This window comes from Streptomyces sp. NPDC060232 (assembly GCF_042726555.1).
GTDB lineage: Bacteria > Actinomycetota > Actinomycetes > Streptomycetales > Streptomycetaceae > Streptomyces.
In genome coordinates this window covers 1-55,414 of sequence record NZ_JBHXAG010000006.1, presented here as the reverse complement: position 1 = coordinate 55,414, position 55,414 = coordinate 1, and the positions used below count along the sequence as shown (strand labels likewise).

Here is a 55,414-nt window from a genome sequence, read left to right as displayed (position 1 = left end):
CGGCCACCGCGGCCGCCACCACGGTGTCTTCCGTGGTCGGAGCGGTGGTCCCAGCGGTGGTCCCAGCGGAGGTCCGAGCGGTGGTCCGAGCGGAGGCCGGCGCCGTGATGTCCACCACCCGGGCCGCGTCCGCGGTCGTCGCCGGGGGCCACCGCGACCACTGTGGTGGCGGTCGCACCGTCGCCGGAGTCGGTCGTCGCGTAGGCGCTGCTATCAGCCACGGCCGGCGTGACGGACAAGGCCGCCCACAGCAGGACCGGGACCGCCAGCAGGCGCCTGGCACAGGCTCTGTTCACCCCGGGAGCATGGGCCCGCGCGCCCACGCGCACGGGAGGCTCGACCCCGGTTCGCCTGAACGGGTGGAGTGTCGACCGGAAAGGTTTGAGCCAGCCGCGGAGCCGCCGCAGTCGAGTCCGATCATCCTGTGGTCAATTCCCAAAAGGGATTTGTCGGTACCGTTCATTTGCCCCGGGGGCACCGCCGGGCCCTTTGGTGTGTGACGAAGAACGGATCGCCAATTTCCGCTTTTGCTCGCCCTGTTGGTCAATGATCAGTACATTCGGCTCGGACAGGAGTCCGACCCCGCACGGACCGCCGCAGGAACAACGCTTGGAGATCCCGATGGAGCGCCCCGCCTGGGCCCCGCCAGGCATCGACATCTCGGTGCCGAGCGTGTCCCGCATCTACGATTACTACCTCGGCGGGTCCCACAATTTCGAGGTCGACCGCCAGGCGGCCCGACGCGCCATGGAATTCATGCCGGGACTGCCCAAGATCATGCAGGCCAACCGGGCGTTCATGCGCCGTGCCGTCCGGCACGCCGTCGCCGAGGGCGTCACGCAGTTCCTCGACATCGGCTCCGGCATCCCCACCTTCGGCAACGTCCACGAGGTCGCCCAGGCCGCCAGCAGCGGGGCCCGCGTGGTCTACGTCGACCACGACCCGGTGGCCGTGGCGCACAGCCATGCCGTCCTCCTGGACGACGAGCACACCGGCGTCGTCGCCGCGGACCTGCGCAAGCCCAAGGAGATCCTGGCCGCCCCCGAGGTGGGACGGCTCCTCGACTTCGACCGCCCGGTCGCCCTGCTCCTCGTCGCCGTCCTGCACTTCATCGAGGACGCCGACCGCCCCTGCGAGGCCGTGGCCGAACTGCGCGACGCGCTGGCGCCCGGCAGCCTGCTGATCCTCACGCACGCCTCCTACGAGGGCATCCCGCTCACGGAGGAGGTCGCGAGCGGCACTGTCGGCGTCTACCGCAACATCCGCAACCCCCTCGTCATGCGCACCGGGGAGCAGATCGCCCGCTTCTTCGAAGGGTTCGACATGGTGGAGCCCGGGCTGGTCTCCATGCCCCACTGGCGCCCGGACCGCTCCGAGGACGGGGAGGACGGCGAGGCGCCGGAGGACCCCTACGCCTTCTCGGGCTATGGCGGCGTGGGACGCAAGGCGTGAGACTTCCGGCACAGACGGCGGGCGCGCCGAACACCGTCGCGGCGCCCGCGGCCGCACCGGCGCCGACCGCGCAATCCGCGGGGGCTCCCAACGGCGGCATCGAGGACCGGATCTCCCGCTTCGCCACGATCTGGGGACGGGCGATCTTCCCGGTCACCGCGACCTCGCTGACCCGGCCCGAGTTCGAACGGCACCTCGTTCCGCTCACCCGGACGCTCACCGAGGCCCTGCACGCCCGGCCCTTCGACGCCGCCGTGGCGCAGCGGGTGGGCGCCGAACTCGTCGCCGTGCACTGCACCGACCCCGAGGCCCTGGCCGGCACCCTCGGCGTGATCGAGTCCTACCTGGTGCTCTACTGCGGACCGGACGGACTCGACGGCGCCGGCCTGGAGGCCACCGCCGAGTACCACTCGCGCTGCGCACGCCTCCAGCACGCCATCGCCGCCGGATACGCGCGGGCGCTGCGCGAGCGCACCCTCAGCGAGCAGGAGGCCATCGCCCGCTCCGCGCTGACCGCCCGCACCGACGCCCAGCAGGCCCTGCACGCGAGCGAGGAGCGCTTCCGGGCGGTATTCGAGGGCGCGGCCGTCGGCATCGGAATCGCCGACCTCGACGGGAACGTCCTGGAGGTCAACGACACGCTGCTCCAGATGTTCGGCGGCCTGGAGGGGCACGTCCGCAGCCGCAACGTCAGCGAATGGGGCCACCCCGACGACACCCCGCACGTATGGCGAATGTACGGCGAGCTGGTGCGCGGCGAGCGTGAGAGCTACCGCGTGGAGAAGCCGTACTACCGCCACGACGGGACCGTGCTCTGGACCAACCTCACGGTGTCGCTGCTGCGCGACGCCGAAGGCAAGCCGCAGTACCAGCTGGCGCTGATGGAGGACACCACCGAACGCCGGCTGCTGAACCTGCGCCTGCGCTACGAGGCCACCCACGACGCCCTCACCGGACTGCCCAACCGGACGCTGTTCTTCGAGCGCCTGGAGAAGGCCCTCAGCGGCTCCGGGGGAGACCGCTACGGCCTGTGCTACCTGGACCTCGACGGCTTCAAGGCGGTCAACGACAGCCTCGGGCACTCGGCGGGGGACCGGCTGCTGGTGGAGGTCGCCGACCGGCTGCAGAGCTGCGCGACCGGCCCCGGCGAGGTCGTCGCCCGGCTCGGCGGCGACGAGTTCGTCGCCCTGACCACCGGCTCCGACACCGAGCAGAAGGTGACCGACCTCGCGGTCCGCATCCTGACGGCCCTTTCGACGCCGATCCGGCTGGAGGGCCGCGAGCTGTCGGTCCGCGGCAGCATCGGCATCGTCGAGGGACGGGCCAAGGAGCGCACCCCGGCCGAGGTGCTGCGCAGCGCCGACATCACGATGTACCGGGCCAAGGCGGCCGGAGGCAACCGCTTCGAGTTCGCCGACGCCGAGGCCGACGCGCGCGCGATCACCCGGCACGGCCTGACCAACGCCCTGCCGGCGGCGCTGGAGCGCGGCGAGTTCTTCATCGAGTACCAGCCGCTGGTCCACATGCGCGACGGCACCGTGCACGGCGCGGAGGCGCTGGTGCGCTGGTCCCACCCGCAGTACGGGGTGCTCGGCCCCGACCGCTTCATCCCGCTCGCCGAACGGACCGGGCTGATCGTGCCCCTCGGCCGGTGGGTCCTTGAGGAGGCCGTCCGCCAGGCCCGCGTCTGGCAGCGCGAGCACGGGGGCGCGGCCCTGCGGATCAACGTCAACCTCTCGCCGACCCAGCTGCACCACCCGGGTCTGGTCGCCGACACCGTGGCGGTGCTGGAGAAGTCCGGCCTCGCCCCGGGCGCGCTGTGCCTGGAAGTCACCGAGTCGGCCCTGATAGGCGCTGACGACGAGCTGCTGGAGCCGCTGCGCCGGCTCGCCGAACTCGGCGTGGACATCGCACTCGACGACTTCGGCACCGGCTACTCCAACCTGGCCAACCTGCGGCGCCTGCCGGTCAGCGTGCTCAAACTCGACCGCTCCTTCACCCAGGGGATGCAGCAGCAGCCTGCCGACCCGGTCGACGTCAAGATCGTGGAGGGGATCGTGGCCCTGGCCCACAGCCTCGAACTCGCCGTCACCGTCGAGGGCGTGGAGACCGGCGCACAGGCCGCCCAGCTGCGCGCGCTCGGCTGCGACACCGCCCAGGGCTGGTACTACGCCCGCCCCGGGGCCCCCGACCGCATCCACACCCTGTCCCTGTCCGACGCGGTGCCGACTCCCTCCTGACCGCTGCCCGGGCCCGTGGTGGCCCGGGCGGGGCGGGCCCGGTGGCACCCGGCTCCGGCGCGCGGCGCCACGTCAGTCCAGTCGGACCTCCGTCCCGCGGCCGGGGGTCCGAACGGCCAAGCCGACCCACCCCGTCCTGCCCGCCCTGCCTGAGGTCCCGAGAACCTGAGGGCCTGAGGGCCTGAGGGCCTGAGGCCCGCCAAGCCCGGGGGGCGACGGCGTCACGCCATCAGCATCCGCCGCAGCTCGCGCGCCGCGCGCGGGGGAGCCACGTCGGTGCGGTGCGCCAGCGCGATCGTCCGGCGCAGCGGCGAGCCGGCCAGCGGGGTCGTCCGCAGCCCCGGGTCCGCGCCGGCCACCACCATCGCCGGGACCACCGCCACGCCCAGCCCCGCCCGCACGAAGCCGAGTACCGCGTCCATCTCGCCGCCCTCCACGGTGAAGGACGGCTCGAAACCCTCCGCCCGGCAGGCGGCCACGGTCAGCTCCCGCAGGTCGTAGCCGTGCCGGAACATCACCATCGGTTCGTCGCGCAACGCGGCGATGGTCAGCTCCCTGCCCCCGCCGGGCGCCGGAAGCTTCGTCGAGGACACCACCACCAGGTCCTCCGTCAGCAGCTCCACCGTCGTCAGGGCCGGCGCCGAGGGCGGCAACGGCAGAGCGATCAGGGCGAGGTCCAGCGCCCCGCGCGCCAGTTCCCGTACGAGGTCGAGCGAACCGCTCTCCTCGATCAGCAGCTCGATCCCCGGATGCGCCGTGTGGAAGGCGCGCAGCACGCCCGGCAGCAGGCCCGTGCACACGCTCGGCGTGGCCCCCAGCCGGATCCGGCCCCGCCGCAGCTGCGCCAGTTCCTGCACCTCCAGCCGCGCCGTGTCCGCGTCCGCCAGGATCCGCCGCGCCAGCGGCAGCAGCGCCTCGCCCGCGTCCGTCAGCGTGATGTTGCCCCGGGCGCGGCTGAACAGCTCGGCCCCCAGCTCCCGCTCCAGCGCCTTGATCTGCTGGGAGAGCGACGGCTGGGCCACGTGCACCCGTTCCGCGGCCCGGGTGAAGTGCCGGGTCTCGGCGACGGCGACGAAGTAGAGGAGCTGCTGGAACTGCATAGGCCATGTCTATCAGGATGACCGGCATCATGTCTTGGACCTTTCGGGTCCTGCGTCCCTACCGTCGAAGGCATGGCTCTGGCAACGCGCACCCGGACGAGCGGTCCCTCGCTCTGGGGCTCCACCATCGGAAAGAAGACCGTCATGGCGGTCTCCGGGCTGATCATGCTCGGCTACCTCGTCGTGCACATGCTCGGCAACCTCAAGATCTTCTTCGGGGCGGACGAGTTCAACGGCTACGCCCACTGGCTGCGCACCCTCGGCTCGCCCTTCCTCCACCACGAGTGGGCCCTGTGGATCGTCCGCGTGGTGCTCCTCGCCGCCGTCGTCGCGCACGCCGTCTCCGCGTACCAGCTCAGCCGGCTCGACATCAGGGCCCGCCCGGTCAAGTACGTCCACAAGCGCCGCCGCGCGAGCTACGCCACCCGCACCATGCGCTGGGGCGGCGTCATCCTCGGCCTGTTCATCGTCTGGCACCTGCTCGACCTCACCACGCTCACCGTCAACGAGCGCGCCTGGGCCGGCCACCCGTACGAGAACGTCCTCGCGACCTTCTCCACCTGGTACGGGAACACCATCTACATCGTGGCCATGGCCGCACTCGGCCTGCACGTCCGGCACGGCTTCTGGAGCGCGGCCCAGACCCTCGGCGCGGGCCGGGCCCGGCGCGAGCGGACGCTGAAGTCCCTCGCAGGCGGCCTGGCCGCCGTCCTCTTCGCGGGCTTCGTGTCCGTCCCCGTCGCCGTCATGACCGGAATGGTGAACTGACCGTGAGCAGCTACGCGCACCACACCACCGGCGAGCCCGTCGCCGACACCAAGGCCCCCGAGGGCCCCATCGCGGAACGCTGGGACCGCCGCCGCTTCGAGGCCAGGCTCGTCAACCCCGCCAACCGCCGCAAGCACACCGTCATCGTCGTCGGCACCGGCCTGGCGGGCGGCTCGGCCGGCGCGACCCTCGCCGAACAGGGCTACCACGTCGTCCAGTTCTGCTTCTCCGACTCCCCGCGCCGGGCCCACTCCATCGCCGCGCAGGGCGGCATCAACGCCGCCAAGAACTACCGCAACGACGGCGACTCGGTGCACCGCCTCTTCTACGACACCGTCAAGGGCGGCGACTTCCGCGCCCGCGAGTCCAACGTCCACCGCCTCGCCCAGATCTCCGTGGAGATCATCGACCAGTGCGTGGCGCAGGGCGTCCCCTTCGCCCGCGAGTACGGCGGCCTCCTCGACACCCGCTCCTTCGGCGGCGTCCAGGTCTCCCGCACCTTCTACGCCCGCGGCCAGACCGGACAGCAGCTCCTCCTCGGCGCGTACCAGGCCCTCTCCCGGCAGATCGCCGCGGGCAACGTCGAGATGCACGCCCGCACCGAGATGCTCGACCTGATCGTCGTCGACGGCGTCGCCCGCGGCATCGTCGCCCGCGACCTGGTCACCGGCGAGATCTCCACCCACTACGCCGACGCCGTGGTCCTGGCGAGCGGCGGCTACGGCAACGTCTTCTACCTCTCCACCAACGCCATGAACTCCAACGCGACCGCCGTCTGGCGGGCGCACCGGCGCGGCGCCTACTTCGCCAACCCCTGCTTCACCCAGATCCACCCCACCTGCATCCCGCGCACCGGCGACCACCAGTCCAAGCTCACGCTGATGAGCGAGTCCCTGCGCAACGACGGCCGAATCTGGGTCCCCAAGGCCAAGGGCGACACCCGCCCCGCCGCCGACATCCCCGAGGCGGAGCGCGACTACTACCTGGAGCGGATCTACCCCTCCTTCGGCAACCTCGTGCCCCGCGACATCGCCTCCCGCGCCGCCAAGAACGTCTGCGACGAGGGCCGCGGCGTCGGCCCCGGCGGCCAGGGCGTCTACCTCGACTTCGCCGACGCCATCCGCCGCATGGGCCGCGACAAGGTCGCCGAGAAGTACGGCAACCTCTTCGACATGTACGAGCGGATCACCGCGGAGAACCCGTACGAGGTCCCCATGCGGATCTACCCCGCCGTGCACTACACGATGGGCGGCCTGTGGGTCGACTACGACCTGCAGACCACCGTCCCCGGGCTCTTCGCGATCGGCGAGGCCAACTTCTCCGACCACGGCGCCAACCGCCTCGGCGCCTCCGCCCTGATGCAGGGCCTCGCCGACGGCTACTTCGTGCTCCCCTCCACGATCAACGACTACCTCGCCCGCAACCCCCACCGCGACACCGTCGACGACACCCACCCCGAGGCCGTGGCCGTCGTACGCGAGACCCGCGAGCGGCTCGCACGACTGCTCGCCGTCGACGGCGACCGCACCCCCGACTCCTTCCACCGCGAGATCGGCGAACTCATGTGGGAGTACTGCGGGATGGCCCGCAGCGAACACGGCCTGCGCAAGGCCCTGATGAGGATCCCGCAGATCCGTGAGGAGTTCTGGCGCCGCATCAGGGTGCCCGGCACCGGCGAGGAGTTCAACCAGTCGCTGGAGAAGGCCAACCGCATCGTCGACTACCTCGAACTCGCCGAGCTGATGTGCCTCGACGCGCTCCACCGCACCGAATCCTGCGGCGGCCACTTCCGCGAGGAGTCCCAGACCCCGGACGGCGAGGCGGCCCGCCAGGACGATGCCTTCGCCTACGCCGCCGCCTGGGAGTTCACCGAAACCGGCATCGCCCCCGTCCTGCACAAGGAAGACCTCGTCTTCGAGCACGTCCACCCCACCCAGCGGAGCTACGCATGAAGCTCACCCTGCGCGTCTGGCGCCAGCGCGGCGCCGACGCCCCCGGCCACATGGCCTCGTACGAGGTCGACGGGATCTCCGAGGACATGTCCTTCCTGGAGATGCTCGACACCCTCAACGAGGACCTCATCCTGCGCGGTGAGGACCCGGTCGCCTTCGACCACGACTGCCGCGAGGGCATCTGCGGCGCCTGCAGCCTCGTCATCAACGGCGACGCCCACGGCCCCGAGCGCACCACCACCTGCCAGCTCCACATGCGGTCCTTCGGCGACGGCGACACGATCGACGTCGAGCCCTGGCGGGCCGCGGCCTTCCCCGTCGTCAAGGACCTCGTCGTCGACCGGGGCGCCTTCGACCGGATCATCCAGGCCGGCGGCTACATCACCGCCCCCACCGGCTCCGCCCCCGAGGCACACGCCACCGCCGTGCCCAAGGCCGACGCCGACTTCGCCTTCGAACACGCCGAGTGCATCGGCTGCGGCGCGTGCGTGGCGGCCTGCCCCAACGGCTCGGCGATGCTCTTCACCTCCGCCAAGGTCAACCACCTGGGCGTCCTCCCACAGGGCTCGCCGGAACGCGAGACCCGCGTCCTGGACATGGTGGCCCGGATGGACGAGGAGGGCTTCGGCGGCTGCACCCTCACCGGCGAGTGCGCCACCGCCTGCCCCAAGGGCATCCCGCTGCCGTCGATCGCCGCGATGAACAAGGAGTGGCTGCGCGCCGTCCGCAAGGGCCCCCGCTGACCCGGCCGACCGACAGCCCGGCGCAGGGCCCCGCCGTCCCGCCAGGACCCTGCGCCGATCGGCTGACCGGCCGGGCGGCCCCCGCGCCGCGCCCCGGCGGCGCCCGGGCCATGGGAGACAGTTGGCCCCATGCCACAAGCCCCCGCCGGGACCGGACCACGCCGCAGAGCCGTACTGGCCGCCGCCCTCGCGCCCCTGGCCGCGGCCGGCTGCTCCGGTGAGGAAGCGCCCCGCCCCCCGGCCGCCGGGCAGCAGCCGGACGCCGAGGACGCCGTGATCATGGTCATCCGGCACGCGGAGAAACCGTACGCCGGAGACTCCGGCCGGGACGAGGACGGCGAGGACGACCCCGGCTCGCTGGCCCGGCGCGGCTGGCGCCGGGCCGAGGCGCTGCCGCGGCTCTTCCCGCCGGCCAGGGGTTCCGCGCTGCCCCGCCCCGCCGCCGTCTTCGCCGCCGGCGGCAAGGCCCCCGCCCCCGCCCGGTGCCGGCAGACCGTGACCGCCCTGGCCACCGCACTGCGCACCCCCGTACGCGCCGAGTTCGCCGTCGGCGCCGAAGCCGCCCTGGCACACGCCGCGCTGGCCGGCCCCATGCCCGTACTCGTCTGCTGGGAGCACACCGGCATCCCCCGCCTGGTGCGCGCCCTCGGCGCCCACCAGGTCCTCGGCCTCCCCGCGACCTGGCCGGACCGCTACGACCTGGTCTGGCAGTTCACCCGCCGCAGCGGGCAGTGGAGCTTCCGCGAACTGCCCCAGCAGCTCCTGTCCGGCGACGCCTGACCGCCCCGATCACCCCTGCCGCGTGCCCGCCTCCAGAGCCCGCGCGAGGTACGCCGCCGTCCGGCCCCGGCCCGCCGCCGCCACCTCCTGCGGGGTGCCGGCGGCGACGATCCGGCCGCCCTCGGCGCCGCCGCCCGGACCCAGGTCGATCACCCAGTCCGCGCCCGCCACCACGTCCATGTCGTGCTCCACGACCACCACCGAATGCCCGGCGTCCACCAGGCCGTGCAACTGCCGCAGCAGCACCCGCACATCGGCCGGGTGCAGCCCCGTCGTCGGCTCGTCCAGCACGTACAGCGTGTGGTCCCGACGCTGCCGCTGGAGCTCCGTCGCCAGCTTGATCCGCTGCGCCTCGCCGCCCGACAGCTCGGTGGCCGGCTGCCCCAGCCGCAGGTAGCCCAGCCCGATCTCCTCCAGTGCCCGCAGGCTGCGCGCCGCCGCCGGCACACCGGCGAAGAAGCCGGCCGCGGACTCCACCGTCAGCCCCAGCACCTCCGCGATGTCCAGGCCCCCGTACCGGACCTCCAGCGTCTCGGCGTTGTACCGCGCGCCGCCGCACTCGGGGCACGGGGCGTACGTACTCGGCAGGAACAGCAGCTCCACCGAGACGAAGCCCTCGCCCTGGCACGTCTCGCACCGGCCACCCGCCACATTGAAGGAGAACCGGCCCGCCTTCCAGCCGCGCGCCTGCGCCTGCGGCGCCGCCGTGAACAGCCTGCGCACCACGTCGAACAGCCCGGTGTACGTGGCCAGGTTGGACCGCGGGGTCCGGCCGATCGGCTTCTGGTCCACCTCCACCAGCCGGCGTACGGGGAATCCCGGTTCGGCGATCCGCTCACCGACCTCCCGGGCCAGCACCTGGCCGACCAGCGTGGACTTCCCCGACCCCGACACCCCGGTCACCGCGGTGAACACCCCGAGCGGGAAGGTCGCGTCGAGGCCCCGCAGGTTGTGCCGGTCCACCCCGCTCAGTCGCACCTCCCCGGCCGGCCCGCGCACCGCCCGGGCAGGCGCAGCCGGCTCACGTGCCGCGAACAGGTGCCGGGCGGTCGCCGACTCCGCCACGCCGGCCAGGGCCGCGGGCGGCCCGCTGTGCAGTACCCGCCCGCCGCGCTCCCCGGCCAGCGGGCCCACATCCACCAGCCAGTCCGCGTGCCGCACCACGTCCAGATGGTGCTCGACGACGAAGACGGTGTTCCCGGCCTCCTTCAACCGGTCCAGTACGGCGAGCAGCGCCTCGGTGTCGGCCGGGTGCAGCCCCGCCGACGGCTCGTCCAGCACGTACACCACGCCGAACAGCCCCGACCGCAGCTGCGTCGCCAGCCGCAGCCGCTGCAACTCGCCCGCGGACAGGGTCGGCGCGGTCCGGTCCAGGCTCAGGTAGCCGAGCCCCAGCTCCGTGACGGGCCCGATCCGCGACCGCAGGTCGTCGGCCAGGACCCGCGCGGCCTCCCCGTCCAGGGGCGCGCAGGCCAGTACGGCGTCCAGGTCCGTCAGCGCCAGCGACGCGAGCTGCGCGATGGTCCGCCCGGCGAAGGTGACGGCGAGGGCCTCCGGGCACAGCCGGCGCCCCTCGCACACCGGACACGGCGAGTCGGCGAGGAACTTCTCGGCGCGGGCCCGCAGGGTGGCGCTCTTGCTGTCGGAGAACGTCCGCATGACATAGCGGTGGGCGCTCATGTACGTGCCCTGGTAGGGCCGTTGGATCCGGTCCGCGTCCCGCACCGGGTGCACGGTCACCACCGGCTGCTCCTCGGTGAACAGGATCCACTCGCGGTCCTTCGCGGGCAGCTCCCGCCACGGCCGGTCCACGTCGTGGCCGAGTGTCTCCAGGATGTCCCGCAGGTTCTTGCCCTGCCAGGCACCCGGCCAGGCGGCGATGGCGCCCTCGCGGATCGACAGGCCGGGATCGGGGACCAGCAGCTCCTCGCCGGTGCGGTGGACGCGGCCGAGGCCGTGGCAGGAAGGGCAGGCGCCGGCGGCCGTGTTGGGCGAGAACGCGTCCGAGTCCAGCCGAGGCGCGCCCGGCGGATACGTACCGGCCCGCGAGAACAGCATGCGCAGGGAGTTGGACAGCAGCGTCACCGTACCGACCGAGGAGCGTGAGCCGGGGGAGGAGCGGCGCTGCTCCAGCGACACCGCCGGCGGCAGGCCGGTGACGGAATCCACCTTCGGGGCTCCGATCTGGTGGATGAGGCGGCGGGCGTACGGGGCCACCGACTCGAAGTACCGGCGCTGGGCCTCGGCGTACAGCGTGCCGAAGGCGAGCGAGCTCTTCCCGGAACCGGACACCCCGGTGAACACGGTCAGCGCGTCGCGCGGGATGTCGACGTCGACGCCGCGCAGATTGTGCTCCCGGGCGCCCCGCACCCGCACGTAGGGATCGCGGCCGGTCGGGGGTTCGGTGGGCTGGTGCATTCGTCCCACTTTACGGCCCGGTCCCGGGAAGCCCTCACGGCCGCAGGCCCGCGATCCGGGCCGGCCGGGTGGAGAAGTCCCGGAGGGGCCCGATGGTCGTAGGCCGAGGTGGGACCAGGAGTTCGTCCGCTGCGCGACCGGCCGAGTACGGGGAGTCTGCGGATCGCGCAGGAGTCAACGCCCGGGGGACGCCTGGGGGATCCCCGGGCGGCCTCCGTGGCACGGCCTAGGCTGGCCGGATGAGTGAGAAGCGCACCTCGCGGCCGTTGGCCGTCTTCGACATCGACAACACCCTGGCCGACACCGCCCACCGCCAGCACTTCCTGGAGCGCCGCCCCAGGGACTGGTCCGGTTTCTTCGCCGCGGCCCCGGCCGATCCGCCGCTCGCGCGCGGGATCGCCCTGGCGGTGGAGAGGGCGGCCGACTGCGAGGTGGTGTACCTGACCGGGCGGCCCGAGCGGTGCCGGCCGGACACGGAGGAGTGGCTCACCCGGCACGGTCTGCCCGAGGGGCGGCTGTGGATGCGCGGCAACCAGGACCGGCGGCCGGCCCGGACGACCAAGCTGGAGGTTCTGGGCCGGATCGCCCGGGGCCGGGAGGTACGCGTGCTCGTGGACGACGACGAACTGGTCTGCCAGGCCGCGCGGGCGGCCGGCTTCCGCGTGCTCGTCGCCGACTGGGCGGCGGACGCGCCCGAGCTCAAGTCCGGCCAGGAGGTTGAGGGCCGGACCTGAGCGGCTCAGGGGAGCGTCGGGGGGTGTCCGCCCGACACGCCCGACACACCAGTCCCGCGGTTACACCGATCCCGCCGATCCCGCCGGTTACACCGATCCCGCCGGTCCCGCCGGTCCCGCCGGTCCCGCCGGTCCCGCCGGTCCCGCCGGTCACGGCAGTCCCGTCGGCGGGGCGGGCCCGCCGGGCCCGGCAGTGCGCTACGGCCGGGCCGGCCGGCCTACCACCCGCAGGGGACGGGCCTCAGTCCTCGCCTTCGAGTCGGAAGCCGACCTTCAGCCCGACCTGGTAGTGGGCGATCTCCCCGTTCTCGATGTGGCCGCGTACCTGGACCACCTCGAACCAGTCCAGATTCCGTACGGTCTGGCCCGCCCGGGCGATGCCGTTGCGAATGGCCTGATCGATGCCCTCGTGGGAGGTGCCGACGATCTCGGTCACCCGGTACGTGTGGTTGGACATGGAGTCTCCCGACAGTGGGTCGCTTTTGCCTGGTTCTACGGTGCCCCAGTAAGTCCTGCTGCGCGAACTTTGCGCCAACAATCCCGAGCGAAAGACCCTTGACCGGCCTATTGGTCTATGCCAATTTCGAGCCATCCGAGACCGAGCCCCAGAAGGTGACCCTCTTGAAGATGCGCTTCCTCGCCGTGTGCACGGCCCTCGCGGCCGCGACCGCCCTCACGGGCTGCAGCCAGTGGGCCGATCCGGCCGCAGGGCGCCAGAAGGTGACGCTCTGGCTGATGAAGGGCAGCGCCTCCGAGGACTTCGTCGACCGGTTCACCGCGTCCTTCGAGCAGGAGCACCCCGATGTCGACCTGGACGTCAGGATCCAGGAGTGGACGGGCATCGGCGACAAGGTCAACGCTGTCCTGAGGGGCACGAGCAAGGAACCCGCCGACGTCATCGAGGTCGGGAACACCCAGGTCGCGCAGTACATCGAGACCAAGGGCCTGTCCGAACTCACCCTTGAGGGACTGCGTGAGTGGGACAGCAAGCACTGGCTCAAGGGCCTCGCCGAGCCGGCGAGCGTCAACGGCGCCCAGTACGGCGTCCCCTGGTACGCCGCCAACCGCGTGGTCGTCTACAACAAGGACCTCTTCGCCGACGCCGGGATAAAGACCCTGCCCAAGAACCGGCAGGAGTGGATCCAGGTCACCCAGAAGCTCGACAAGGGAGACCGCCAGGGCATCTACCTCGCGGGCCAGAACTGGTACGTCCTGGCCGGCTTCATCTGGGACGAGGGCGGCGAGCTCGCCGTCGAGACGGGCGGCAGATGGGTCGGCACCCTCGACGACGAGAAGGCCCTGGCCGGCATGGAGTTCTACAAGCAGCTCCAGGGCCTCGGGGACGGCCCCAAGGACGCCGATGAGGAGACGCCCCCTCAGTCGCAGGTCTTCGCCCGAGGCCAGGTCGCCCAGATCATCGCCCCGCCCGGCCAGGCCGCCGAGATCGAGGCGGCCAACCCCGCGCTGAAGGGCAAGCTCGGCTTCTTCCCGATCCCCGGCAAGTCCTCCGACAAGGCGGGCTCCGTCTTCACCGGCGGCTCGGACCTGATCATCCCGGAGCGCACCGGGAACCGGAAGGCCGCCGTCGACGTGATCACGGCCCTGGTCAGCGAGAAGTGGCAGACCGAACTCGCCCGCACGATGAGCTACGTACCGAACAAGACCACCCTCGCGCACGTGGTCGAGGGCAACGAGGGCGCCACCAACATGGCTCCCGGCGCCGCCCAGGGCCGGGCCACCCCGGCCTCCGCCCGCTGGGCCGAGGTCGAGGCGAAGAACCCGATCAAGCCCTACATGACGGCCGTACTCACCGGCCAGGACCCCAAGCAGGCGGCCCGCGCGGCCTCCGAGGAGATCGGCCGGGTCCTCAGCTCGGACCGCTGACCCGGCGGCGGTGCCCGCCGAGGAGTCCCGCCGCCGCGCCGGGTACCGGCGAGTTCAGCGTCCGCACACCCGAGGGCCGCAGAGCGGTCATGTCGAATCCAGCCGGTCACGGAAGAAGTAGAGGAGCCAGGCCACCACCTGCCGGCCTGGCCCTCCGTGCCCGGTTCAGGAGCCGCCATGACCATCGCACCCCTGTCCCTGTCCCCGTCCCCGTCCACGGCCCCCGCCTCCCCGCTGCCCACCCGCACCCCCGCCCCGGCCAAGGCCGCCGCCCCCGCCTCGGGCCCCCGCTACACCGTGCGCCTCGCCCGCGACGAGGACGAGGTACGGGCCGCCCAGCGACTGCGCCACCTCGTCTTCGCCGGGGAGCTCGGCGCCCGCCTCGACGGCCCCGAGCCGGGCCTCGACGCCGACGCCTTCGACGCCTACTGCGACCACCTCCTCGTCGTCGACGAGGAGGCCGAGCAGGTCGTCGGCACCTACCGGCTGCTGCCCCCCGAGCGCGCCGCCGTCGCCGGCCGCCTCTACTCGGAAGGCGAGTTCGACCTCTCCGCGCTCGCGCCCATCCGCCCCGACCTCGTCGAGGTGGGCCGCTCCTGCGTGCACCCCGACCACCGCAACGGCGCCGTCATCGCCCTCATCTGGGCGGGCCTCGCCCACTACATGGACCGCACCGGCCACAACTGGCTCGCCGGATGCTGCTCGATACCGCTCGCCGACGGCGGCGTCCTCGCCGCGGCCACCCGCGAGAACGCGCTGACCCGCAGCCCCGCACCCGAGGAGTACCGGGTCACCCCCCACATCCCCTGGATCCCGGAGGGCATCGCCTTCCCCGACCGCATGGAGCTGCCCCCGCTGCTGCGCGGCTACCTGCGCCTGGGCGCCTGGGTCTGCGGCGAACCCGCCCTCGACGCCGAGTTCGGCTGCGCCGACCTGTACGTGCTGCTCTCCCTTCGCCGGACCAGCCCGCGCTACCTCAAGCACTTCCGCTCGCTCATCCCGGGCGCATGAGCGCCTGGCTGCCCACCTCGCCCTGCACCCCCGAGGCCTGCGCCGGCCACGAGGGACGGACCGCGAGCGTCCCGCACGCGGTCCTGCGGCTCACCGGCGCCGTGGCCCTGGTCCTGCTCGGGATCCTGGGCGCCCCGCCGGTCCGGCTGCTGCCGGCCGGCCCCCGGCACGCGGTGGTACGGGCCTGGTCGGCCGTACTGGTGCGCGCCTTCGGCATACGGACAACCGTCCACGGCAGGCCGGGCCGGCGCGGCGGCCGCCTGCTCGTCGCCAACCACATCTCCTGGCTCGACGTCCTGCTCGTCGCCGCCGTCATGCCCTGCCGGATGCTGGCCAAGAGCGACATCCGGGCCTGGCCCGTCCTCGGCCGCCTCGCCGGGCGGGCCGGAACCCTGTTCATCGAACGCGACCGGATCCGCGCGCTGCCCGCCACCGTCACCACGATGACCCGCGCGCTGCTCGCCGGCGACCGGGTCGCCGTCTTCCCCGAGGGCTCCACCTGGTGCGGGCGCGCCCAGGGCGCCTTCCGCCGGGCCGCCTTCCAGTCCGCCCTGGACGCGAAGGTCCCCGTACAGCCCGTGCACCTCGCCTACCTGCGCCCCGACGGGAGCCCCGCCGGGGCGCCCGCCTTCGTCGGGGACGACCCGCTGACCGCCTCACTGTGGCGGATCGCCCGGGCCCGCGGGATCCGGGCCGAGGTCACACTGCTGCCGCGGATCCCGCCGGGCCGTCACACGGACCGGCGGGGCCTCGCTGCCGCCGCTCAGCGGGCGGTGGCCGACCGGGCGTCCGAGCGGACGCCGCGGCCGGCCCCGGGGCTGTCCGCTCAGACCACGGGCCCGTCGGCGACCGACAGGGACAGCGCGAAGCGGCCCGCCGCGTCGGTCCACCACTGGGTCAGCTCAAGCCCGGCCGCGGCCAGTTCCTTGCGTACGCCCTCCTGACGGAACTTCGCGGACACCTCCGTCAGGATCTCCTCACCCGCCGCGAACGGCGCCACCAGGTCCAGTGCCCGGATCTTCACCGTCAGCTCGGACCGGGCCCGCAGCCGCATCTCGATCCACTCCTGCTCGCTGTTCCACACCGCCACGTGCTCGAAGTCGGCGGTGTGGAAGTCGGCGTCCAGCTCCCGGTTGATGACGGCCAGCACGTTCTTGTTGAACTCCGCCGTCACCCCGCGCGCGTCGTCGTACGCCGCCACCAGCACGGCCTCGTCCTTCACCAGGTCCGTGCCCATCAGCAGTGCGTCGCCGGGTGACAGCATCGCCCGTACGGACGCCAGGAACACCGCCCGCTCCGGCGGCAGCAGGTTGCCGATCGTGCCGCCGAGGAACACCACCAGCCGGGGTCCGGGAGAGTCCGGCAGGTGCAGCGCCGCGGTGAAATCGGCCAGGAGGGCGTGCACCCTCAGCCCCGGATGGTCGGCGAGCAGCGTCTCGGCCGCGCCCCGCAGGGCGCTCTCGCTCACGTCCACCGGCACGTAGGTGTCCAGCGCCGGCATCGCCTCGATCAGGTGCCGGGTCTTCTCGGAGGAGCCGGAACCGAGCTCCACCAGGGTGCGGGCACCGCTCACGGCGGCGATCTCCCGCGCCCGCTCCAGCAGGATCTCCCGCTCCGCGCGGGTCGGGTAGTACTCGGGCAGCCGGGTGATCTCCTCGAAGAGCTCACTGCCCCGCGCGTCGTAGAACCACTTGGGCGGCAGCACCTTGGGCGTGTGGGTCAGCCCGTGCAGCACGTCCGCGCGCAGTGCGGTCTCCGCCGCGTCCTCGTCGAGGGTCCTGGTCAACTGGAAGCTGGTCACGAGCGGTTCTCCTTGAGCGGGGTCAGGCGGACCCGGGTGGGGGCGGCGGTCAGCAGGTTCCGGTCGGGCACTTCGCACCACCGGGTGTCGTCGTCGTACGGCTCGGACGCCACCACGGTGCGCCCGCCCGCGGGATCGGCCAGGTACCAGAGCGAGTCGCCCCAGGCGGTCGCGGCGATCGTCGCCCCGTCCGTCAGGAGCAGGTTCAGCCGGGAGCCGGGCGCGGCCGAGGACAGCTCCCGCACCGCCTCGGCGAGCGCCGTGCCCAGGTCGTCCCCGGCCCGCAGGCGGCGCCGCACCAGCGCCCAGACCAGCGCCGAGTCCGTGCGGGCCGACAGCTGCAGCAGCTCCTCGGGCGGCAGCGCCGCCGCGAGCGGGGCGGCCGCCGCGGGCCAGTTCCGCACCGCGCCGTTGTGGCTGAACAGCCACGGCCCGTCCGTGAACGGAGCGGCGGCGGCCTCACCGTCGGCTCCGGCCAGTGTGGCGTCACGTACGGCGGCCAGCACGCAGTTGCTGCGTACGACCCGGGCGAGATCGGTGAAGGTCAGATCGCCCCAGATCGGCCCGGCGCGACGGTAGCGGGCGGGGACCGGGTCGCCCTCCGCGTACCAGCCGACGCCGAAGCCGTCGGCGTTGACCGTGCCGTGCCGCTGGCGGCGCGGCTCCCAGGACTGGCGGACGAGTGAGTGCTCGGGGTCGCTGAGCAGCTTCCCGAGCCTCACCTCCGGCCCCACATAAGCGAGATGACGGCACATCAGACGTCCCTCGCGGTGCGGAAGCCGGAGAAGATCTGCCGCCTCACCGGCAGGTCCCAGTTGCGGAAGGTGCCCCGGCAGGCCACCGGGTCCACCGCGAAGGAACCGCCCCGCAGCACCTTGTGCTCCGGGCCGAAGAACACCTCCGAGTACTCCCGGTAGGGGAAGGCCCGGAAGCCCGGGTACGGCAGGAAGTCGGAGGCCGTCCACTCCCACACGTCGCCGATCAGCTGGCGCACGCCGAGCGGGGAGGCCCCGGCCGGATAGCTGCCCGCGCGGGACGGGCGCAGGTGGCGCTGCCCCAGGTTGGCGTGGGCGGGGGTCGGGTCCGCGTCGCCCCACGGGTAGCGGGCCGAGCGGCCGGTCGCGGGATCGAAGCGCGCCGCCTTCTCCCACTCGGTCTCCGTGGGCAGTCGCCGGCCCGCCCAGCGGGCGTAGGCGTCCGACTCGTACCAGCTGACGTGCAGAACCGGTTCTTCATCGGGGACGGGCTCGGTCACCCCGAAGCGGCGGCGCAGCCACTCGCCGCCCTCGCGGTGCCAGAACAACGGTGCCTCGATCGAGTGCCGGCGGATCTGGTCCCAGCCGGCCGCCGCCCACCAGCGGGGTTCGTGGTAGCCGCCGTCCGCGATGAAGGCGCGGTACGCGCCGTTCGTCACCGGCAGTGTGTCCATCCAGAACGCCGCGGTCTCCCGCTGGTGCGCAGGCCGTTCGTTGTCCAGCGACCACGGCTCGGTCGAGGTGCCCATCGTGAACGGGCCGGCGGGTACGAGGACCTCGCAGGCGCCCGGGGGATCGTAGGGGGCGTCGGGCTCCGGGGCGGTCAGCACGGGAGCACCCCGCCGCAGCTGATGGGTGATCAGCATCGTCTCGTCGTGCTGCTGTTCGTGCTGTGCGATCATCCCGAACGCGAATCCGTCGTCCAGGAGCGCGCTGCCCTCCAGCGGGGTGCGCTCCAGCAGGTCGAAGACCCGGCCGCGGACCTCGGCCGCGTACCGGCGGGCCTCCTCGGGTCCCAGCAGCGGCAGCTTCGGCCGTTCGGCACGCGGATGCTCGAAGGCGTCGTAGAGGGGGTCGATCTCCGGGCGCATCGACTCGCGTCCGGCGACCCGGCGGAGCAGCCACAGCTCCTCCTGGTTCCCGATGTGCGCCAGGTCCCAGACCAGCGGGGACATCAGCGGGGAGTGCTGGGCGGTGAGGTCGGCGTCGGTCACCGCGTCGGTGAGGGCCGCCGTCCGGGCGCGCGCGGCGGTCAGCGAGGCGGCCGCCCGTTCTCGCAGCCCGGGGTGGGATTCGGTGGTCATCGCAGGGCCTCCTTCCCCTCGGGCCGAGACTGCGGCGGTTCGTCACCCGGACATCGGCCGCGCAGCACGAAGCGCTCGGCGAACGCGCCGACGGTGTCCCGGACGTGGGTGCTCGCGCCGAGACGGGGCAGCGCCTCGGCCGCCGCGCGGAAGCAGGTCTTGGCGGCCGCCCGCAGTTCGGGATCGGCCAGACCGTGCCGGGCGGCGGACCGCCAGAGCGGATTGCGGGGCGCCGGCTGCGCACCGTAGGCGTCGGCCAGGGCCTTGGTCACCCGGTAGGCGGTCTCGGCGGCCTCCGGGTCGTCGAACAGCGCGTGCACGACGGCCACCGGGACCAGCCATCCGTCGTCGCCGGGCTGCGCGTCGATCATGCGCAACTCCAGGTGGCCGCGAGGCCGCACGGGCGGGAACAGCGTGGTGAGGTGGTAGTCCAGGTCCTCGGCGGTGGGCGCCCGCAGGGCCCGCCCGTCGTCGCCCGAGCGCAGCCAGTCGCGGAAGGTCGTACCGGGCGGGACGTCCCACGCCTCGCCCTCGTACGACCGTACGCACATCACCTCGGTGTCCAGTGCCTGCCGCACCCAGCCGTCCCGCGGTTCCGCGTCCAGCGGTGGGGCGAGGGTGCGCCGGGAGTCCAGGTCGTTCCAGATCCCCTGGCGGGAGCAGCGCCAGCCGGCGTACGGGCCTTCGTGCGCGGGGGAGTTGGCGAAGGCGGCCACCAGGACCGCGCCCAGCAGATGGGCCATCCGCCAGCGCCGGCCGTGGCCGAGCACGCCCGGCTCCTCGTGCCCGGCGTCCACGCAGACCTGCACGGAGGCGGAGGCGCACATCATGGCGCGGCCGGCCGGGCCGGTGCGGTCGAAGTAGGCCTCCATCGCGTCGTAGCGCGGGCTGTTCAGCAGCCGGTGATACGGGAGGCGCGGGTCGCGGCCGAGGCCGTGCAGGACCAGTCCCTGCTCGCTCAGGGCGGCGCGGACGGCCGTGAGGTCGTCCTGGAGCCCGTTCACGCACCCGGTGAGGGAGGTGGCGGGGGCCGAGCTGAGTTCGAGCTGGCCGCCGGGCTCGACGGTCACCCGGGAGTTCAGGGGCAGGCCGCGAGCCGCGGCGTGCGCCGCCCGGAGCCGCTCGGGGGTCACGCGCAGTCCGGGCCGCTCGGCGTCCAGCACCAGCCATTCGAGTTCGGCGCCGAGCAGACGAGGCGGGCCGGTCTTGAAACAGATCCCGTGGATCAGGTGCTCCGCCTGCGTCTCGCTGATCGCGGGGGAGGGGGGAGCGTCGCCTGGCGGGGGTTGCGGAACGGGTGGGTCAAGGGGCATGACCGGGTCCTCTTCTCCTGTCGTCGGCCGTGACATCACCCGTGCCTACCCCTCCCTCGGGCACAAAATCCTTTGCCGCCGGGGAAAGGAGTGCTGAGGATGGCGGCGTGAGCAGCAGATTGCGCGAGATCGCGCGGGAGAACGCGGAGATCCTGGCGGCCGGGGGGTATCGGACGCGGGCCGGACGGCAGATCGACCTCGCCGCCGCCCTGGCGGACGCCAAGGCAGGAACCAGAATATATGGACCAAACCGCGTCATTCCAGGCGAACGGCTCGTAGGGCGTGGCCGCGCGACGGCCGTCGAGGTCACGGGGGAGAGCAGTACGGTCGCTGCCCGTAGGCTCGCGGCGGACGCTCCGCAGGACGCTGGGGCGGACGCCGGGGCGGCCGGGGCGGCGGCTGCGGTGGCGGTCCTGAACTTCGCCTCGGCCCGGAATCCCGGGGGCGGCTACGTCCGTGGGGCCAAGGCCCAGGAGGAGGCCCTGTGCCGCGCCTCCGCCCTGTACGAGACGCTGCTGGAGGCCCCGGAGTACTACGAGGTGCACCGTGCGGAAGTCAGCACCTTCTACACCGACCGGGTGATTCACTCGCCCGGGGTACCGGTCTTCCGTGACGACCGGGGCCACCTGATGGAATCGCCGTTCCTGGCATCCTTCCTGACCTCGCCCGCTCCGAACGCGGGCACGATCCTGCGGCAGGAGCCGGAGCGGGCCGCGGAGATCCCCGGGGCGCTCGCCCGGCGTGCGGAGCTCGTCCTGGAGGTGGCGGCGTGGCACGGGTACCGGAGGCTGGTGCTCGGGGCGTGGGGCTGCGGGGTGTTCCGCAACGACCCGGCCCAGGTGGCAGAAGCCTTCCGCGGGCTGCTGTCGGGCCGTTTCGCGGGAACCTTCGACCGCGTGGTCTTCGCGATCCTGGACCGCGATCCGTCCACCCGCGAAGCCTTCGAACGAGCCTTCGCGGCCTTCCGGGCCTGAGGGCGGGCCCGGGGCCGCGTGCGGCCCGGGCCCGCAGCCGAGGGTGCGAACCCGGCGGGATCCGGCCGCGTCCCCAACCGCACAGGGCAATACGCCCAGGCAATACGCCGAGGGTGCCGATCTCCAGGATGGTGCGGGCGCCCCTGATCCGGGCCGGGAGGTGCGGCAACTTGCCCTGGTTCGGTGCGACCTGACGAGCGGGCAGTCCCGCCGCCTCACCGCCTGTGGCGGCGGCCGTCAGCGCCTCGGCGCTTACGTCGAGGCGCAGCCCGTCGACGTGCGCGTCGACCGCCGTCCAGGTCTGCTGGCCCACGGGCCCCTGGCGTCGCCATAGGGGTTCGTCCGTGCTCGCTCCAAGGGAACTTACAGGACGCGCCCCTCCGCCTCGTGGTGTGCGCCCGTGCACAGCGCCCAGGCGACGAGGATGTTGATCGCGATGAGCACCAGCGCCCACAAGGGGTAGTACGGCAGCCACAGGAAGTTGGCGAACGCGCCCAGACCGGCGACGGTGATGCCGAGGTAACGCGCCCACAGGGCGCCGGTGGCGAGGATGGCGCATCCGGCCGCGACGAGGACGATGCCCAGGATGAGGTGGACCCAGCCCCAGCCGGTCAGGCTGAACTCGAACAGGTAGTGGCGCGTCACGACGAACAGGTCGTCGCTGGCGACGGCGGCGATCCCCTCGAAGAACGCCATCGCCCCGCCGAAGATCATCAGGACCGCAGCCAGAAGGGTTCTGCCCGAGGCGGCCGCGTGCCACGGGTCCGGATGCGTGCGGGCCGCCTGCGACCCGCCGGCGTCTGTGGCCATTTCTGTCTCCTTGGGTGCCAGGGCCGGGCGGCCGGGCGGGCCGGGGCCGGCGAGATCCCCCCTTCAGCGTGTCACGGGTGCTTACCGTCCGCATTCCGGCCTGTCGACCGAGGGCGCCCGCGCCCGCCCCGCGTCGCGCAGTGCCGCCCCGGGCCGCCCCGCCCGCGCAGTGCCGCGCCGCCCCGCGCAGTGCCCCCGCTCCCGCCCCGGCTCCGCCCCCGTGACGTCCCCTCAGCCCGGTCGCCGCGCCGCCCAACCCTCCGCCGCCTCCACCTGCGCGGCCAGCCCCAGCAGCAGCGGCTCCGAGTCCGCAGGACCGAGCAACTGGGCCCCCATCGGCAGCCCGTCCTCCGTCAGCCCGGCCGGGATGTTCACCCCCGGCCAGCCCAGCACGTTCCACGTCCAGGCATACGGGCAGGCGGCGATCATCGCCCGGTCCGTGGCCATGGCCCCCATCCCGGCCAGCGCACCGATCCGCAGCGGCCCAGTGGCCGTCGTCGGGGTCACGACCACGTCGAAACGGCCGAAGATCTCGCCGACCCGCCGGTGCAGCAGGGCCTCCGCCCGGCGCGAGACCCGCAGCGGCAGACCCCCCAGCAGGCGGCCCGTCCGCACGGCCTGGTGCGTGCGCGGGTCCAGCAGCGCCGGATCCGGCGTCCGCGTCGCCCAGTCCCGTACGCCGCTGGTCGCTCGGGGTACGAAGGTCAGGCCGATCGGGCCGTATCGGGGGTCCTCCGGGATCACCTCGTGGCCCAGCGACTCCAGCCGCGCGGCCAGCCGCTCCACCGCGGAACGCACCTCCGGGTCGAGCGACTTGGGCGTCGCCGTGAAGGGCATCCCGAAGGAGAGCGCGATCCGCAGCCGGCGCGGGGTGCGCCGGGCCGCCTCGACCGCGCGGATGCGTGCCGGGCGGTGCAGGTCCCCGGGGTGCGGTCCGCTCGCGGCGTCCAGCAGGAGCGCCGCGTCGGCGACCGTGCGGGCCAGCACCCCGTTGACCGTGAGCCCGTTGAAGGACTCCGGCTCCGGCCAGGTGGAGATGCGCCCGCGCTGCGGTTTCACTCCGACCAGATGGGTCCAGGCGGCGGGGATCCGCACCGACCCGGCTCCGTCCGAACCGAGCGCGGCCGGGACCAGGCCCGCCGCCACGGCCGCCGCCGAGCCGCCCGAGGAGCCACCCGGCGTGTAGGACCGGTTCCACGGATTGCGGGTCTCGCCGAAGGCCCCGCCCTCGGTGAAGGGCCACTGCCCCAGCTCCGGCGTCTGGGTCTTGCCGACGATGACCGCACCGGCCGCGCGCAGCCTGCGTACCGCCTCGCTGTCGGCGGTCTTCCTCGCGAAGGCCCCGGCGCAGCCGAACGCCGTCGGCTCGCCGGCCACGTCCATGTCGTCCTTCACGGCGATCGGCACCCCGAGCAGCGGCAGCCGCTCGCCCGCGGCGAGCCTGCGGTCGGCCGCCTCGGCCTCGGCGAGCGCCGCTTCGGCGCGGACCGTCCGGAACGCGTTGAGCTCGGGCTGCGCCGCGGCGATCCGGCGTAGCGCATCCTGCGTCAACTCACGTGCGGAAACACTCCCTTCGGCCAGTGCGGCGGCCATCTCGACCAGGCCGCAGGGCATGGTGGCTCCTGCGGTGGACTCCGCCGTGACGGCTGCCGAGACCGCTCCCGTGACCGCAGCACCGGATGACTCCGACATCGCGAACCCTCCCCCATTACCGATCGGTAGGAAGACCGTAACGGGGAGCCGCCCCGGATGTCAGAGCAAGGACGAGACCTCCTCGCCCCAGCAGGAGAGCGTGTCCACGGCCCGCCAGCGGTACGGGCCTTCCACCAGGGCCGCGGCGCGGACCCGCTCGCGGTGCCCGGGTATCCGCTCGGCGAGGGCGGGCAGCCGGAGCACGGCCAGGAGCACCCCCAGAGCCGCCCCGCGGACCTCGGGCGGCCCGGCGTCGAGGAAGGGCCGCGCGGCCGCATAGAACTCAGGGGCGAGATCGAGGAAGGCCTCGATGTCCTCCTCGTCGCCGTAGGGCCGCTCCCGCTGCGCCATCGCCTCCACCACCGAGTCGCCGAGCCAGCTCAGCAGCCCGGCGCGCAACGGGAACGGGGCTTGCGGACCGAGGTCGTCCTCCTCCTGCGCGCAGCGGTCGGTGACCCGCGCGAGCGTCCGCGGATCCCCGAGGACGGCGGCCGCGAACCGGGCGGCGGGAGCCGTGGCGGTGTAGAAGACCTGCTGGCGCGTGTGGGCCTCGACCAGGGCCCGGAAAGCCCAGCCCTGTACGACGGGATCCTCGTCGAGGAGTTCCAGCAGGATCACGGGCGTGGCCGGCGCCACGTCCGGGCAGCAGTGTTCCACCGCGTTCCAGTCGGTCTGCAGCAGCAGGTCCCGCGGGTCGACCAGGGCTTCGTGTTCACCGGCGTCGCTCATTGCGCCAGTGTCGCAACCGCCTCTGACATCCGGCGGACTGATCCACCACCAGTCGACCGAGCCCGCATGGCGGTCGGAATGCCCTTGCCCCGGCGTCATCGCCCCCCGGCCGGCAGGACGACGGCGCGGGGCCGCCACCGGATCCGGTGGGGGCCCCGCGCCGACGTACGACAGGCAGGCGTGGACCTCGGCTCAGCGCCGAGAACCGGCGGTTCAGGAACCGGTGGCGCGGACCGAGCCGGCGCTCGCACCGCTGGTGTCGCCCAGGAAGCAGGTGACCTCGCGGTCGCCGAGGGCCCAGGTGGCGGCCTGCGGGAAGTAGTAGTAGACCTCCAGCTTCTCCGAGAGCTGGGGGTCCTTGCCCACGTAGTCGGTCAGCAGCGTGCCGGAGCACTTCTCCTCGGCGAGCGAGGTGACCTTCTCCGTGCCCGGGTACGCACCGCCGTCCAGGTTGAAGACGGCGTACGCCTCGCCCTCGTGCGGCTGGTCGCAGGGCAGCACGCGCACCGAGAAGGAGGCCTCGCCGCCGTCCTCGTCCTGGTACTCCGCCAGGTCGCCGCCGGTGTTGAAGCAGTCCCCCTTGCGGATGTCGCTCACCTTGCGGGAGCCCGAGTCGGTGACCTGGCCGCTGTTGTCGCGTTTCGGAGAGGCTCCGTCGTCCAGCGCTCCGGAGAGCCCGAGGATCAGGAAGATCCCGTAGAAGGCGATGGTCACACCGTGGATGACGATCGCCGCGACGGCCAGGCCCTTGCCCTTCTCGCCCCGCTGGCGGATCTGGGAGAGGGCCACGATGCCGAGGATCAGCGGGACCAGCGGGATCGCGCACACGAGGGACATGATGAACGCGACGACGGCCAGCGCGTTGGTCTTCTGCGGGGCCGGCGGATACCAGCCCGGCGGGCCGCCGAACGCCGCGGGCTGCCCCGGCTGTCCGTACGGTCCCGGCTGCGGGTACGGCTCGGGGGACGACGGGGGGCCGGGCGGTATGGACATACGCGTGGAGCTCCTTGCTCAGAGGGTGGGACGCCGCCGACACCGGGGCGGTGGCGGCGATGGGCCGCCGCCCCGTGAAGGCAGGCTTGATGGTCGCACGGGGCTCGGACACCCCGAGCTCCGGCATCCCCTGCTGCCCGCCTGCGCCCGGACTCCGCCCCGCCGCCCGTCCACCCCGGCCCGCCGTGCGGAGCCCGTCCGGCGGCGCACCTCCCGAGGGGGGCCGTTGACAGGCGGTGACCTGCGGACGGAGACTGCGGGCGCGCCCCACCGGGCGTGCCCGGTGGCGTGCCCCGGTGCCCATACCGGCACCGGTGCGCCCGCGCCCGTACGGATCCGCCCAGGAGAGACCCCATGAGCATCCGCACCGTCCGCGACGTCTACGTCGTCGACGCCGTCCGCACCCCGATCGGCAAGTTCGGCGGCGCCCTCGCCGGGGTCCGGCCGGACGACCTGGCCGCGCACGTGGTGCGCGCGCTGGTGGACCGTACGCCCGACCTGGACCCGGCCCGTATCGACGACGTCGTCTTCGGCGACGCCAACGGCGCGGGCGAGGACAACCGCGACGTGGCCCGCATGGCGGTACTGCTGGCGGGACTGCCCGTGACCGTCCCCGGCGTCACCGTCAACCGGCTCTGCGGATCCGGCCTGGAAGCCGTGATCCAGGCGGCCCGCGCCATCGCGCTCGGCGACGCCTCCGTGGCCGTCGCGGGCGGCGTCGAGTCGATGAGCCGCGCCCCCTGGGTGGTCCAGAAGCCCGAACGGGCCTTCCCCGCCGGGCACCAGCAGATGTGGTCCACCACGCTGGGCTGGCGGATGACGAACCCGCGGATGCCCGCCGAGTGGACCGGCTCCCTCGGCGAGGGCGCCGAGCTGATCGCCGACAAATACGCCATCACCCGCGAGGCGCAGGACGCCTTCGCGCTGGAGAGCCACCGCAAGGCCGCGGCCGCCTGGGCCGCCGGCCTGTACGACGGGGAGGTCGTGCCCTACGGGGGTGCGGACCTGGCTCGGGACGAGTGCATCCGCGAGGGCTCCACGCCCGAGGCGCTGGCCAGGCTCAAGCCCGCCTTCCGGACGGACGGCCGGGGCACGGTCACGGCGGGCAACGCCTCCCCGCTCAACGACGGCGCGGCCGCGCTGCTGCTGACCGACGAGGCGGGCCTGGCGGCCACCGGCCGGGAACCGCTCGCCCGGATCAGCGCCTCCGCCGTCACCGGGATCGAGCCCCAGCTCTTCGGCCTCGGCCCGGTGGACGCCGTGCAGCGCGCCCTCGGCAAGGCGGGCCGCGGCCTCGGCGACCTGTCCGTCCTCGAACTCAACGAGGCGTTCGCGGCGCAGGCGTTGGGCTGCCTGGCTGCCTGGCCGGAGCTGGACCCGGCCGTGGTCAACCCGCGCGGCGGCGCCATCGCGATCGGCCACCCGCTCGGCGCCTCCGGTGCCCGGCTGGCCGGCTCGGTCGCCCACCAGCTGGCCGCGGCGGGCTCCGGTACGGGCATGGCGGCGCTGTGCATCGGCGTCGGGCAGGGCATCGCACTCGTCCTGGAGCGCTGATCCCCCGCCCACCAGGGCGTCGATCGTTTCCAGTCAGTACTCATCGTCAACTGCCCAATAACTGAACAGAAGTGGCGCCTCCGGTCTGGCACGATGGCGCGTGCTGCCGCCCCCCTCGTCCGGCACCCCGCCCATCCCCACCCGGAGGCCCCGCGCCATGCCGCTCCTCGACCCGATGCTCTGGCAGGACGGACCCACACTCACCGGCGGCGCGGCCCCGGTCGTCGAACCCGCGACCGGCCGCACCCTCGCCACCCTCGACCTCGCCGCGCCCGCCGACGTCGCGGAGGCCGCCGTACGCGCCCAGGCGGCGCAGCGCGACTGGGCGCGCACCATCCACCCCGTGCGGGCCGCGGTGCTGCGCCGCGCCGGGGACCTCTTCACCGCCCACGCCGACGAGCTGAGCCAGTGGCTGGTGCGCGAGTCCGGGTCGATACCCGGCAAGGCCGCCTTCGAGCTGCACGTCGCCGCGCAGGAGTGCTACGAGGCGGCTGCGCTGGCCTCGCGCCCGACCGGACAGGTGCTGCCGAGCGAGGAGCCCCGGCTGTCCTTCACCCGCCGGGTCCCGGCCGGCGTGGTCGGGGTCGTCGCCCCCTTCAACGCACCGCTGATCCTGGCGATCCGCTCGGTCGCGCCGGCCCTGGCGCTCGGCAACGCGGTGCTGCTCAAGCCGGACCGGCGCACCGCCGTCTGCGGCGGACTCGCGCTCGCCGCGGTCCTCGCCGCCGCGGGACTGCCGGACGGGCTGCTGCACGTCCTGCCCGGCGGCGCCGCCACGGGCGCCGCGGTGGTCGCCGACCCGCGGGTGCGGGTGGTCTCCTTCACCGGATCCACCGCCGTCGGCCGTACCGTCGCGGAACTGGCGGGGCGTCACCTCAAGCGGATGCACTTGGAGTTGGGAGGGAACTCGGCCCTCGTCGTGCTCCGCGACGCCGATGTCGGGGCCGCCGTCGCCCAGGCCTCCTGGGGCTCCTTCTTCCACCAGGGCCAGATCTGCATGACGGCAGGCCGCCACCTCGTGCACGCCTCGCTCTACGACGAGTACGTCGAGCGGCTCGCCGCACGCGCCGAGGAACTGGCCGTGGGCGATCCGTACCGCGAGCAGGTCCACCTGGGCCCGCTGATCGACCGCGCCCAGCTGGAGCGCGTACACGCACTGGTGGAGGCCAGCACCGCGGCGGGGGCCAAGCTCGTCGCCGGCGGCACGCACCGGGACCTCTTCTACCGGCCGACCGTGCTGGCCGCCGCCGCCGACGACACCCCCGCCTACGCCGAGGAGGTCTTCGGCCCGGTCGCGCCCGTACGGTCCTTCGCGACGGAGGACGAGGCGGTGGAACTGGCCTCGGCGGGACCGTACGGCCTGTCCCTCGGGATCGTCACCCGCGACGCGGGGCGCGGCCTCGACCTGGCGGAGCGGATCCCGACCGGGATCGCGCACGTCAACGACCAGACGGTGGGCGACGAGGCCGTCGCACCGTTCGGCGGTGTCGGCGCCTCGGGGAACGGCGCCCGCTTCGGCGGCGAGGCGAACCTGGACGCCTTCACCGAACTGCGCTGGACCACGGCCCGCACCACGCCCGCCGGCCACCCGTTCTGAGACACGCCCCTCGGCGGGGCGGAATGCCCGGGACGGGCCGTTCGTTCAAGGAGCAGACGGCTCTATCAGGAGGTCTGGACACCGTGGCTACAGTCGAGCTCACCAAGGAAAACTTCGACCGGACGGTCAGCGAGAACCCGTTCGTTCTGATCGACTTCTGGGCGGGCTGGTGCCGACCGTGCCTGCAGTTCGCACCCGTCTACGAAAGGGCCTCGGAGGCCCACCCCGACCTGGTCTTCGCCAAAGTGGACACCGAGGCCCAGCAGGAGCTGGCCGGCGCCTTCCAGATCACCTCGATCCCGACCCTGATGATCGTCCGGGACCAGGTGGCCATCTTCGCGCAGCCCGGCGCCCTGCCCGAGGCGGCCCTGACCGACCTCATCGGGCAGGCCCGCGCCCTCGACATGGACGAGGTACGCGCCAAGATCGCCGCCTCCCAGCCGGGCGCGCAGGACCCCGGCGGCCGGGGGCCCGGCACGCCGGACGCCTGAGTGCGTGACGCGGCCACCGATCAGCGGTGAGACTGGGCCGCATGAATGAAGTCGTGGAGTACGACGTCGTGGTGCTCGGCGGGGGACCGGCCGGCGAGAACATCGTCGACCGGACCCGCGCGGCCGGGCTGAGCACGGCCCTCGTGGAGAGCGAACTGGTCGGCGGAGAGTGCTCCTACTGGGCGTGCATCCCCAGCAAGGCGCTGCTGCGCCCGGTGCTGGCGCGGGCCGACGCCCGCCGGGTGCCGGGCCTGGCGGGCGCCGTCGAGGGCCCCCTGGACACGGGGGCGGTGTACGCGCACCGCGACACTTGGGTCGGCGACTGGAAGGACCAGGGCCAGATCGACTGGCTCGACTCCATCGGCGCCGACGTCCACCGCGGCCACGGCCGCCTCCGCGGGGTTCGCAAGGTGGCCGTCACCAGCCCCGAGGGCGAGCAGCAGGTGCTGTCGGCCCGGCACGCGGTGGTCGTCGCCACCGGGACCCGGGCCGCGGTCCCCGACCTCCCGGGCATCGCCGACGCCCGCCCGTGGACCAGTCGTGAGGCGACCTCCGCGCGGGAGGCCCCCGGCCGGCTGGTCATCGTGGGCGGTTCCGTGGTGGCCTGCGAGATGGCGACCGCCTGGCAGGCCCTGGGATCGCAGGTGACCGTCCTCGTACGCGGCTCCCGGCTGCTGCCGAGGATGGAGCCCTTCGCGGGGGAGCTCGTCGCCGACGCCCTGCGCGAGGCAGGCGCGGTGATCCGTACGGGGGTGGCCGTCGAGGCGGTCGTCCGGGACGGCTCGACCGGGCCCGTCAGCGTGGTGCTGGAGGGCGGGGAGGTCGTCGAGGGCGACGAACTGCTGATGGCGACGGGCCGGGCGCCGCGGACCGAGGACATCGGGCTGGACACCGTCGGCCTGGCGCCGGGCGGCTGGATCGGGGTCGACGAGACCTGCCAGGTGCCCGGCTTCGACTGGCTCTACGCCGTCGGGGACGTCAACCACCGCGCCCTTCTGACCCACCAGGGCAAGTACCAGGCCCGCATCGCGGGCGCCGCCATCGCGGCCCGCGCCGCGGGCTCCCCGCTGGACACCGCCGCCTGGGGAGCCCACGCGGCGACCGCCGACACCCGCGCGCTGCCCCAGGCCGTCTTCACCGACCCGGAGGCCGCCGCGGTGGGCCTCAGCCTGGCCGAGGCCGAGCGGACGGGCCGCAAGGTGCGCGCCGTCGACTACGACCTGTCCAAGGTCTCCGGCGCCGGGCTGTACGCCGAGGGCTACCGCGGCAGGGCCAGGATGATCGTCGAGCTTGACCGCGAGGTGCTGCTGGGGGCCACCTTCGTGGGCCCCGGCGCCGCCGAGCTGGTGCACGCGGCCACCGTCGCCGTCGCCGCAGAGGTCCCGATCGCGCGCCTGTGGCACGCGGTACCGGCCTTCCCGACCGTCAGCGAGATCTGGTTGCGCCTGCTGGAGACCTACCGCGGCTGAGGCGGGGGAGCAGGGAGCGTCCCGGCCGCCGCGCGCGGCCTCATTCGGCGATCTCGGTGCGTTCCCACCACTCGTACACGGGGAGCGGGCCCTCGGGCCCGTCCTGGGTCCGCGACGTGCTCCTGAAGTGCTCGTAGCCGCCGCGGTGCGCGATCTTCAGGTCTTCTCCGGGAGGGGCGGCCTCGACGATCCGTTCCTGCAGATCGTCCGGGCCGCCCTCAAGGGCTGCCTTGTTCGCCATGCCCCCAGTGTTCCCATTCGCGCGCCCGCGCGCATCAGGAAGGCCGCCGCCCGGGCGTGCCCGTGACCTCTTCCGACGGGCCGTCACGTGGCGTGCATCAGCCGTGCGCGCTTGATGCCGGCCGGCGACCCGGTACCGGGCGGCGACCCGCTACCGGGCGGTCGTGGCCCGCTGATAGCTGCGGCCGTCGCGGGTTCGCGTGAGCAGCCCCGAGGTGATCAGGTAGCGCCGCAGCGCCGGGCAGTCGTCGTGCACGGTGCGCAGGGCCTCGTTCACCTCGGGCTCCGTGTAGGTGCGTTCCACTGCGAACAGGGTCTCGGCCAGGTGGACGAGCAACTGCTCCCGCCGGGCCGCCTTGCGCGGGATCGCGGTGAGGCGGCCGCCGGAGAAGAGGTTGGAGACGTCCCGGCGGGCGGGGCGCGGGGCGGGCTGCTGCGGGGGTTCGGTGTTCTGCGACATGGCAGCGACCCTCTCGCGGCGCACCGGGTCCGGCAACGCAATTTCCCGCCCGGACCATGCGCCGGCCCGTCCGCCTCGGGCGACTCCGGGGCGGACGGGCCGGGCTTCGTACGGCGGGGCTCAGGGGCCGACGGTGATGTCCTGGGCCGGATCGGTGACGTCGGAGACCTTGTAGACCGCGTTGAACACGGACGCGGTGGCGCTGGTCGGGCAGCCGAACCCGCCGGTGACCTTGACCGGCACGGAGGCGTTGGTGAAGGTCAGGGTCGACGGGCTGCCGTTGGCCCAGGTGCCCGGAACGCTCCCCGGGGCAGTGGGCGCGGCGGTGACCGTACAGGAGGCCAGCCCGGTCGTCTTGAGGACCAGCCCGCCGGTCGGCACGGTCATGGTGGCCGTGATCGGTGCGCCGTCCTGCATGGACACCGCCCACGCACCGCTGGTGGTGACCGTCGGGGTCACCCCCGGCATGCTGGACGTGCAGGAGCTGTACGTCGGCGGCGAGATCGGTGAGGACACGGGCCCGGACGGGTTGCTGTTGCCGGGGGCGGCCGGCACCGTTCCGGTGGAGACCGAGACCGTGCAGGTCACCGTCACCGAACCGGCCTTGAGGGTGGCCTTGCCGCTGAGGACGGCTTTGAAGTCGTGGCCGGCCGGGGTGACGGTGGTCGACCCGGCCACGGGCACGGGAGCGGCGGAGGCGGTGACCGAGGCGAGCGCTATGGCTCCGGCGGCGGCCGTCCCGAGGGCGAGCGCGGTGCGCGTGCGGCTCATGGCTGTGCTCCTTGGGGATCAGGGTGCGGGGTGGGGGGAAGGGGCGCGCTCCGGGGCGCGACCGGAGCCGGGACCGAGCGCGGGACCGAAGCCGAAGCCGGCGCCGGCGCCGGGACCGGACCGGGCGTCGAAGCCGGCACCGGATCCGGGTCGGGCTCCGCCCCGGTCCCGGCCCCGGTTCCGCCGCCGGAGCGCCGGGCGGCGCACGGCTGCCAGGCGAACATCAGGCCGCCGCCGAGGATGCCGAGAAGGGTGCCGATCAGGAAGCCGCCCAGATTCGACAGGACCAGCGCGGCGGTGGCGATCAGGGTGGTGAGGACACCCGCGAGACCGCGCTGGGGTGGCGAGAACCAGGCGGTGAGGCCCAGCACGACCATCACGATGCCCAACAGGACGGACGGGATCCCCGCCACCCCCTGCTGGAGCATGATCTTCAACGGCGCCAGTGGGAGGACGCAGATCCACGCCCCGGCCAGGATCGCGAACAGCCCGCCCCAGAAGGGCCTGCTGCGCCGCCACCGCCGCCACCGCTGACGGCGGCTCAGAAGCATTCCTTCTTGCCCTTGCTGACGTTCATGCTGAGGCCGGAGAGCTTGAAGGTTCCGGCGTTCGTCGCCCACGCCGTCTGCTGGAGACCGGTGATGCGGACCGTGTCGGCCTGCTGGGCGAAGAGGTCCTGCATGCCCTGCGCGTCCGCCGGACCCTTGTCGAGGGTGGAGGCGTCGCGCCCGATCTCGATGTTGCTGAAGACGGCGTCACCGGCGAGCTGGGTCGCGTCGACGAAGAGGTTGCTCGCCTCCACCGGGGTCTTCCCGCCCGCGGTGAGGTTGAGCGAGATGTCCCCGATCACCGGGAGCGTGGTGACGACGGACTGGCAGAGGTTGCTGAGCTTGGCCTCCCGGATGGCGGTGACGGCCACCGGGATGAGCTCGTCGCGGGCGTTGACGTCGACGCCGCCGTACTGCGCGAAGCCCTCGCCCTCCAGGCTGCTCGCCGACACCTTGAACTGCTGTCCCGACACGGCGAACGAGGCGGCCAGAACGCCCTGGGCGAGAGCGATGCCGAGTCCTGCGGTCACCGCGACGGCGGGGACGGTCAGCACGGCGAACCGGCGCCAGCGGACGCGGCCGGAGTCGCCGCGCTCGTCGGATAAGTCGGATAAGTGGGGGGAACCGGTCATGGGATCGTCCCTTATTTCGGCTGTGCACCGTTGTTACCGACGAGTTGAATGTAAGAGTGCCAATGGTGGTTGGCAAGGTTGTGCGAGCGCACCCTTTGAGTCGACTCCTACTGCTCCGTACGCAGCAGTTCGGCGACCTCCGCGTCCACCCGGCGGGCCATCGCCCGCGCGAACTCCGTGGCCACGACCTCGCCGGCCACCGGCCGTAGGGCCGTCACCGCCGCCGTGACGTGCTGGATCTGGGTGGCCGAAAGCAGCTCCAGCCCCTCCGCGCCGATCACATGCCGCCGGAACAGTCCGACGAACCGGTCCGCGAGCGCGGCCGCCTGTGCCTGTACGAACTCCCCGGCGTCCAGGATCTCCGTCAGCGGCACCCCCTGCCGTACCAGCGCCAGCGTCGCCTCCAGCAGCCGCCGGCTCGGGTAGGTGACCAGCTCGCCGTCGACCGTGACGTAGCCGAGCTCCGCCGCCCGCCGGGTGTCCTCGGCGGTGGCCGTCGGGCCGAACAGCTCGCGCAGCGCGGCGCGGGTCATCGTCACCGGCTCCTCCTGCACCCAGTCGCGGGTCATCTCCCGCTCCAGGCCCAGCAGTTGGGACAGGCCTCCGCCGTCCTCCCACGCGTTCAGCAGCTCCGCGATGCCGTTGACCGTGTAGCCGCGCCCCAACAGGTCGCTGATCAGGCGCAGTCGGGTCAGGTGGTCGTCGGAGTACCAGGCGATCCGGCCCTCCCGGCGCGGCGGCGGGAGCAGCCCGCGCTCCTGGTAGTAGCGCAGGTTGCGCACCTTGACGCCGGCCGCCCGGGCCACGTCCTCCCGGCGGTAGCGCCCGCCGATGCCTGCCCCGTCACCGCTTCCGTCTCCCACCTGGCTGCTCACGCGCCAGAGTGTAGGACGTACCGGCAGGTCACATAGGGCGTGCGGGGCGCGGACGATCCTCCTTGACCGCCCGCAGGACCACGAACTTCGGCTCGCTCGCGACGACTTCGCTGTTGCCGAAGAGGCGGCGCAGGTGGGTGTGGTAACCCATGTGCCGGTTGGCGACGACCCACAGCTCACCGCGCGGCCGCAGCGCCTTGCGCGACTGGGCGAACATGCGCAGCGCCGTCGCGTCCGTGGTGGCCTGATGGGAGTGGAAGGGCGGGTTGCACAGGATCAGGTCCACCGAGCCCGGGTCCAGCATGGCGACGCCGTCACCCACGAGGAAGTCGGCCCGCTCGCGCTCGCGGTGCACGTTGGCGCGGAACGTGGCCTTCGCCGAGGCGATTGCCTGGTACGACTCGTCGGTGAACACGATCTCGGCCCGCGGGTCCGCGACGGCGACGGCGGTGCCGACGATGCCGTTGCCGCATCCCAGGTCCACGACCCGGGCGCCGTTCGTGTTGGTCGGGATGCTCTGCAGGAAGAAGCGGGTGCCGACGTCGAGCCGGTCCGCGCAGAAGATGCCGGCGTGGTTGACGGCGGTCAGCCCGGCACCCGAACCCGCCTCCTGGTCCAGCTTGTACGTCACCGGCCACGGGTCGTCGCCGCCGCGCGTCGCGGTGGCGGCGCCGGGCGTGCAGAAGATCAGCCGGGCCTTCTTCTCGGCGAGCGAGGTCCTGGTCGGGCCGAGGATCTTCTCGAAGAGGTTGAGGGTGGAAGTGTGGATCTCCTTGACCATGCCCGTGCCGACGACGACGGTGCCCTCGTGCACGTGCGGAGCCAGCCGGTACAGCTGGTCCTCCAGCAGCGCCAGGCTCTTGGGCACCCGCACGAGGAGTACGTCGATCCGCTCTGGCGGCGGGTCCTGCGTGGTCAGCAGCCGCACCGTGGACTTGGCGGTGCCGATCCCGGCCCGGTCCAGGTTCGCCGCGGTACCGGCCCGCGACAGGTACGAATCGGTGATCTGCGTCGGGCGGTACGCGGCCAGTGGCGTCGTCAACGCCCCCCAGCGGTCACCGAGGATGGTGATCTGCCCGGCGCCGGCCAGGTCCACCGGACCGTGTTCCCCCGTACCGGAGTCGAGGTGGCGCAGCAGGTACTCGTCGGCGGCGTCCCAGGCGCGGAGCCGGTCGCGCGGGTCCTCGGGGAAGCGGGTGAGCTCGTAGGAGCCGAAAGGCGTGGTCAGACGGTTCATCGTGCCCCCAGGCTAACCGAGGCGGACGCCCGGCCCCGCACGCACGGGCCGGGCGTCCGCCGTACGGGCCGCTGTACGGGCCGCCGTACGGGCCGCTACTCGGGGATCTCGCCGGCCATCGCGGCGGCCATCCGCAGGTGGGGACGGGCCTCGCCGGGCCGCCCCAGACGCTCCAGGGTGCGACCGAGCAGCAGCTGGGCGTAGTCCTCCACCGGCCACCGCTCCAGCACGGCGCGCAGCTCGTGCTCGGCGCGCGAGAGCTGGGCGGAGTGGTAGTAGGCACGGGCCAGCAGCAGCCGCGGAGCCAGCTGCTCGGGGGCCTCGCCCGCCAGCGGCTCCAGGATGCGGGCGGCCGTCGCGTACTCCCGCGCGTCGAAGAAGAGCTGGGCGCGCCCCCAGCGCTCGGCTGCCGTCCCGTGCTCGAAATACCCCGTCGGCGCGTTCATCGCGTCCCTTCCGCGTTCAGGTGGTTCGTCCGCTGCCCCCAACACGCCTGGCCGCCGGAACATTCCACTCAACACGGCCGCCCCCTCGGGGCTACGTTGTGCGCATGAGCAATCTCGATCGCCATCCCGCTCTCTCCGCCTGCGGCGGCCGCGGATTCGTCGTGGCCGAACCGGTGCGCGAGCTCCTCAGCCCGCGCACGGTCAAGCTCGGGGAGTCCACCGAGGTACGCCGGCTCCTGCCGAACCTGGGCCGCCGCATGGTGGGTGCCTGGTGTTTCGTGGACCACTACGGTCCGGACGACATCGCCGACGAGCCCGGCATGCAGGTCGCGCCGCACCCGCACTCCGGGCTCCAGACGGTGAGCTGGCTCCACGAGGGCGAGGTGCTGCACCGCGACAGCGTCGGCAGCCTGGAGACGATCCGCCCGCGCGAGCTGGGCCTGATGACCTCCGGCCGCGGCATCAGCCACTCCGAGGAGAGCCCGCGCCCGCACGCGCGCTTCCTGCACGGCGCCCAGCTGTGGGTGGCCCTGCCCGACGCCCACCGCAACGTGGAACCGCACTTCCAGCACCACGCGGACCTGCCGCGAGTGACGGCGCCGGGCCTGACGGCGACGGTCATCCTCGGCACCCTGGACACGGCGACCTCGCCCGGCTCGGCGTACACCCCGATCGTGGGCGCGGACCTGGCCCTGGCGGCGGGCACGCAGACCCGCGTCCCGCTGGACCCGGACTTCGAGTACGCCGTCCTGTCCATGTCGGGCGAAGCCCACGTCGACGGCGTCCCGGTCCTCCCGGGCTCGATGCTCTACCTCGGCTGCGGCCGCACGGAACTCCCCCTGCGCGCAGCCTCGGACGCGGGCCTGATGCTCCTGGGCGGCGAGCCGTTCGAGGAGGAGATCGTGATGTTCTGGAACTGGATCGGCCGCTCCCAAGAGGACATCGCACAGGCCCGCGAAGACTGGATGAAGGGGACGAGATTCGGCGAGGTGAAGGGGTACGGCGGCCCTCCACTTCCGGCTCCTGAGCTGCCCCCGGCCCACCTCAAACCACGCGGACGAGTGCGCTGACCTGCGGTAACTGGAGAGAGGTGGTCCTGCCGGGCGTGGGTCGTATGCCTTCCGGTTGCTGAAACTTCCGTACTTCCGATCACGCCCCGCGCTTGCCCTTCGATGGTGCGGGGCCTTCCCCGTCTGTGGGCGTCCGTGGGTGGGCGTATGTCTACGAATGCTGACCCAATGCTGACTTTTCTGACGCTGCATCAGCTAATGCTTCGGGCAGGTGCAGGCGTCGAATCGACTTCGTCGGCGATCGGCGCTTGTCTGGAAGTTGCTCCCGGCTACGTGCCCGTCGGGGTGCCCGCTGGGCTTCGCTAGGCTCGGACCGAGAGTCTGATCGCCCGGGTTCTACCTCTTGTAGGAAGCTGACAACCCCTGCAGCGGTCGTCGCAGCGACGTCCGCCGCGCAGTCTCGGCGAGGCGGGCTTCCGGGAGGCAGTGCGATGAACGGCACTGCCGTAAGGGTGTCCGCGGCTCTGTGGCGTGCCTTCCCTTGGCCCTCGTCAGAACGGTTCACAGGTGCGGTTGGGCCGGTAGCGCGCCGGCGTGAGTCAGCGGACCGTTCGGACGCGCGAGCGACCGGCAGTCGGCACAGACGAGGGGCCTGAGAGCGGCCCGCGAGGAGACCGGCCTTTCGGACTTCAAGATCGTCCGCAAGCTCGGCGAGACCGAGTACGACATCAGCCCGTACCGGTTCGAGATCCAGCACCGGCACGTCTTCCACCTGGAGCTGACCGAGCCGACGCCGAAGCGCTGGATGAGCCAGGAGGACCACGACGGCGAGCAGGAGCCGACCTACTTCGAGTGTTTCTGGATCCCGCTGGAGGCCGCGCACATTCTCCAGTCCGGCCAAGGCGCCCTACTGGGGCGTCTGTCCGACTAGCCACTGCAAGCGGGGGCGGAGGTACTGACTGAGAGTGGCGGCGCTCACTACGGCGCCCAAGGCCCTCGACCAGCATAGATTCCCGCACGGACAGCAACTCTGGACGAGCCACCGACTCATCGCAGGCGGCTTCTGCATGTTGAGATCCCTTGCCCAACGCCCGCCGTCTGGCCCGTGCCAACAAACTGTGCCCGTCCCAACCTGAGCAGCTCACAGCAACCACCAGCGGCATGCGCCGTCGAGGCCGATGCACTTCGGCGTTGGCCCCGACGGCAAGTCCACAAAGCCGGAAAGCTACTTCGCAGCCTCTACCCGAAGGGCGCCGGCGCCGATGGCGCCCCGGAGGACGTGAGCGATCTCCTCGGGCTTGAGGTCGATGCCGTCGAGGCCCTCGACGGTCAGCGGGATCTCCTCCAGCGCGTACTCGCCGCGGCCCTCGGCGCTGAACTCGGGACCGGTGCGGTCATCGAAGGACCAGGTGGCGATGCGGGCGAGGTAGAAGAGCTGACGCTCGTCGTCGGACTCCATCGTGTGGAGGAGTCGGACGACGTCAACCTTCCCCGCGATCTCCTCGTGGATCTCCCGGTGAAGGGCGGCCTCCCGGGACTCGTCGCTGGGTTCGACGCCGCCGCCGGGCAGGACCCAGTACACGGGGATGCCGGGCTTGGTGCGACGGATGACCAGCATCGTGTCGTCAGCGGTGACGAGGACGGCGCGGACTCGTTCGATCATTTCGGTCTGTCTCCTTGCTTGTTGACGGTCTCAGTACAGCGGCCAGCCGCCATCGACGTGGACGGATTGCCCAGCAACGGCCGACGACCGGCGAAGTTGATGTGCTCCGTGTTGACGGACGCATCGTGTCGACGGGGCTCTTCCTGCTACGGTCATCCGTTCGCCGAGGAGGTCGTGATGAAGGGATCCTTGACCGCTGCTGCCCAGGTGGATCTACGCCGTCAGCCGGTGGAAGACGTGCTGAAGCGCGTAGAAGCGGCCCTGCATGTGCAACTGGATCGGCAGGCCCTGGTACGCAAGCGGCGTTCCCTGAGCTGCCGTACCGAACGGGATACATGGGTGCGCATTGAGCGGCGGGGATTCGAGCGGATCGGCACGCAGGGCTGGAACGGGACCGAGGCCGCTGCGGTTCTTCAGGGGGTCGCGATGCCCGAGTGGTACCAGGGCCTGGCGTGGCGTGAGCCGGGCGAGCCTGTGATGTGGCGCGCGGATGAGCTGGAGCTGATTCCATCGCCGTCTATCGGCAAAGGCGCCCTGGTGCTCGAAGACCCGGGCCTGCCGGACGAGTGGTGGGCGGCGCTGAACGCTTCGCTGAACGCGCTTGCCTCACAGCAGACACCGCGGATTGCGACACCGGACACAGTGACGATCACGCAGGAGCACGTGACCCAGACCCTCGGAGCGGTCTTCCCCAGGGTGGCCGATACACGGATCGAGCGGTGGTGGCCGGCTCATGCAGATCTGACCTGGGCCAACGTGATGGGGCCGGGGTTCTCCCTCATTGATTGGGAGGACTGGGGCATGGCGCCCCGGGGCCTGGACGCCGCAACGCTGTGGGGCAACGCGCTTGCCGTCCCAGGGCTCGCGAACCGCGTCCAGCAGGAGCGGCGTGCGGATTTGGAGAGCCGGGACGGCAAGCTGATGTCGCTGTTCTTCCTGTCGAAGATCGTCGGACCCTACGCGTACGAGGAGGATCCGCTGCTGGCGCCAGCCCGGAAGGAGGCCGAGCGCCTGGTAGCCGAGCTTCAGCTCTGACGGTGTCCATGGAGGGCCCGCAGGTACTGACTGACGGCGGCGGTGTCCACCTCCGCGCCCAGGGTCTGGACCAACTGGGCCAGGTGCCCGGGGTCGTCGGTACCGACCGCCATCGCGGAGGCGCTGGGCAGGTAAAACGAGACCCGGAACGCCGCCTGTATGCGGGACAGATCCTCGTGACGCGGTCGCAGGAACGGCCGGGGGTCGAATTCCTCCCACACCTTCCTGTGGCCGCCACCGAAGGGACTCATCCCCCAGGTCTCGCCCGGCTGCCAGGCCGTGCGCAGGACGTTTATGGCGTCGAGTAGGTCGATGCCCACGAGGAACCCGGCCCGGACCATCAAGAGGTCCGGGGACGGCAGGTCGTCCACCTGGACCATCTCGAGCGACCGGGTATCCCAGGAGGCCACACCCCAGGTGCCGCACAGGCCGTCGCGGGCGGCATCTGCCAGGGCAGTGCAGGCGTTGCCGAGAAGGGTGCGGCCATCGGGAGTGGACAGGCCCGCGAGGCTCCGCTCGGGGTTGTGGAGGAGCACGGTGTCAGGTTCCCTGCCGAGTTCCCGGGCCGCTCGCTCGATGGCCAGCCGCAGCCGCAGCCGGACCGGATCAAGGGAGTGCTCTGCACCTCCAGCGCTCGGGAAGAAGCCCACCTTCGTGGAGAGGGCGAACTTTGGCAGCAGATCGGCCGCCGTCTCAGCCAGCACCGCGTGCGAGCGGAAGCCGAGGTAGGGAGCCGCCGTATCCAGGGCGGTGACGCCGAGGTCGAGTGCGGCCGTCAGGATGTCGCGGTGGTGACGAGACCGATGTAGGCCGAGGACAAGGTGGGGGTCAGCTCCGTGCACAGTTCCTCCTTCAGCAGGATCTCGGCGAGCTGTTCCACGTCTACGCCGGTCTTCTCGGCGGCGTCGGCGATGACGACGGGGTGGCCGCACCGCCATGGAGCTGTGGAAGGTCACCGCCATCCCCGTCATCGAAGGCGCTCAAGGGCATCGTCAGCCGCGCCGACCTCCTCAAGATCTTCCTGCGCACCGACGACGACCTCGCAGCCGAAGTCCTCAGGGAGGTCGTCGAGCGGCTCTTCCGCCCTCTCGCCACAAGACATCAAGATCGATGTCACGCACGGTGTCGTCTCCCTGACGGGCCACGTCCGCGACGCCCACCTCATCCCCGGGGCCACCCGGCCCGCCCAGGCCGTCGAAGGCGTGGTCGACGTGCGGTGCCGCCTGGAATTCCCCTGAGCCGTCGCCGGTCAGCCGGACGTCGCGTAGCCGCCTTCGCAGGGTGCCGCTTCGCAGGGGCTTCGCCGGCCACGCCGTGAGGCGGGAGCGACGCTGTCCGCACCCAGCGCCGACGCCGCCTGCCCCGCGGCGTGAGACGGCCTGTTCGGCCGCGCGCCGGGGGACGATCGGCCCATGACCGGGGTGTGCCTGACGTGTCAGCGTGGAGGTGCTGTCCGAAGGAGGTGGCATCGTGTCCAGTCTTGGAGTCGCCGTGGTGCGGCAATACCAACGAGGAGTGGTATTCCGGTTCGGCAAGCTGCGCAACGTCCGCGAGCCGGGTATCCGATTCATGATTCCGCTGGTGGACCGAATGTGGAAGGTGACGCTGCGTACGGTGACGATGCCGATAGCGTCGCAGCAGGTCATCACGCGGGACAATGTCTCCATCGGTGTGGCAGCCGTCGCCTATTTCCGCAGGGTCGACCCCGTGAAGTCCATCGTGGAGATCGAGGACGTGTCGTCGGCGATCGGACAGATCGCGCAGACGACGGTCCGCAACGTCGTGGGCCGTTCCCTGCTGGACCAAGTTCTGTCGGACACCGAGACTCTCAACGCGCGGATCAAGGACATCCTCGACGGCCTGACGCAGCAGTGGGGCGTGTATGTGCTGCTGGTGGAGCTGAAGGACATCGAACTTCCGGCAACCATGCAGCGGGCGATGGCCCGCGAGGCAGAGGCCGAGCGGGAGAAGCGGGCCAAGATCATCGCCGCCGAGGGTGAGGCGCTGAGCGCGGGGCGCCTCGCCGAGGCCGCGGACGTCATCTCCGACCACCCCATCGCCCTGCAATTGCGAAATCTTCAGATTCTCGCCGAGATCGCGGCGGAGAAGAACTCGACCATAGTCTTCCCCGCGCAGTTCCTCGAAAGCGTTCGGGCGTTGACCCGGTTCGTCAAGGACGAAGCCCGCCTCCCGGCAGGCCCACCGCCCGAACCCCTCGTATCCGCGGCCACCCCATCCACCCGGGCGCCCGCAGCAAAGGCGCGGGGGTAGGCTCCCGGCTTTATGGGTTCGGGGTGGCGGATCACATGGCCGAGCAGGCCCCTGCCCTGCGGCTTCCCGATGCCCGCAAGGCGGCGCTTCTCCTGCTTGGTCAGGCCCAGCGTGATGAAGTCCTGAAGCCCCTCGCGGCGGTCGTCGAGGATGCCGATGGCTCCGTAGCGGGCGTCGACGAGTGCCATCGCACTGGAGACGATCCTGCGCAGCGCACCCGGCAGCTCCTTCTCCCCGCTGACGGCGAGTACCGCGTCGAGCAGACCCCGAAGCCGTTCCTCGGTCTCGGCGAGAGCCCTGGCCCGGTCCGCGATGCGGTCCAGAGCGATATCCAGATCGAGGTTGCCGCGCTGTTGGCCACGGCGGCACGGGCCCGCCACACCGGCTCCGGCCGCCACCAGGACCAGGAAGAAGGCACGACCGCCATGTGCGTCTCGCGCACCTCTGCGCGCGGAAGCGGCGGAACATCGAGACCGGTGCCGGCCCGGAGCACGGACGCATCGGCCCTGTGCGCCGGCACCCTCGGTTCCGCGCGGTGGGTCGGCTCAGTCATGGGGGACGACGGCGACGGGGCAGCGCGCGTGATGGATGGCGGCGGTGGCCACGGGACCCAGACGAGATGCCAGGGCGGGACGGTGCTTGCGTCGGCCGACGACCAGCAGCCCGGCGCCCTCTGCGGCCCGCACGACGGCCTTGGCGGGGCTTTCGAGACCGATGCTGTCGGCCACCTCCACACTCGGAAACTTCTCGCGCCAAGGGCGGAGGGCGTCGCTCAGCAGCTTCTGCGCGTCCTGCCTGATCTTCTCGGTCACTTCGTGGTCCACGCCCCAGGGAGCGTGTGCATGGAGCGGAACGGTCCGGCCATGGACGGCTCGGAGGGGCGTGCCCCGCGCCGCAGCGGTGGCGAAGGAGAATGCGAGCAGGTCGTCGCATGGACCGTGCAGTTTCAGGGCCACCACTACGCCGCCTGGGGTACCCGGAGCGGGCGGCGGCCCCTCCTCGCGCGTCCCGGCGCGCACCAGGACCACCGGCCGCTCGGCCCGTGCCACGACGGGCATGCTGATGTCACCCAGGAAATAGCTCTCGACGGGCTCCAGCCCCCGCGAACCGAGCACGACCATCTCGGACTCCGATGCCGCTTGCAGCAGCGCCTCCTGGGCATCGTCGGCGACCAGGTTGCCGACGATGGAGAGGCCCGGGTGGCTCCCTTGGAGCTCGGCCCGCGCGTTGTGCACGATCCGCTTCGCCCAGTAGTTCTGATCCATCTCGGCGGGGATGCGGGTCGGTTCCGGCGCCAGTAGCGGCCATGCGTGCAGCAGACGCAGCGTGAGTTTGCGGCGCTCGGCTTCGTCAGCGGCCCAACGGGCAGCGGCGAGGCTCTCGGGCGAACCGTCGAGGCCCACGGTGACTACAGGCTCCATGCCGACCGCTCCGTCTCGTAGGTGATGGGAATGAGGGTGAGGATGTCCGGCTGACCGAAGCGCTGCCGTCCCCCATACTCGCCGGTAACCGCGCAGCGCCGTAAGCGGTACTCGGCAGAGCATCTGTGCCGACGCGTCGACCACGCGGCCGCACCTCATTCGAGAAGTACCGCAGATCTCCCCGCGACGCACGCTGGCGTTCGTCGTGGTGTGCGTGGCGGTCGTCGTACTGCGCTACCGGCAGCCCGAGTTGCCGCGCACCTTCCGCACGCCCGGGATGCCGGTGGTGCCGGCCATCGGGGTCGTCTTCTCGCTCTGGCTCATCACCTTCCTGCACTGGCAGACATGGGTGCACTTCGCCGTCTGGTTCGTGATCGGGCTGGGCGTGTACTTCGGATACTCCTACCGGCGGTCGGAACTGGCACGCCGGTAGGGAGCCGATGCGGCCGGAGCGGCAGGTGGCTGTTCGGTCGCCGGAGTCACCTGGCCGGTCCGGGCCTCATCCCGGGCCCGTGGCAGTGGGCGGGACGCCGTCGTGCGCCGTCCTCTGCCGCCTCAGTACGTCCAGGACGACGGATCCGTCGACGGTTTCGCGGGCGACGAGGAGTCCGGCGAGGGTGTCGAGCTCCGCACGGTGGTCGCGGAGCAGGGCAACAGCGCGTTTCTCGGCCTGTCCGACCAGGCGGGCGGTCTCTTCGTCGACGATCCGCTGTGTGTGTTCGGAGTAGGGCCGCCCCATGGCCTCCTCGGCGCTCTCGCTGCCGACGTAGTGCGGGGCGCCCACGGCGTAGCCGATCGGGCCGAGCGCCGGCGACAGTCCGAATTCCGCGACCATGCGGCCGGCGATCTGGGTGGCGCCCGCCAGGTCGTCGGCCGCGCCTGTCGAGCCTTCGCCGAAGACGACCAGTTCGGCCGCCCGCCCGCCCAGTCGGACGGTGAGGAGATCGGTGAGGTAGCCCTCGGTGTACAGGTGCCGCTCGGCTTCGGGAAGCTGCTCGGTGGCGCCCAGTGCCGGTCCCGAGGGGAGGATGGTGACTTTGGCTACCGGGTCGGCGTGTTCGCACAACGCTGCTATGAGTGCGTGTCCGGATTCGTGGACGGCGACGGCATGCCGTTCCTCGGGGAGCAGGGCGTTGGAGCTCTCCCTCCGCCCGAGCAGCAGACGGTCGCGGGCGGTGTCCAGGTCGTGGGCGTCGATGACGACGCGGTCGGCGCGGACGGCGTTGATGGCGGCCTCGTTGACCAGGTTGGCGAGGTCGGCGCCGGAGAAGCCGGGGGTGGCGCGGGCGACGGTGTTCCAGTCGACGTCGGGTGCCAGGGTCTTGCCGCGGGCGTGGACTGCGAGGATCGCGGCCCGCTCGGCCTGGTTGGGCAGCGGCACCGTCACGTGCCGGTCGAAGCGGCCGGGGCGCAGCAGGGCCGGGTCGAGAGACTCGGGCCGGTTGGTCGCGGCGAGTACGACGATGCCGCTGCTCTGGTCGAAGCCGTCCATCTCCGCGAGGAGCTGGTTGAGGGTCTGTTCGCGCTCGTCGTTGCCGCCCAGCCGGGCGCCGCCGCGGCGGCTGCCGACGGCGTCGATCTCGTCGATGAAGATGATCGACGGTGCCCGCTTGCGGGCCTCGCCGAACAGGTCGCGCACCCGGGAGGCCCCGACTCCGACGAACATCTCCACGAACGCCGACCCGGTCACCGACAGGAACGGGACCTCCGCCTCGCCCGCGACGGCGCGGGCAATAAGGGTCTTACCAGTACCCGGCGGGCCCACCATAATCACACCGCGCGGCCCTTTGGCCCCGGCCCCCGCGTACCGCTCGGGGCGCCGTAGGAAGTCGACGATCTCGCTGATCTCCTGCTTGACGCCCTCGTACCCGGCGACGTCGTCGAATCGGGTGGTCGGGCGCTCCGCCTCGATGATCTTGGCGCGGGAGCGCCCGATGCCGCCGATGCCGCCGGTCAGCGTCTGGGCCGCCTTGCGTCCGGTCCACATGAACAGCGCCAGGATGAACAGCAGTGGCAGGGCGAACGCCAGCAGCGTCGAAAGCCCGCTGCCGCTGCTGGTCTGCGTCGCTGTGATCTTCACGTGCTTGTTGCGCAGCTGCTGCTCCAGCGGGCTGGTGTCCAGGGCGGTGGGGATCCGGGTGGTGAACTCGGTGCCGTCCTGGAGTGTCCCGCTGACGCCGCCCTTGTCGTTGATGTCGACGGTCTTCACCACACCGGCGTTCACCTTGCCGACGAACTCGGTGTACGGGAACGACGTGCCAGGCGGGGACTGAGCCCGCGTCATCAGGACGAGGAGCACGATCAACGCGGCCAGGGGGAACAGCCACGGCCGCCATGTAGGGGCTGACGGCGCCGGAGGTTTGGGCGGCTCACGCGGCGGCCCGGGCTTGGCCGACCGCGACGCGTGCCGGCCCGACAGACGGACCCGTGTGAGCAACGGAAAGCTCCTCGGTCGAAGACGGACCCTCGGCGCGGGACGCTGATGATCCGGCCGCCTTCGCGGACTTGCCGGGTCAGGGCATCGAGCCGGACGAACGCCGGGCTCCCACCTGGCATAGTGCGCCACGCCTCCAACGGGCGCCGTTCCGGTGCGACACGGCGGCATGAACTGCGCAGACGAGGCGCTGCTGCGCCTCGACGAGACCGCGCATCTCACTCTCCCCGCTGTCGGCGGCGATCAGGCTGCCGCAGATCGTGAGGTTGCCGAAGTAGCACTGATCAGGACCTCCCAGGGCGTCCACCAGGGGTCTTGCCACAGGGTTGAGCGGGTAGGCGTCGTTGTGCTGGACGGACACGGCGCCGACATGACCATGAAGGCCATGGGCGCCCCACGAGGCACGCAGGACGAGGAACCCAGACGGGGTGTTGGTGTGCGGATCAGCGTCCTTGAGCATGCGCTCCGGGACACCCTCTCGGAGTTCCAGTTCGCCACCAGGGCTGATGAGGGCGTAGATGCCGGTCACGGCACTGCCGGAGGGTGTGGTTCGAGGGGATGCGAGCTGAGGCGGACGGCTTCTGGAATCGTCCGCCCCGGACACACAGGTGGTGTCCGTACGTCAGCTCGCGGTGATCTCGATGTGTCTCGGCTTGCCGGCCTCGGCCTTGGGAACGGTCACGGTCAGCACTCCGTCGGACATGGTCGCCGTGACGTCCTCGGCCTTGACCTCGGCGGGCAGCAGCGCCCGGTACTCGAAGCGTCCCGTGCGGCGGGTGGTGCGCCGCAGCACGCCCTCACGCTCGCGCTCCTTGTACTCCCCGGTGATGCACAGCTCCCGATCGCCGATCTCGACGTCGATGTCCTCGTTCTTGACCCCGGGAATTTCCGCCTCGACCACGTAGGCGTCGTCCGTCTCGTGCATGTCTGCCAGGGGAGCCCAGGTTCCGGCGGGCGCGGCGGACGCGAGCAGCTGGTTCATCCGCTCGAAGAGCTCGTCGAACTCGCTGGCCACCGGTTCGCCCCAGCTCAGCGCGGGGAACGTCCTTTCCAGAAGCCGGCCTGGCCTGTGGCGTACAGGCAGGGTCATAACGTTTCACCTCCATGAAACGCCGGATATACGGGTCAATTCCCATGCTCCGCTTCCGTGGCCCGGAAGGCGAGTCGTGCACCGGCACCCTTCAGTACCCACGCCGGCTGTGCGCCCGCGGGCGCCCGCTGCACTGTGCGTGCAGTACGGCGAGCCGGTGGTAATCGCTGAGTCCTGTCCCTCTCGGCCGCAGCCGCCCTGGGAACGCGTACGCGTGGCCTTGCGCCGTCGAGGCTCGGGATGCCGGTGAGCAGCAGTCGGAGGGAGCACCCATGCGCGCACACGTCGGAGACTGGATCGTGGTGGAGTCCCTGCACTTGGGCGGGCAGCGCCGCCGAGGCCAGATCGTGCGTCTCGAACATCCGGACGGCACACCGCCGTACGTCGTGCGCTGGACGGAGGATGACCGGGAGACCGTCTTCTTCCCTGGACCTGAAGCCCACATTGAATCCTCGGACAAGCACACCGCTCATGGGCCGGCTTCTCCCGACGGGTGACTCAGCCCAGCTCCGAAGCCTGCTCTCTCGCGTACTCCTGGTGGGGCGTGACACAGGCGGAAATCCGCCCGCTCGACCACCCAACCTCGGCGCACGGTCGTCTTTGCCGGTGATGGTGGCCAACGGGCCCGAGCCGTCGACGGCGTGTGCACTTCTACGTGAGGCGGGAGGCAATCGTTCCTTGTCAACGGCCTTCCGAATGACGTCAGGCGCCAGCTCCGTGAGGCGGGGCGCCCGGCGACGGCCGGGCAAAACCCGGGTCGGCCCCGCCATTCGAAGGGGCTGCCCCTGGCAACTGCAAGGCCCAGGGCCGGAGCGAAGGCAGGCATCAGAACTTCGAGGTGCGACCGTCTCCGTCCGCCCGTAGTACCGCCAGGTACGTGCCCTCGACTGGCAGGTGGGGCAGTTCGGTTTCTAGACTGTGAGATGTGGCCCGGCCCAACGAGGAGGTCGAGGCACTCCTTCAGGAGTACGCGGACCTCATCGCAATCACCGGAGGCGAAGCGTTCAAGGCGCGCGCCTACGAAAAGGCCGCCCGCGCGATAGGCGGCTATCCCGCCGATGTCTCCCACATGGATGTCACGGGTCTGAGAGAAATCCCGGGCGTGGGCAGGTCGATAGCCGAGAAGGTCATCGAGTACTTCCGCACCGGCAATGTCACGGTGGTCGAGGAGAGGCGGGCCAGGGTTCCCGCAGGAGTGCGGGAGCTCATCGCCATCCCCACCCTCGGCCCCAAGAAGGCGATGGCACTCTACGAGAATCTGCACATCTCCTCGGTGGGCGAGCTGGCCGACGCCATCCAGGCGGAGAAGCTACGCGACCTGAAGGGCTTCGGGGAGAAGACCGAGGAGAACATCCTGCACGGCATCGCCCTCATGCAGCAGGCAGGGGAGCGGATCCTGCTGAGCGTCGCGATGGACCCCGCCGAGGACATCGTCGCCGAACTGTCCCGAATCGCCGGCTGTGAGCGTTGCGCCTACGCCGGATCGCTGCGCCGCATGAAGGAAACCATCGGCGACATCGACATCCTCGTCGCGGCCGACCGGTCGGCCCCCTTCATGGCAGCGCTCACCGAAATGCCCTCCACCGCCGAGGTCATCGCACACGGCCGGAAGAAGACCTCGATCCGCACCGCAAAGGGCCTCCAGGTCGACCTGCGCGTGGTGCGACCGGACTCGTGGGGCGCCGGCCTGCAGTACTTCACCGGCTCGAAGGCACACAACATCCGAACCCGCACGATCGCCGTCCGCATGGGGCTCAAGCTCTCCGAATACGGCCTGTTCGAAACCGAGGGCGGGAAACGGGTCGCCTCCCGGTCCGAGGACGAGGTGTACGCCAGACTCGGCCTGCCATGGATCCCGCCCACGTTGCGCGAGGACCGCGGGGAGATCGAAGCCGGCCTGCGCGGCGAACTGCCCGAAGTGGTGACGGAAGGCGACATCAGAGGTGACCTGCACACCCACACCGACCTCACCGACGGTCTCGCCCCGCTGGAGGAGATGGTGGCCGCGGCCGCCGAGCGGGGCTACGCGTACTACGCGGTCACCGACCACGCACCGAACCTGTACATGCAGCGGATGACCGACGAGAAGGTCCTCGCCCAGCGCGAGCGCGTGCGATCGCTGGACGGCAGGCACCACGGGATGCGGCTGCTGCACGGCACCGAGCTCAATATCGGCCCGGACGGGGAGGTGGACTGGCCCGACGAGTTCCTCGAAGGCTTCGACATCTGCGTGGCCTCGGTACACTCCCACTTCGGCGTCGACCGAAAGACGATGACGCGGCGCATCGTACGCGCCTGCGAGAACCCCCACGTCAATGTCATCGGCCACCCCACCACCCGTCTGATCGGCCGACGGCCAGGCATCGACGCCGACCTCGACGAGGTTTTCGCAGCCTGCGCCCGCACCGGCACGGCCCTGGAGGTCAACGCCCAGCCCGACCGCCTCGACCTGCGTGACGAGGACATCCTCCGGGCCAGGAGCCACGGGGCGAAGTTCGCCATCGACACCGACGCCCACTCCCTCCTCCACCTCGCGTATCTCCGCTACGGAATCGGCACGGCCCAACGCGGGTGGCTCACCACGGAAGATGTGATCAACACCTGGCCGCTGCGGCGGCTGCGCCGGTTCCTGCGCAAAGACCGGGCGGACTGAGGCCTCACGCGCATCCAGACAGGCATCTTCGGCCGGACTCGGATGGTCCCCGGAAGGCGAGGCGGGCGCCTTGGTCGCCACCGTCCGCCACATGTACGGGCACGACAGCATGTCGCGAAGACGTGGTCACCGCGAGGGCTTCGGAGCGATGCCCCGTACAAGGCTGATCCAGGGCCCTGTTCCTGGTTCCACCGGGTCAAGGTGACCGAGTTGGAGGGCTGCCGTGACCGGGCGACGACCAGCACGGCGCCTTTCGGCCAGACATGATGCAAGCAACAGGATGCCGCCTCATGCGAGTGACCAACTGGCCTGGCGATCAGCGTGATCCCGGCCGCGGCCGTGTCGAACTCCCGTCGCCGCTGAGGCCCGTGCGCCCGATGCCCAACGCGACCACCCCGCTCGACGGCCGCTCCGTACCACCCACGACGACCACGGGACGCTTTGCCTTCCGAAAGCCCGCAGCCAACGTCTCGGCCGGCAGGGACCGAGCCGCCTCGCGGACCCTCCGCGCTGTGTCGACGGACAGGCGCTCCGCCAAGTCGAGATCGACGACGCACACGATGTGTAGGTGCTGATGCCGGTGGGGGACCTCCCGTGCCGCCCACAACACCGCGCCTGCCTATCCGGCCGAGCCTTCCGTCCCCACCACCAGACCCTCAGACATATCTGGCCGGCCCTTCCCAGTACCGAGCAGAATCCGCCGTCGCAGCTCCCGCCGGGCAACGGCGTCACCACCGCGCCTCCGGGTCGGTGTACCGCAGCAGCGCCCCCACCCCGTCCTCCAGAGGCAGTTCTTCCCGCGGCACGACCACCAGCTCCGCGCCGGTGCGGACCAGCGCGCGGATCAAGGCCGCGCCGGGGGATTCCTCCTGGAAGCCGAGGACACCGAGGGACTCCAAGTCGGCGGCTGACAGGGCGATCTCCGTCGGTTCCGAACCGACCCACAGCCGCACGGGCAGGTCGACCGGCGTGTTGAGCAGCAGCGCGCTTACCTGAGCCCGCTGCAACGCGGCCACGACCGCCGCCAGGCCCTCGATCGCGCCGGCGTGCCGGGTCCGCCGCGCCCGGAACCCATCCACCCAAGCCTGGTCCCGCCCACTCGTCCGGCCCCGGAAGACATCGCGCAATTCCTGCTCCAGCAGCGCTCGGCCCTCACCGGCCGTGTACCCGTCCCCCGCGACTGTGACCACGCGCTCACGCAAGGGCTCGGGCATGCGGTTCAGCAGGACGCTGCGCGCCCACGCCTCCCCACCCAGCGCGACCACCTCGGCACCACAGAGGTGGGCCAGCTGCGCCAGATCACCGGCGATCTCAGCGGCGCCGTACGCCCACTGCGCCGCAGGGCCACTCCGATGGTGAAGCCCTTCAGGTGCGACTGCGCTGCTCGGCCACCTCCCCGCCTGGAAGTCCACCTCCAGTTTCTCCGGCGCGCCGGTCTCCGGGTACGCGACGCGGTGCACAGTGGCGGCCGCATACGGGATGTCCGGCGCGTGCTGGACCGCGAGCGGCATTACGTCGGGCAACGCGCCGAACCGGGCGTCGCCGTGCGCCGGCGGATCGGGCAGTTCCTCCACCAACGCCAGACGGCCGTGGCTCGCGAAGATGGCCTGCCCATGTTTGCCGGAAACCTCCCGGTCCGCGCCTGCCGCCTCGGCGACGACGGCGACGGTGGCGTTGTCGGCTCCCTGCCGCGCCAAGTCCTCACGCAGATGCCGGCGTCGCAGTCTGATCGCCGCCTCCGGGTCGTGGACGTCACGTGAGGTGTCCAGATAGGCACAGGCGTAGGGCCCCGGTCGTGCGTACACAGGGTCGAGAAACGTCAGCTCCACGGTCGCTCCACCTCCCGGCCACCGCTCGCAGTGTGCCCCGCTCTTCCAGTAGACCTCCCGGCCACCGACTTCGCGCACCGGACAGCACCATCCACCGGGGGCCGGGCATCACATCTGCGAGGAGTGGAACTGCGATCCGCGCTGACGCGAAACCGGGCAACCGTCGAGCGCCGCCTGGGACGGTCGGCCGCGGGCAGGAGCACGAGACGAGGTGGTCGCGTGGGCACTCACTCAGCCGGTCCAGGCTCTGGCGGCAGGCGGAGCGGACGGGCGGTCATGAAGGCGATCCCGGCGTCCCTGCAAGGCGCGCGCTGTGGACCGGTCGGCTCGTTGCGGATCGGACCCACCGGGTGAGGGGGACGCAGAGCCGTCTCGTCCGCCCCGCCGCGTCGGGTCACGTACGTCAGGACCGCTCCAGCAGCAGAGCGGGCCGGTGGTGTACCGCCGGGGTCATCGCGGTTCACCTCTGTGGGACGACGATCGTGGGGACTGCTTCCGTGCTGCGCGCCGTCGTAGTACCGGGCCGAACGGCGGGTCCCTTCAGCCCCGGGAAGGGCCGTTCGGCCTCCTGCGAGTCTCGGGTAGCCGAGGAAGACTGGATGGTGGCGAGTAAGAAAGGAGCGGGGCCCGGAGCCGAGTTCTCGAACCCGAGAAGCGTCGACGGGACGCGGACCCGCCACACGACGGGCCGCCGCCGGGCCCTACACATGCTCGAAGAGACACCGGTGGCGCACGGCGTGCCCGCTCGCACGCCTCACCGTCACCGAGTGATCCATCGGTGAGAGGTCGGCCATGACCGAGAACATGTCCGACACCGAGTGGGCCGAGGGACGGGCTGAGCGTCCCCGAAGTGCTCGTACAGCCCCTGGCACAGGCGGTACGAGCCCTCGCCGAGGAGCTGGAGAGGAATCCGGCGGCGGGGGAACCGGACGCCGCGCGGCGAGCGGCGCGTGGGGTCCGGTCGGCTCGTGAACTCCTGCTCGCCCAGCGCTTGCCAGGCAGGCCGACTGCCGAACGCCGAGTCGCAGCGGAGGTCATCATGAAACGAACGGCACCACAACCCCTCATAGACGTGCAGGTGGAGACCCGCGGCCGGGTGTCCGCCGAGGACGCTGAATACGCTCAGGACAAGGTACGAGCGGTGTTCGACGAGGCACCGGGGCCGGTGCTCTTCGCTCGGGTGAGGCTGACCCGCTTCGCGAACCCGGCGATGGAGCGCCCCGTGACCGCACAGGCCAATCTGGATGTCAACGGCAGGCTGGCCCGGGCCCACGTGGCGGGCAGCAGCGCCACGGAAGCAGTCGATCTGCTCCGGGACCGGCTCGCGGCAGTTCTGGCGCGGATGGCGGAGCACTGGGAGGCCCGGCGCGGCCGGACGCATCCGCCGGGTGCCGCCCACGAGTGGCGGCACGGCGATGAGCCCGCCCACCGCCCCGGCTACTTCCCGCGTCCGGCCGAGGAGCGGGAGGTCGTCCGGCACAAGTCGTTCGCCCTCGCCTTCGAGTCGCCGGACGAGGCGGCGGACGACCTGGAGAGGCTGGACTACGGCTTCCAGTTGTTCACCGACGCCGGATCGGGCGAGGACAGCGTCCTGTACCGCACGGGCACGGCGGGATACCGGCTGGCCCAAGTGCATCCGCGGCCCGATCTGATCGGCCCGGTGTCCGCGCCTCTGACCGTCAGCCCGGCCCCTGCCCCTCGTATGACCATCACCGAGGCGAAGGGGCGCCTGGATGTCACCGGCTGGCCGTTCGTGTTCTTCACCGACGCCGGCACCGGCCGGGGGAACGTCCTCTACCACCGCTACGACGGCCACTACGGCCTCATCACCCCCACCGCGCACGAGTCGACGACCACAGCCGTCTGAACCGGACGAGACGCAGGGCTGTCCGAGGCCCGGACCCACGGGACCACATCTGCAACGAACGCCATGAACGGGGCCCGGTACTGGACATGACAGGTGCCCCGTTGGCCGATGTGGCCGTCCGCGCGGCCCTGCTCACCGGCGCCGAAGTACGCGTCCTCGACGCGGGCCGCCCCGACGCCCCCGCGCAGTGCATCGGGGCGCTGTGCCGCCACAGCTGACGCATGACGGAAGGCCCGCCGCAGAGGAGGAAGCATGTCCAGGGTGACGACCACGGACCTCGACGAGGTCACGATGTGAGCGCCGAACCGGGCCATGATCCGCCCGTAGTCCTTCAAGGTGCTTCCGGCCAGATCGGCATACGACATGTTCCTGCCCCATGGACACAGCGACGCCACCGGCATCATCGTCTCGTCATCCAGATGGATCGGTGTGCCGTCCGAGATCCCTCGAAGCTCCAGCAGCCGAGCCGCCTGGTCACCCGTCAAGACCGGGCTGTCCAGATATCGGCGCACCACTGCGATGTCAACCGCGTACAGCTGCATGGCTGTTGCCTCCCGAGACGGCTGAGAGAGACGAGAGACAGCAGTCAGCAGAGGGCGACGCGGGTACCCTTCACCGGTCCGAGGGGCGAGTGATGAGACAGAACTGAAGGGCCCCAAGAAAGGGATCTTTGGCTCGTCCCGGACGCGATGGCCCAGAACAGCTGTACGGCCAGGACCAGGGCGAGGGTGGTCTGCAGGCGAAGCACCTGTGCCAGGGGGCTGACCGCGAATCCGACGATGATCGCGGGCCCGATGTCGATGCGGGAGGCGATCTTCGGGGCGAGGAGGGCCCCGGCCAGACTGCCGACGCCTTCGACGCCCATGATCACGCCGAACGCCGTCGGGGTGACCTTCAGGACGGTGAGCAGGTAGTACGCCCAGTAGGTGTTCATGATCGCCAGGCCGAAGCTGAGCGTGGACAGCGCCGCGATCACCGTGCGGATCGTCGGCTGCCCGGCCACGTAGTGCAGTCCCTCAGGGATTTCACCCGCGAGGCCGCGGCGGCCCTGTAGCCGCGGGGTGGCGGGCTCGGGGGTTCGGATGCGCCACACGAGGAAGGCGGAGACGAGGTGGGACAGGGTATCGACGACCACCGAGCGGGCCGCGCCGACGGCGGCGATCAGTGCGGCACCCACGTTGTTTCCCAGGCTGTCGGCGACCGAAGAGGCCGCACCGAGGCGGGAGTTCGCGCGCTGGAGGAGGTGGGGCTCGACGAGGACGGGCAGGTAGCTGATCGATGCCGCGCCGTGCACGATCTTGGCGATGCCGAGGACGACCGCGACCGCGTACAGGTCGCCAAGACGCCACCCGCTTCTACTCCGGCCAGGATCAGCGCATGGGCGGCGGCGCCGGACGCAACGCGCTCGCGGCTATCTGCAGACCGACGTCGCCGCCTACCTCGCCGGCCGCTTCCCCTCCGAGCAGGTGCGCCGCGACCTGATCACCGCCGCCGCCGAGCTCGTCTACCTGGCGGGCTGGACGTCCTTCGACACCGGGGAAACACGCCGTCGCGCAAGGACAATTCGGGGTTGCGCTGCGCCTGACCGCCGAGGCTGACGCACCGGCGCTGGCCGGAGTAATCATGAGGGCACTTTGACCATCTGGCCGGTGGGTGATCGCATGACTTGAAGAACGTTCCCATTCCGCGGGCCAGGTTCCTGCTTGCCACCCAGTGATTCTTCTTTCTGCTCGCGTGCCCCTCCGGGGCGGGTTGGGTTACGCGGTGCTGGACAACTTCCTCTGCCCGACCCATGTCCTGACTTCGGACACCCTGAATTGGATCTTTGCATTGCGGCCCCTGCCGAATCTGTACGGCGTCAGGCCTGATCGCTCGGCCTCTCGGTATACCCAGACCAGTGACATGTTGAGACCTTCTGCAAGTTCCTTCGCGGTCATGAACTGCGCTGACATGGTGCCCCTTCCCTTGGCTAGGATTTCGTGAGATCCATGGTGCGGAGAATTTCCGGTTTGGCTGACCGGGGATCGTCGGCTATGTAGGGGACAGGCGTCGGACCGCGGCCGCGTGGGCCGGCTACAGCGGGTCCAGCGGTTTCCCCGCCCGGGCGCATTCCGGAGCCGGGGGGACCCCTCGATGGTGAGGGCCTGTCACCTGGCCAGACCGGTCTCAAGGAGATCGGCGGCTGTCCCGATCGAGCGGGGCATGAGGTGTCGGTAGATCTTGAATGTGATGTCGATGTTGTTGCGGCCCATCCACTCGGCGACGTCAGGGGCTACTGAACTTGAACTCGTGATGTCGGTGGTGTCGCAGAGACCGCTGAACTCTGGCCGTTCGAGATCAAGAGCGTGTCTGCAGCCAGCGACGCGCG

The 55,414-nt window shown here is 71.8% G+C and carries 52 protein-coding genes and 2 pseudogenes; 24 read left to right on the top strand and 30 right to left on the bottom strand.

Annotation, left to right across the window (positions count from 1 at the left end; genetic code table 11):
- Positions 1-621: 621 nt before the first annotated feature.
- Both ACFWFZ_RS11520 and ACFWFZ_RS11515 read left to right on the top strand, forming a co-directional pair.
- Positions 622-1,452, top strand: coding sequence for an SAM-dependent methyltransferase (locus tag ACFWFZ_RS11520; protein WP_387120646.1), 831 nt, complete (start codon positions 622-624; stop codon positions 1,450-1,452).
- A gap of 98 nt (positions 1,453-1,550) precedes the next feature.
- Entirely contained in the window at positions 1,551-3,692 is a 2,142-nt protein-coding gene (locus ACFWFZ_RS11515) for a putative bifunctional diguanylate cyclase/phosphodiesterase (RefSeq protein ID WP_387120643.1), read from the top strand.
- A 221-nt stretch (positions 3,693-3,913) separates the two neighbouring features.
- On the opposite strand, the gene ACFWFZ_RS11510 is transcribed toward ACFWFZ_RS11515, so the two are convergent.
- Positions 3,914-4,792: a LysR family transcriptional regulator gene (locus ACFWFZ_RS11510; protein WP_387120117.1), complete on the bottom strand. Its 879-nt coding sequence runs from the start codon at positions 4,790-4,792 to the stop codon at positions 3,914-3,916.
- A 72-nt stretch (positions 4,793-4,864) separates the two neighbouring features.
- Here ACFWFZ_RS11510 and ACFWFZ_RS11505 point away from each other — a divergent pair, with 72 nt between their 5' ends.
- The 4 genes from ACFWFZ_RS11505 (at position 4,865) to ACFWFZ_RS11490 (ending at position 9,035) form a co-directional block, all read left to right on the top strand.
- Positions 4,865-5,560, top strand: a complete 696-nt coding sequence (locus ACFWFZ_RS11505; protein WP_387120114.1) for a succinate dehydrogenase — start codon at positions 4,865-4,867, stop codon at positions 5,558-5,560.
- 2 nt (positions 5,561-5,562) lie between these two features.
- Positions 5,563-7,512 carry a fumarate reductase/succinate dehydrogenase flavoprotein subunit gene (locus tag ACFWFZ_RS11500; protein ID WP_387120112.1) on the top strand — a complete coding sequence of 650 codons (1,950 nt, stop codon included), beginning with the start codon at positions 5,563-5,565 and terminating at the stop codon, positions 7,510-7,512.
- Positions 7,509-8,255 (top strand): succinate dehydrogenase/fumarate reductase iron-sulfur subunit, encoded by a 747-nt coding sequence (locus ACFWFZ_RS11495; RefSeq protein WP_387120109.1) that lies wholly within the window; start codon positions 7,509-7,511, stop codon positions 8,253-8,255. The genes ACFWFZ_RS11500 and ACFWFZ_RS11495 overlap by 4 nt, the downstream gene beginning before the upstream one ends.
- Positions 8,256-8,384: 129 nt before the next feature.
- A complete protein-coding gene (locus ACFWFZ_RS11490) occupies positions 8,385-9,035 on the top strand; it encodes a hypothetical protein (RefSeq protein ID WP_387120107.1) in 651 nt (216 codons plus the stop codon).
- Between the two features lie 9 nt (positions 9,036-9,044).
- On the opposite strand, the gene ACFWFZ_RS11485 is transcribed toward ACFWFZ_RS11490, so the two are convergent.
- Complete coding sequence (locus tag ACFWFZ_RS11485) at positions 9,045-11,453, bottom strand: ABC transporter (RefSeq protein ID WP_387120104.1); 2,409 nt, start codon at positions 11,451-11,453, stop codon at positions 9,045-9,047.
- A gap of 239 nt (positions 11,454-11,692) precedes the next feature.
- Here ACFWFZ_RS11485 and ACFWFZ_RS11480 point away from each other — a divergent pair, with 239 nt between their 5' ends.
- The gene (locus ACFWFZ_RS11480) at positions 11,693-12,187 is read left to right on the top strand and encodes a hypothetical protein (protein WP_387120100.1); all 495 of its coding nucleotides are present in this window, start codon (positions 11,693-11,695) and stop codon (positions 12,185-12,187) included.
- Positions 12,188-12,428: 241 nt separating this feature from the next.
- Here ACFWFZ_RS11480 and ACFWFZ_RS11475 read toward each other — a convergent pair whose 3' ends face one another.
- Positions 12,429-12,644 carry a dodecin gene (locus tag ACFWFZ_RS11475; RefSeq protein WP_030663252.1) on the bottom strand — a complete coding sequence of 72 codons (216 nt, stop codon included), beginning with the start codon at positions 12,642-12,644 and terminating at the stop codon, positions 12,429-12,431.
- A gap of 164 nt (positions 12,645-12,808) precedes the next feature.
- Between ACFWFZ_RS11475 and ACFWFZ_RS11470 the strand changes: the two genes are divergently transcribed.
- From ACFWFZ_RS11470 to ACFWFZ_RS11460, 3 genes are all read left to right on the top strand, one after another.
- Positions 12,809-14,071, top strand: a complete 1,263-nt coding sequence (locus tag ACFWFZ_RS11470) for an extracellular solute-binding protein (RefSeq protein ID WP_387120097.1) — start codon at positions 12,809-12,811, stop codon at positions 14,069-14,071.
- Positions 14,072-14,248: 177 nt separating this feature from the next.
- Positions 14,249-15,082, top strand: coding sequence for a GNAT family N-acetyltransferase (locus ACFWFZ_RS11465; RefSeq protein WP_387120094.1), 834 nt, complete (start codon positions 14,249-14,251; stop codon positions 15,080-15,082).
- Positions 15,079-16,026, top strand: coding sequence for a lysophospholipid acyltransferase family protein (locus ACFWFZ_RS11460; RefSeq protein WP_387120091.1), 948 nt, complete (start codon positions 15,079-15,081; stop codon positions 16,024-16,026). Before ACFWFZ_RS11465 ends, ACFWFZ_RS11460 begins: the two co-directional genes overlap by 4 nt.
- On the opposite strand, the gene egtD is transcribed toward ACFWFZ_RS11460, so the two are convergent.
- From egtD to egtA, 4 genes are read right to left on the bottom strand one after another with little or no spacing between them, the layout of a single operon-like run.
- On the bottom strand, positions 15,909-16,883 hold the full coding sequence (egtD, locus tag ACFWFZ_RS11455; protein ID WP_387120088.1) for an L-histidine N(alpha)-methyltransferase: 975 nt from the start codon (positions 16,881-16,883) through the stop codon (positions 15,909-15,911). The two genes, ACFWFZ_RS11460 and egtD, sit on opposite strands and share 118 nt — an antisense overlap.
- A complete protein-coding gene (gene egtC, locus ACFWFZ_RS11450; RefSeq protein ID WP_387120086.1) occupies positions 16,880-17,638 on the bottom strand; it encodes an ergothioneine biosynthesis protein EgtC in 759 nt (252 codons plus the stop codon). Before egtC ends, egtD begins: the two co-directional genes overlap by 4 nt.
- Positions 17,638-18,942 (bottom strand): ergothioneine biosynthesis protein EgtB, encoded by a 1,305-nt coding sequence (gene egtB, locus ACFWFZ_RS11445; RefSeq protein WP_387120083.1) that lies wholly within the window; start codon positions 18,940-18,942, stop codon positions 17,638-17,640. The genes egtC and egtB overlap by 1 nt, the downstream gene beginning before the upstream one ends.
- The gene (gene egtA, locus ACFWFZ_RS11440) at positions 18,939-20,255 is read right to left on the bottom strand and encodes an ergothioneine biosynthesis glutamate--cysteine ligase EgtA (protein ID WP_387120078.1); all 1,317 of its coding nucleotides are present in this window, start codon (positions 20,253-20,255) and stop codon (positions 18,939-18,941) included. The genes egtB and egtA overlap by 4 nt, the downstream gene beginning before the upstream one ends.
- Before the next feature lie 107 nt (positions 20,256-20,362).
- Here egtA and ACFWFZ_RS11435 point away from each other — a divergent pair, with 107 nt between their 5' ends.
- Positions 20,363-21,229, top strand: a complete 867-nt coding sequence (locus tag ACFWFZ_RS11435) for a TIGR02452 family protein (RefSeq protein ID WP_387120075.1) — start codon at positions 20,363-20,365, stop codon at positions 21,227-21,229.
- A gap of 363 nt (positions 21,230-21,592) precedes the next feature.
- Here ACFWFZ_RS11435 and ACFWFZ_RS11430 read toward each other — a convergent pair whose 3' ends face one another.
- The 4 genes from ACFWFZ_RS11430 to ACFWFZ_RS11415 form a co-directional block, all read right to left on the bottom strand.
- Positions 21,593-22,039, bottom strand: a complete 447-nt coding sequence (locus tag ACFWFZ_RS11430; RefSeq protein WP_387120073.1) for a hypothetical protein — start codon at positions 22,037-22,039, stop codon at positions 21,593-21,595.
- A gap of 231 nt (positions 22,040-22,270) precedes the next feature.
- Positions 22,271-23,653, bottom strand: coding sequence for an amidase (locus ACFWFZ_RS11425; protein ID WP_387120640.1), 1,383 nt, complete (start codon positions 23,651-23,653; stop codon positions 22,271-22,273).
- Between the two features lie 138 nt (positions 23,654-23,791).
- Positions 23,792-24,460 (bottom strand): hypothetical protein, encoded by a 669-nt coding sequence (locus ACFWFZ_RS11420; protein WP_387120070.1) that lies wholly within the window; start codon positions 24,458-24,460, stop codon positions 23,792-23,794.
- A gap of 213 nt (positions 24,461-24,673) precedes the next feature.
- The gene (locus ACFWFZ_RS11415) at positions 24,674-25,453 is read right to left on the bottom strand and encodes a DUF4190 domain-containing protein (RefSeq protein WP_387120067.1); all 780 of its coding nucleotides are present in this window, start codon (positions 25,451-25,453) and stop codon (positions 24,674-24,676) included.
- Positions 25,454-25,807: 354 nt separating this feature from the next.
- On the opposite strand from ACFWFZ_RS11415, the gene ACFWFZ_RS11410 reads away from it, so the two are divergent.
- The 4 genes from ACFWFZ_RS11410 to ACFWFZ_RS11395 all read left to right on the top strand — a co-directional run bounded on the left by ACFWFZ_RS11410 (position 25,808) and on the right by ACFWFZ_RS11395 (position 30,564).
- Positions 25,808-27,007: a thiolase family protein gene (locus ACFWFZ_RS11410; protein WP_387120064.1), complete on the top strand. Its 1,200-nt coding sequence runs from the start codon at positions 25,808-25,810 to the stop codon at positions 27,005-27,007.
- Positions 27,008-27,164: 157 nt separating this feature from the next.
- Positions 27,165-28,604 (top strand): aldehyde dehydrogenase family protein, encoded by a 1,440-nt coding sequence (locus tag ACFWFZ_RS11405; RefSeq protein WP_387120062.1) that lies wholly within the window; start codon positions 27,165-27,167, stop codon positions 28,602-28,604.
- Positions 28,605-28,687: 83 nt separating this feature from the next.
- Positions 28,688-29,095, top strand: coding sequence for a thioredoxin family protein (locus ACFWFZ_RS11400; RefSeq protein WP_387120059.1), 408 nt, complete (start codon positions 28,688-28,690; stop codon positions 29,093-29,095).
- A gap of 41 nt (positions 29,096-29,136) precedes the next feature.
- Positions 29,137-30,564, top strand: coding sequence for a dihydrolipoyl dehydrogenase family protein (locus ACFWFZ_RS11395; protein ID WP_387120056.1), 1,428 nt, complete (start codon positions 29,137-29,139; stop codon positions 30,562-30,564).
- A gap of 40 nt (positions 30,565-30,604) precedes the next feature.
- Here the strand turns inward: ACFWFZ_RS11395 and ACFWFZ_RS11390 are convergent, their stop codons facing one another.
- The 8 genes from ACFWFZ_RS11390 to ACFWFZ_RS11355 form a co-directional block, all read right to left on the bottom strand.
- Positions 30,605-30,805 carry a DUF5988 family protein gene (locus ACFWFZ_RS11390; RefSeq protein ID WP_387120053.1) on the bottom strand — a complete coding sequence of 67 codons (201 nt, stop codon included), beginning with the start codon at positions 30,803-30,805 and terminating at the stop codon, positions 30,605-30,607.
- Positions 30,806-30,955: 150 nt separating this feature from the next.
- A complete protein-coding gene (locus ACFWFZ_RS11385; protein ID WP_387120050.1) occupies positions 30,956-31,264 on the bottom strand; it encodes a DUF2087 domain-containing protein in 309 nt (102 codons plus the stop codon).
- A 120-nt stretch (positions 31,265-31,384) separates the two neighbouring features.
- Positions 31,385-32,035, bottom strand: coding sequence for a hypothetical protein (locus tag ACFWFZ_RS11380; protein WP_387120047.1), 651 nt, complete (start codon positions 32,033-32,035; stop codon positions 31,385-31,387).
- Positions 32,032-32,586: a DUF6114 domain-containing protein gene (locus ACFWFZ_RS11375; protein ID WP_387120045.1), complete on the bottom strand. Its 555-nt coding sequence runs from the start codon at positions 32,584-32,586 to the stop codon at positions 32,032-32,034. The genes ACFWFZ_RS11380 and ACFWFZ_RS11375 overlap by 4 nt, the downstream gene beginning before the upstream one ends.
- Entirely contained in the window at positions 32,577-33,215 is a 639-nt protein-coding gene (locus tag ACFWFZ_RS11370) for a DUF6230 family protein (RefSeq protein ID WP_387120041.1), read from the bottom strand. The genes ACFWFZ_RS11375 and ACFWFZ_RS11370 overlap by 10 nt, the downstream gene beginning before the upstream one ends.
- 107 nt (positions 33,216-33,322) lie before the next feature.
- Positions 33,323-34,090 carry a MerR family transcriptional regulator gene (locus ACFWFZ_RS11365; RefSeq protein ID WP_387120038.1) on the bottom strand — a complete coding sequence of 256 codons (768 nt, stop codon included), beginning with the start codon at positions 34,088-34,090 and terminating at the stop codon, positions 33,323-33,325.
- Positions 34,091-34,118: 28 nt separating this feature from the next.
- Positions 34,119-35,327, bottom strand: coding sequence for a methyltransferase (locus tag ACFWFZ_RS11360; protein WP_387120036.1), 1,209 nt, complete (start codon positions 35,325-35,327; stop codon positions 34,119-34,121).
- 95 nt (positions 35,328-35,422) lie between these two features.
- Positions 35,423-35,773 carry a tetratricopeptide repeat protein gene (locus ACFWFZ_RS11355; RefSeq protein WP_387120033.1) on the bottom strand — a complete coding sequence of 117 codons (351 nt, stop codon included), beginning with the start codon at positions 35,771-35,773 and terminating at the stop codon, positions 35,423-35,425.
- Between the two features lie 104 nt (positions 35,774-35,877).
- Between ACFWFZ_RS11355 and ACFWFZ_RS11350 the strand changes: the two genes are divergently transcribed.
- Together ACFWFZ_RS11350 and ACFWFZ_RS11345 are read left to right on the top strand one after the other, a co-directional pair.
- The gene (locus tag ACFWFZ_RS11350) at positions 35,878-36,843 is read left to right on the top strand and encodes a pirin family protein (RefSeq protein ID WP_387120030.1); all 966 of its coding nucleotides are present in this window, start codon (positions 35,878-35,880) and stop codon (positions 36,841-36,843) included.
- A 745-nt stretch (positions 36,844-37,588) separates the two neighbouring features.
- Positions 37,589-37,714: a hypothetical protein gene (locus ACFWFZ_RS11345; RefSeq protein WP_387120027.1), complete on the top strand. Its 126-nt coding sequence runs from the start codon at positions 37,589-37,591 to the stop codon at positions 37,712-37,714.
- Positions 37,715-38,008: 294 nt separating this feature from the next.
- On the opposite strand, the gene ACFWFZ_RS11340 is transcribed toward ACFWFZ_RS11345, so the two are convergent.
- A complete protein-coding gene (locus ACFWFZ_RS11340; RefSeq protein ID WP_387120024.1) occupies positions 38,009-38,446 on the bottom strand; it encodes an NUDIX domain-containing protein in 438 nt (145 codons plus the stop codon).
- 177 nt (positions 38,447-38,623) lie between these two features.
- On the opposite strand from ACFWFZ_RS11340, the gene ACFWFZ_RS11335 reads away from it, so the two are divergent.
- Entirely contained in the window at positions 38,624-39,481 is an 858-nt protein-coding gene (locus ACFWFZ_RS11335; protein ID WP_387120021.1) for a hypothetical protein, read from the top strand.
- Here ACFWFZ_RS11335 and ACFWFZ_RS11330 read toward each other — a convergent pair.
- Together ACFWFZ_RS11330 and ACFWFZ_RS11325 are read right to left on the bottom strand one after the other, a co-directional pair.
- Positions 39,472-40,227: an aldo/keto reductase gene (locus ACFWFZ_RS11330; RefSeq protein ID WP_387120637.1), complete on the bottom strand. Its 756-nt coding sequence runs from the start codon at positions 40,225-40,227 to the stop codon at positions 39,472-39,474. The two genes, ACFWFZ_RS11335 and ACFWFZ_RS11330, sit on opposite strands and share 10 nt — an antisense overlap.
- Positions 40,228-40,448: 221 nt before the next feature.
- Positions 40,449-40,598 (bottom strand): hypothetical protein, encoded by a 150-nt coding sequence (locus tag ACFWFZ_RS11325; protein WP_387120690.1) that lies wholly within the window; start codon positions 40,596-40,598, stop codon positions 40,449-40,451.
- Between ACFWFZ_RS11325 and ACFWFZ_RS11320 the strand changes: the two genes are divergently transcribed.
- Both ACFWFZ_RS11320 and ACFWFZ_RS11315 read left to right on the top strand, forming a co-directional pair.
- On the top strand, positions 40,582-40,719 hold the full coding sequence (locus tag ACFWFZ_RS11320; protein ID WP_387120634.1) for a BON domain-containing protein: 138 nt from the start codon (positions 40,582-40,584) through the stop codon (positions 40,717-40,719). The genes ACFWFZ_RS11325 and ACFWFZ_RS11320 overlap by 17 nt on opposite strands.
- A gap of 232 nt (positions 40,720-40,951) precedes the next feature.
- The gene (locus ACFWFZ_RS11315; RefSeq protein ID WP_387120018.1) at positions 40,952-41,752 is read left to right on the top strand and encodes a slipin family protein; all 801 of its coding nucleotides are present in this window, start codon (positions 40,952-40,954) and stop codon (positions 41,750-41,752) included.
- 545 nt (positions 41,753-42,297) lie between these two features.
- On the opposite strand, the gene ACFWFZ_RS11310 is transcribed toward ACFWFZ_RS11315, so the two are convergent.
- On the bottom strand, positions 42,298-43,173 hold the full coding sequence (locus ACFWFZ_RS11310; RefSeq protein ID WP_387120015.1) for a universal stress protein: 876 nt from the start codon (positions 43,171-43,173) through the stop codon (positions 42,298-42,300).
- 193 nt (positions 43,174-43,366) lie between these two features.
- Between ACFWFZ_RS11310 and ACFWFZ_RS11305 the strand changes: the two are divergent.
- Positions 43,367-43,606: pseudogene (locus ACFWFZ_RS11305) on the top strand (amino acid permease C-terminal domain-containing protein); the annotation flags it as partial.
- Between the two features lie 66 nt (positions 43,607-43,672).
- Here the strand turns inward: ACFWFZ_RS11305 and ftsH are convergent.
- The 3 genes from ftsH to ACFWFZ_RS11290 form a co-directional block, all read right to left on the bottom strand.
- On the bottom strand, positions 43,673-45,610 hold the full coding sequence (gene ftsH, locus ACFWFZ_RS11300) for an ATP-dependent zinc metalloprotease FtsH (RefSeq protein ID WP_387120013.1): 1,938 nt from the start codon (positions 45,608-45,610) through the stop codon (positions 43,673-43,675).
- A 76-nt stretch (positions 45,611-45,686) separates the two neighbouring features.
- The gene (locus ACFWFZ_RS11295) at positions 45,687-46,136 is read right to left on the bottom strand and encodes a hypothetical protein (protein WP_387120010.1); all 450 of its coding nucleotides are present in this window, start codon (positions 46,134-46,136) and stop codon (positions 45,687-45,689) included.
- A gap of 93 nt (positions 46,137-46,229) precedes the next feature.
- Positions 46,230-46,697, bottom strand: coding sequence for an Hsp20/alpha crystallin family protein (locus ACFWFZ_RS11290; protein ID WP_387120008.1), 468 nt, complete (start codon positions 46,695-46,697; stop codon positions 46,230-46,232).
- 272 nt (positions 46,698-46,969) lie between these two features.
- Here ACFWFZ_RS11290 and ACFWFZ_RS11285 point away from each other — a divergent pair, with 272 nt between their 5' ends.
- Together ACFWFZ_RS11285 and polX are read left to right on the top strand one after the other, a co-directional pair.
- Positions 46,970-47,194 (top strand): DUF1918 domain-containing protein, encoded by a 225-nt coding sequence (locus ACFWFZ_RS11285; RefSeq protein ID WP_387120005.1) that lies wholly within the window; start codon positions 46,970-46,972, stop codon positions 47,192-47,194.
- A gap of 428 nt (positions 47,195-47,622) precedes the next feature.
- Complete coding sequence (gene polX / locus ACFWFZ_RS11280) at positions 47,623-49,350, top strand: DNA polymerase/3'-5' exonuclease PolX (protein ID WP_387120003.1); 1,728 nt, start codon at positions 47,623-47,625, stop codon at positions 49,348-49,350.
- A gap of 728 nt (positions 49,351-50,078) precedes the next feature.
- On the opposite strand, the gene ACFWFZ_RS11275 is transcribed toward polX, so the two are convergent.
- A complete protein-coding gene (locus ACFWFZ_RS11275) occupies positions 50,079-51,179 on the bottom strand; it encodes a hypothetical protein (protein WP_387120000.1) in 1,101 nt (366 codons plus the stop codon).
- A 1,039-nt stretch (positions 51,180-52,218) separates the two neighbouring features.
- Here ACFWFZ_RS11275 and ACFWFZ_RS11270 point away from each other — a divergent pair.
- Positions 52,219-53,046: a sigma 54 modulation/S30EA ribosomal C-terminal domain-containing protein gene (locus tag ACFWFZ_RS11270; RefSeq protein WP_387119997.1), complete on the top strand. Its 828-nt coding sequence runs from the start codon at positions 52,219-52,221 to the stop codon at positions 53,044-53,046.
- Here the strand turns inward: ACFWFZ_RS11270 and ACFWFZ_RS11265 are convergent.
- The 3 genes and pseudogenes from ACFWFZ_RS11265 to ACFWFZ_RS11255 form a co-directional block, all read right to left on the bottom strand.
- Positions 52,995-53,588 (bottom strand): hypothetical protein, encoded by a 594-nt coding sequence (locus tag ACFWFZ_RS11265; RefSeq protein ID WP_387119994.1) that lies wholly within the window; start codon positions 53,586-53,588, stop codon positions 52,995-52,997. The genes ACFWFZ_RS11270 and ACFWFZ_RS11265 overlap by 52 nt on opposite strands.
- Before the next feature lie 44 nt (positions 53,589-53,632).
- On the bottom strand, positions 53,633-54,340 hold the full coding sequence (locus ACFWFZ_RS11260; RefSeq protein WP_387119991.1) for an MFS transporter: 708 nt from the start codon (positions 54,338-54,340) through the stop codon (positions 53,633-53,635).
- An 853-nt stretch (positions 54,341-55,193) separates the two neighbouring features.
- A pseudogene (locus ACFWFZ_RS11255) lies at positions 55,194-55,414 on the bottom strand (hypothetical protein); the annotation flags it as partial.

What these genes read in the sequence shown, in the direction of transcription:
- ACFWFZ_RS11520 (WP_387120646.1), top strand. Translation starts at nt 622, where the DNA reads ATGGAGCGCCCCGCCTGGGCCCCGCCAGGCATCGACATCTCGGTGCCG.
- ACFWFZ_RS11510 (WP_387120117.1), bottom strand. Translation starts at nt 4,792, where the DNA reads ATGCAGTTCCAGCAGCTCCTCTACTTCGTCGCCGTCGCCGAGACCCGG.
- ACFWFZ_RS11505 (WP_387120114.1), top strand. Translation starts at nt 4,865, where the DNA reads ATGGCTCTGGCAACGCGCACCCGGACGAGCGGTCCCTCGCTCTGGGGC.
- ACFWFZ_RS11495 (WP_387120109.1), top strand. Translation starts at nt 7,509, where the DNA reads ATGAAGCTCACCCTGCGCGTCTGGCGCCAGCGCGGCGCCGACGCCCCC.
- ACFWFZ_RS11490 (WP_387120107.1), top strand. Translation starts at nt 8,385, where the DNA reads ATGCCACAAGCCCCCGCCGGGACCGGACCACGCCGCAGAGCCGTACTG.
- ACFWFZ_RS11485 (WP_387120104.1), bottom strand. Translation starts at nt 11,453, where the DNA reads ATGCACCAGCCCACCGAACCCCCGACCGGCCGCGATCCCTACGTGCGG.
- ACFWFZ_RS11480 (WP_387120100.1), top strand. Translation starts at nt 11,693, where the DNA reads ATGAGTGAGAAGCGCACCTCGCGGCCGTTGGCCGTCTTCGACATCGAC.
- ACFWFZ_RS11475 (WP_030663252.1), bottom strand. Translation starts at nt 12,644, where the DNA reads ATGTCCAACCACACGTACCGGGTGACCGAGATCGTCGGCACCTCCCAC.
- ACFWFZ_RS11465 (WP_387120094.1), top strand. Translation starts at nt 14,249, where the DNA reads ATGACCATCGCACCCCTGTCCCTGTCCCCGTCCCCGTCCACGGCCCCC.
- ACFWFZ_RS11460 (WP_387120091.1), top strand. Translation starts at nt 15,079, where the DNA reads ATGAGCGCCTGGCTGCCCACCTCGCCCTGCACCCCCGAGGCCTGCGCC.
- egtC (WP_387120086.1), bottom strand. Translation starts at nt 17,638, where the DNA reads ATGTGCCGTCATCTCGCTTATGTGGGGCCGGAGGTGAGGCTCGGGAAG.
- egtB (WP_387120083.1), bottom strand. Translation starts at nt 18,942, where the DNA reads ATGACCACCGAATCCCACCCCGGGCTGCGAGAACGGGCGGCCGCCTCG.
- egtA (WP_387120078.1), bottom strand. Translation starts at nt 20,255, where the DNA reads ATGCCCCTTGACCCACCCGTTCCGCAACCCCCGCCAGGCGACGCTCCC.
- ACFWFZ_RS11430 (WP_387120073.1), bottom strand. Translation starts at nt 22,039, where the DNA reads ATGGCCACAGACGCCGGCGGGTCGCAGGCGGCCCGCACGCATCCGGAC.
- ACFWFZ_RS11425 (WP_387120640.1), bottom strand. Translation starts at nt 23,653, where the DNA reads ATGCCCTGCGGCCTGGTCGAGATGGCCGCCGCACTGGCCGAAGGGAGT.
- ACFWFZ_RS11420 (WP_387120070.1), bottom strand. Translation starts at nt 24,460, where the DNA reads ATGAGCGACGCCGGTGAACACGAAGCCCTGGTCGACCCGCGGGACCTG.
- ACFWFZ_RS11415 (WP_387120067.1), bottom strand. Translation starts at nt 25,453, where the DNA reads ATGTCCATACCGCCCGGCCCCCCGTCGTCCCCCGAGCCGTACCCGCAG.
- ACFWFZ_RS11410 (WP_387120064.1), top strand. Translation starts at nt 25,808, where the DNA reads ATGAGCATCCGCACCGTCCGCGACGTCTACGTCGTCGACGCCGTCCGC.
- ACFWFZ_RS11405 (WP_387120062.1), top strand. Translation starts at nt 27,165, where the DNA reads ATGCCGCTCCTCGACCCGATGCTCTGGCAGGACGGACCCACACTCACC.
- ACFWFZ_RS11395 (WP_387120056.1), top strand. Translation starts at nt 29,137, where the DNA reads ATGAATGAAGTCGTGGAGTACGACGTCGTGGTGCTCGGCGGGGGACCG.
- ACFWFZ_RS11390 (WP_387120053.1), bottom strand. Translation starts at nt 30,805, where the DNA reads ATGGCGAACAAGGCAGCCCTTGAGGGCGGCCCGGACGATCTGCAGGAA.
- ACFWFZ_RS11385 (WP_387120050.1), bottom strand. Translation starts at nt 31,264, where the DNA reads ATGTCGCAGAACACCGAACCCCCGCAGCAGCCCGCCCCGCGCCCCGCC.
- ACFWFZ_RS11380 (WP_387120047.1), bottom strand. Translation starts at nt 32,035, where the DNA reads ATGAGCCGCACGCGCACCGCGCTCGCCCTCGGGACGGCCGCCGCCGGA.
- ACFWFZ_RS11375 (WP_387120045.1), bottom strand. Translation starts at nt 32,586, where the DNA reads ATGCTTCTGAGCCGCCGTCAGCGGTGGCGGCGGTGGCGGCGCAGCAGG.
- ACFWFZ_RS11370 (WP_387120041.1), bottom strand. Translation starts at nt 33,215, where the DNA reads ATGACCGGTTCCCCCCACTTATCCGACTTATCCGACGAGCGCGGCGAC.
- ACFWFZ_RS11360 (WP_387120036.1), bottom strand. Translation starts at nt 35,327, where the DNA reads ATGAACCGTCTGACCACGCCTTTCGGCTCCTACGAGCTCACCCGCTTC.
- ACFWFZ_RS11355 (WP_387120033.1), bottom strand. Translation starts at nt 35,773, where the DNA reads ATGAACGCGCCGACGGGGTATTTCGAGCACGGGACGGCAGCCGAGCGC.
- ACFWFZ_RS11350 (WP_387120030.1), top strand. Translation starts at nt 35,878, where the DNA reads ATGAGCAATCTCGATCGCCATCCCGCTCTCTCCGCCTGCGGCGGCCGC.
- ACFWFZ_RS11345 (WP_387120027.1), top strand. Translation starts at nt 37,589, where the DNA reads ATGAGCCAGGAGGACCACGACGGCGAGCAGGAGCCGACCTACTTCGAG.
- ACFWFZ_RS11340 (WP_387120024.1), bottom strand. Translation starts at nt 38,446, where the DNA reads ATGATCGAACGAGTCCGCGCCGTCCTCGTCACCGCTGACGACACGATG.
- ACFWFZ_RS11335 (WP_387120021.1), top strand. Translation starts at nt 38,624, where the DNA reads ATGAAGGGATCCTTGACCGCTGCTGCCCAGGTGGATCTACGCCGTCAG.
- ACFWFZ_RS11310 (WP_387120015.1), bottom strand. Translation starts at nt 43,173, where the DNA reads ATGGAGCCTGTAGTCACCGTGGGCCTCGACGGTTCGCCCGAGAGCCTC.
- ACFWFZ_RS11290 (WP_387120008.1), bottom strand. Translation starts at nt 46,697, where the DNA reads ATGACCCTGCCTGTACGCCACAGGCCAGGCCGGCTTCTGGAAAGGACG.
- ACFWFZ_RS11285 (WP_387120005.1), top strand. Translation starts at nt 46,970, where the DNA reads ATGCGCGCACACGTCGGAGACTGGATCGTGGTGGAGTCCCTGCACTTG.
- ACFWFZ_RS11270 (WP_387119997.1), top strand. Translation starts at nt 52,219, where the DNA reads ATGAAACGAACGGCACCACAACCCCTCATAGACGTGCAGGTGGAGACC.
- ACFWFZ_RS11265 (WP_387119994.1), bottom strand. Translation starts at nt 53,588, where the DNA reads ATGCAGCTGTACGCGGTTGACATCGCAGTGGTGCGCCGATATCTGGAC.